The sequence below is a fragment of the bacterium genome (assembly GCA_004322275.1).
Classification (GTDB): domain Bacteria; phylum Desulfobacterota; class Deferrisomatia; order Deferrisomatales; family BM512; genus SCTA01.
Genome location: SCTA01000029.1, coordinates 1 through 57,671, shown reverse-complemented (window position 1 = coordinate 57,671; position 57,671 = coordinate 1). Strand labels below are relative to the sequence as shown.

Here is a 57,671-nt window from a genome sequence, read left to right as displayed (position 1 = left end):
CTCCTCAACCCTTTTGCGCTCGGAGATGTCCTGAAAGAGCAAAAGGCTGATATCCCCCTGTGAAAAGGCCCCGATGGACTCGACGGGGATGGTCTCTCCGTCAAATCTTCGTATCCTGAATTCCACTCTCTCTTTTTTGAATTTTACGCTCGCATCGCTATTTACGGTGAGAAGGCGGCTGTCTGTGCCGGGGGTGAAGAATATCTCGCCGATGTAGCTGGACAGCACGGTGGCTATCCCGTTCGCACCTATTATGTCGAGAGCGTGTTTGTTGGCCTCGACAATCGCTCCCCGCGAGTCGATAGCCACTATCCCCATGGGGGCCATCTCGAAGAGCTTCCTGTATTTGACTTCGCTTTGCCCCAGAGCCATTGCAGAACGCTTGCGCTCTATGCCGAAAACGATCCTTTCGGCGAAAAAATCCAGAATCAACCGCGCCGCGGGGGATTTTTTCAGGGGATTGCCGAAGAAAAAGGCGAGGATGCCGACCACCTTCCCTTCAAAATCCTTCAGCGCCACGCCGATGTACGAATTGTTCCTCACCAGAACCCGGAGCGGCTCTATGTTGAAGCTATCCATAACCCCGCACTCGAAACCGCACATCTTCCCCGCAAGCACCTGCTCACACGGGAATTTCGGCAAGGGTGACGTGTTTTCAATGAATTTTTTCTCCTCCAGGTCCACGAGGAGGGATTTCATCGTCGCGTCGCGGGTCCAGTCTCTTTCGCTTATGAGCACGTAGTCGGCCCCGGCGGTCATTCCGAGGTGAAGGTAGAGGCGCTTAAGGAACTCCGGGTCGGCGTTGGTTTCCGTTTCCCGAAAGGCGTGGATTATCTCGGCCTGCTGCTCGTAAAAATAGCTCGAAGGTATGGAGAGGGCGGTAAAGCCCGCGACCTCTCCGCCGGGTCCGGTTATTTTGTTTATCCTGCAGATGAACGAGACCTTGGTCCCGTCCTTTCTGAGGAAGATGACGTTGAAGCAGGTCTTGCCCTCACCCGCCGCAACATCCTTGCCGAATTGGGACAAAAGGCAGCCGCATTCGCTTGGGGCCGCAAAAGCCGTTATCGGCTGTCCAATCAATTCTTCGGGGCGGTAGCCGAGCATCCCGTAAACCGACTCCGAACAGTAATCTATTGTCCCCCCCGCGCCGGTGCGCCAGAACCAGCAGGAGAGGTTTGCGCCAATCTCCTCAAGGAGAGGCCGGCCGTTTTTTCTTGTGCCCATTTTTCGTCCCCGAAAAGTTAAAACAGTTAACGCAAGCCGTACCCGGCGGCCTTTCTCTTCATCGTGGAAAGCGATATTCCTAGTACTCGCGAAGCCCGCGTAAGGTTTCCACCGCTCAGTTCGAGCGCCCTTCGGATGTGCTTTCTCTCGACCTCTTCGAGGGAGGGAAAGGCTTCCTCCCTTTCCTCGTAAAGTTCCGGCTCCACGGCCGGTTTTTTCCTCTGGGCGGCGAGAAAGGGGGAGAGTCTGTAGGCCGGACCCGATTGAACCAGTACGGCGCGTTCGACGACGTTCCGAAGCTCGCGCACGTTGCCCGGCCATCCGTATCCCCTCAAGGCGGCGCCTTCCCCGTTTTCAAGGGAAGCAAAAGAGTTTTTGGAGAACTCGCCCAGGAAGGAGAGCGCCAGAATCTCTATCTCTTCTTTTCTTTCCCGAAGAGACGGAAGCTGGATCGAAAGGACGTTGAGCCTGTGGTAAAGGTCGCTGCGGAAGGTCTTTTCTTCGACGGCTTTTTTAAGGTCTACGTTGGTGGCGGCGACTATGCGCACGTCGAGCTGCCTGTCGCGCTCGCCTCCGAGCCTCCTTACCTTTCTTTCGTCGAGGACGCCGAGGAGCTTGGGCTGGAGGTGGAGCGGCATGTCCCCGATCTCGTCGAGGAAGATCGTGCCCCCCTCGGCCATCTCGAAAATTCCCTTTTTAGAGGCTCCGGCGGAGGTGAAGGAACCCTTTTCGTAGCCGAAAAGCTCGGATTCGATAAGGGTTTCGGGGACGGCGGCGCAATTAAAGTTGACGAAGGGGCCGGACGCTGAGGAGGAGCGGTAGTGAATGGCCTTGGCGACGACGTTCTTTCCCGTACCGGTCTCGCCGGTTATCATGACCCCGACGTCGGATCTGGCCGCGAGGCCGATGAGTTCCCTGACCGAATCGAGACCGATGAAATCCCCCTGGTCCCTGACTCTTTTTATCTCGGCTTCGGCGGAATATTTTTGCAGGCACTCTATCTTTTCGAGGGAGATGGCGCGAAGGGCCTGATCGACCCTTATTTCAAGCTCGGCGAGCTCCACGGGTTTGCAGAGGTAATCGAAAACCCCCTTCTTGACCGCATCAACGACCTGCTCGATGTTGGGAAAACCCGTTATGAGGATTATCTTTGTCTGCTCGTTGGCCTCCAGAATTCTGGGGCAGAGGTCTATGCCGCAGCCGTCGGGAAGCTGCTGATCCAGAAAGGCTACGTCTATCCGTTCGTTTGAAGCGGCGGCGAGCCCTTCCTTGCAGTTTTTGGCGGTGAGGACGCGGTACTTCTTCTCGAAATGGCGCTTTATCAGGGCCAAAAAGAGAGAGTCGTCATCGATTATGAGAATGGTGTACTTTCTCATTACCCGTGCCTTCCTGAAAAGCCCTGAGGAGTTTCCCCCAGAGCGCCCTAACTTTAAACACCCCCAGAGGGCGGCCGTAGTCGATATCGTGTTATTCTCGCGGCAGTTTAAGACGTACCGTAACTCCTTCTCCCTCGCTGCTTATGAGGTCGATAGTTCCATTCATGGAGGCCATCAGCTTTCTGGAAATAGCGAGTCCAAGCCCCGGAACCCCCGTCTTTGTGGAGAAAAAAGGCTTGAAGAGGTTCTTCTCCTCTATTCCGCATACCCCTCCGCCGTTGTCGGAAAAGGTGATTATCACCTCGTCCTTTCCGGCGGTGGCTTTAAGCTCTATCCGCGGCGCTTCGCGCTTCGCCAGAGCTCCGAGGGAGTTGGAATAAAGGTTTGAAAGAACCTGGGTCAGTCCCCTCGAATCGAAATTGCAGCTCTTCACCTCCTCCTCCATACCGAGGGTGAAGGCGATATCCTTCGATTTGCACTCCTCTTTGAGCGTCTGCCCGAAATCGGTGAGGAAACTCCTCAGATTCCCTTTCTTCGGCCTTGTCACCTCGAAGGTTCCGAAGCTCTTGAGCGAGCGAAAGAGATTCTCCGCCCGCGACAGCTCGCCGAGGGCTCTCTCAAGATATTCCTTCACCGTCGCCTCGTCGAAGGAGGCGAGGTTGTTGCGAAGAACGTTTATGGCCATCTTGCTCGAATTGACCTGATTGCCGATCTCGTGGCGGATACCGGAAAATGCGTGGCTCAGGTGCTCCGAGACGGATTTCGCCTCGGCCAGGGCTATCTCCTTCTTCCTGTCGGTAATATCGCGAAAATCCTTGATGATTCCGGCGAACTTACCGTCCGAATGGTGAAGGGGCGAGGTCGTCAGCAGACAGACGACGTCGTCCTTCCTGTAATTTTTCCTCACCACTTCCCTGTTTTTTGCGACCTTACCCTTGCGGGCCATGTCTATGCTGCAAAGCCCGGTATCGCAGTCGGGACCGGGAAAGATGTTGAAGCATTTCGCTCCTATCATCTCCTGCCGGGGATAGCCGATAAGCTCGACGAAGTTTTCATTGACTCTGGTTATTACGCAATCGTTGTCGATAACGCAGATAGCGCCGCCGGATCCCTGAAAGAGCTGTTCGAGTTCGAGGTTTGAGCGCAGAAAATCTCTTCTGGCGATATAGCGCTCGGTCGCGTCGGTCATGGTGAGGATTATGTCGTGAGCGTCTTCCATGACCGGAAGCGCCGTTATCAGAACCTTGTAAATTCTTCCCCTAAGCTCGAAGGGGAACTCAAGGGGAGGGAAAGCGGGGTTGAGGCGGGCGGAATTCAGCGCCCTGTCCAGCCTGCTTTCCTCCGGCAGTTCCAGACATTCGTTTATCTGCAGGCCGATTACTCCCGAGATGCGGCGCCTCAGGGTTTCGAGAGCCTTGTCGTTCGCGTAGACGACCTTTCCGGAGTTGTCGATCTCGAAAACCATCCCCGGCAGCGCGCCGTAGACGCAGGAAAGCCTCCTCTTCAGCGCCTCCACCTTTTTGCTGTCGGCCCGGGGCTCCCACCCTTCCCTGCAGACCAGCAGACCCTCGCCGGAGGGGATTGCCCCCTCGTTCACGCAGCGTTCCCAGGCCTTTACAACGAGAGAAAAGGTATCTCCCGGCGGAGCCTTGGCGATCACCGCGTCGGACATGGACGTTATATAGGGATTTATGCAGTGGGGGTCGCTGCTGAGGAGAAATATTCTCGCCTCAAGCGGCTTTTCCCTGTCCCGGAGGCAGCGGATGATGGTGTCGCTTTCCACCTTGCTGACGAAAGAGCCGAGCAGAACCGCGTCGAAGGTGTTTTTAGCGAGCTCCAGCGCGGTAAAACCGTCGTTGGCGACTTCGACCAGAAAGCCGCGCCCGGAAAGGAGCTCCGAGAGGGCGGCTGTCCATTTCCTGTCTTCGTCCGCGAGCAGGAATGAGGGCGCGCGAACGCCTCCGGACGTTTCAGGTTCGGAGATCATCTTATCCATTCCAATCGCCTTGCCGGCAAATGCTTCATATCAGGTTAGCGGCGGGCCGCGAGTTCTTCTTCGCGGCCCGCCCCGACCATACCGTTTAGACTCTGAAGGAATCGGCGAGATCGGCTATGACCGAGCCGATGCGGAGCTTGGCCATGCCGATGGAGGAGTCCTTCGCGAGGACCAGCACCAGGTGGACGTGAGCCTTGCCGGGCTGGGACTTCAGGGGGTCGGTGCCTTCGTTGAGGCAGCGGACCAGAATCTCGGAGCGCTCGCCTTCGACGTGAACCATCTGGCCCCTGCCGGCGCCCATTTCGAGGGAGGCCTTCTGCGCGTTCAGAAGGACGTTGTTGGCGAGGACGCCGATGGACTTGAGATCGATCTTTTCGCCGCCGTAGAGGGCGAGGACTTCGCCGGTGGGGGTGAAGCAGGCCGCGCCCATGAAACCGTCGATCTGCGAGAGTACTGCCATTTTGTCTGCTGAGCTCATGGTTTTCTCCTTCATTGGGGTTCGGGTTAACGCAAATGCGGCTCGACCGGATAGGGACTAGCTCCGGACCGATTCGCTTGCAAATAAGTTCATCTTTATCTTTCCCATCGCTATCTCGCCGGATTCGTCGAGAATCAGGCTGAGAAAGATGCGGTTGTCTTCATCCGGCTCGTCGGCGCTGAGGCATTTGGAGAGCACGTAGCCTTCGTTAGTCTCGACCTCGACGATTTTGCAACGGCCAAGGTCGGCCTTCTCGCAGAGTTTTTCAGAGGCCTTCTGCAGTTCGATGAGGACCGGCCCGGCCTTGTCGAGATTGAGCCTGTTGCCCTCGATCCAGGTCCCCTTTTCCTTCGAGCCCGAAAAGAGGCCCGCGCCCAGAAAGCCGGTGACGGCCTCGAAATCGCGCAGCCGAAGCTGAAGACGCGCCCAGTTCAGGTCCGCCTTGTCGTCGCTTGTCTTTTTTATTCCGCGAGCCCGGGCTTCGGCCATCTCCTCGGCCTTGGCCAGTTCCCGGGCTTCGGCCATTTCCCGCGCTTGTTCGAGTTCCTGCGCCGTTGGAGTTTCCGGGGCCGCTTTCTCCGGATTCGGAGACCACTTGAGTTCCTCGGCCGCCTCTTCCAGAACCATCAGTCCGTAATCGGGAAGATCGGACTCCTGCGATTCGTCGTAGCGGCGATGGGCTTCGAGTATCAGGTGGCTGACGGGGATGCCTATCTCGCCCCTGGTCTTTCTGCACCGCGAGCTTATTTCTATCTCGGCATTCTCCCAGCAGATCATTTCGAGAGCGGCGTCGGCGCCTTCGGTCTGCCCGACCTCCGCCTGCAAAAGCTCGCCGGAAAGAAAGTAAAGCCAGCCGGTTCTCTTGCCGGACTTGACCTTTATCGTGTAGGTCTTTCCTTCCATCTCGACGAGTTGGAGGAAGGTGGGCAGAGCGATGCCCTTCAGAAATCCGGCGGAATCGGAGGAAAGCTCTTCGATTATCTTGTTTGCGAGGTCTTCGAGGTCGATGGGCTTTTCGAGGAATTTGGAGCACCCGAGGCCGCGGGTGGTTTCATAGGCGTTGGGGGAGGGATAGGCGGTCATTACTATGACGGGGAGGTTGGGGAATTTCTTGCTCATCCTGGCAAGAAGCTCCATTCCGTCCATTTCAGGCATTCTGAGGTCGGTGACGACGAGGTCGTAATGCTCGCCTTCGAGTTTCTCCAGCGCTTCGCGTCCGTTTACGGCCATATCCGCGGTGAACTGATCGGAGTACGCCTTTAAACCTTCCAGAAGGCTAAGGAGAAAAAGCTTTTCGTCATCGACTATAAGCACACGCTTCATGTGTGACCTCCTGCGAGTCTATACAGCAAAGTGCGTGCCAAGCCTGAAAAGCTTTATAAGCTATTGTTTTTATTCGTCTTTTTTATTTACTCCTCTAAAATGTAAAAATAATATCCAAATTGAACCGCTCATAATGAGCCAAGAGTCCATTTTGGACTGCCGGATTTGCCAAGTAAAGAACCAAATTTTGTGGGATTTATGGCTTTTGATTGTCTGAGGAGGCAGGAGGGGGTTTTATCCAGTTGTCGGGAAGAGCGCTCGCTTCGCCAACGGAATATCCTTTATCTTCAATGATTTTTTTGAGGGCTTCAACCCTTGACCGGGGATCGGGGTGGGTCGCCAGAAATTCCGGAGACGATCCCCCCTCCCTTGCCGCCCTTTCAAAGAATTCGGTAGCCCCGTTTGCATTTCCGTAACGGGCGACAATGGTTTCGAGGGCGAAGCGGTCAGCCGCCTCCTCCTGCGAACGGGAATATTTGAGGGAACCGATGGTGAGCGCGCCGCCGATGAAATTGTCCACGGCTTCCTCCTCCCCCATCACCAGCGACCCCAGAAAAACCAGAATCAGTCCGCGCCCCAGAGAGCGGATATGGTCCCTGTTGGCCTGATGTCCCATTTCGTGGGCCAGAACCATGGCGATTTCATTTTCACTGGCGGCCTTGTCCAGAAGCCCGGAGTAGAAAAATATCCTGCCGCCCGGAATAACGAAGGCGTTTTCCTCTTCGCTTTCGATCACTCCGACGAAAAGGGGGCCCGTGTCTACGGGGGCGTTTTTCCTAAGCTCTTCGGAGAGGGCGGCCAGATATTCTTCGCGTCCGTCCTCGCTTGCGGGGAGTTTGAAGGAATTGCCGATGGCCCTCTCCAGCCCCGTAGGCACCCAGGGAGCCCCGAAATCCACGAGGGGCCCGAGCAGCGCGTAAACAAGGGCGACGACGGCGATTATGCCGCCGGCGAGGAGAGCGAATTCTTTCAGGGGATGGATATTGGATACGTTGACGTTTCCGTCAATTTGCTTTGGGCGGTACTTCATCCAGCCACACAGCCGTTCCGTACGCCAGAGCCTCGACGCAGGTGACGCTACCAGATTTCCGGGAGGCTTCGTTGCCGATGTTGGCCGTCTCCAGCCTCATGCCCATGATGACGTAGGCCCCGCCCGCCTGCTGTTTCATTCTTACCACGGCTTCGCGGCGGGCGCGGTCCATGAGCGATTCGTACGCGACTACCCTTCCCCCCACGAGAAAGCGAAAACCGGCGAGAAGTCTTTTGAAGTAATCGGTGGAAATTACCGCGCTGCCCGTTACCATCTTTGTTTTTCTGAAGCGCGAACCCGGAGGAAAGGAAAGCCCCTCCTCCATTGTAACTATGGGCTGGGAGAGCATGGAGTTCTCCCTTCGGCAAAGCGATTCAAAATGATTTTTCTCGGCTATCGATCCCGCTACGAACCCCAGCGCGAGCAAAAAGAGGAACACTCCGATATCCCACATGGGACGGCCTCAAGCTTCTTTTTCGAGTTTTACGGCGGTTCCGTAGGCGAAGAGCTCCGCCGCGCCCTGAGCCACGGAGGAGGTGGCGAAACGCACGTTTATCACAGCGTTCGCCCCCAGGCTCCTGGCCTGAGTCACCATGCGGTCGGTCGCCTCCTGGCGGGATTCGCAGAGAAGCTCGGTGTAGCCCTTGAGCTCTCCGCCGACAAGGTTTTTGAACGACGCGGCAATGTCCCTGCCGATGTGCTTGGACCTTATCGTGCTGCCCTGAACCATCCCGTAATGTTCCGAGATGCGCATTCCGGGCACGTAGGGAATCGTAGTAACTATCACCTGATCCTCCTTTTAGCCGCTTTTTCCTGTCCTGCCGCGTTACATGCAATCGATGTTTATTTCTTTCTTCGCTTCAGGAGAGGCTTTATGTCGGCTATCGGGTTATCGAGAAGGTTGATCTCGCATTTCGAGGGAATTCTCGTTATGGAGCTGATATCGGTAATCTTGTTGAATTTGAGGTTCAGCGAGACGAGTCTCGGCAGAAAAGCCAGCGGGGTCATGTCGACGATGCCGTTGTTGGAGAGGTTCACGGATTCGAGAGTGAGAAGGCTCTCTATGCCGGCGACACTCTCGATCGCGCTTCCCTGACAGTCCAGCACGCGCAGGTCTCTGAAAAGGTCCTCCGTCAGCCTCGCCCCTTCGGGAACCTTCGCCGCCGCGCGGACGCACCTTTCGAGATTTTTATCGTTGAAGTGTATCAGGTAGGGAGCTTCCGAGGCCTTGGGAGCGGTTTTGGGCGCAACTGCCGCCGCCTCGGCCTCGGCTTTCGCCTTTGCGGCGGCTTCGGCCTCGGCTTTCGCCCTTGCCGCCGACTCGGCTTCAACTCTCGCCTTTTCCTCGGCTGCCTGACGAACCCTCCTTGCCTCTTCTTCCGCAGCAGCCCTGGCCTGAGCCTCCTTAGCCTCGGCTCTTGCCCTTGCAGCGGCTTCCCGGCTTATCCTCTCTTCCTCGTCCGCTTCGGCTTTCGCCTTTTGGGCCGCGAGGAGATCATCCTTATTCTTCTGAGGTTTGACCGTCTCAGCCGTTTTCCGGGCTTTTTCGGCCTCCAGCGCCTTTTCCCCGGCCATCTTTTCGGCGCGTTCGGCTTCGGCCCGAAGCGCCTCGGCTCTCGCGCTTTTTTCCCCGGCTGCCTTCGACTCGGCCTCTTCGCGCTCCTTCAAATCCGCCAGGGCCTTGCGCTCCTCGGCGCTTGGCCCCGGGGAATCGGCGCTAACGCTCTTTTTAGGGGCGCTTTCAGCGAAAGCGGCAGGCGCGGCTTCGGGTTTTTGCGACGTGAAATAATAGCCCGCTCCGCCCGCCAGCGCGAGCGCTGCGACAACCACCCAGACCAGAGAGCTTCTGCTTTTGGATTGCTCCCTGACGGGTGGAGGCTGTTGGGGAGCGGCGGGAGCTGCCGGAGTCGCCGCCGTTACGGGTTTTGGCGCAATCGGCGAAGTTTCGGCGGGTTTTGCGATAAAATCTTCAAGGCGCGGCGGGGCTGCAGGCTGCAAAACCTCTGCTTCCGGCTCGGGTGAAACGCTTTGCGCGTGAGCTGCGGTTTCGGCTGCGCGCGCTGTCTCCTGCGAGGTCGCGTCGTCCACAATCTGGTCGAAAAGATCGTCGATCGAACCGAAACCGAGAGACTCGGCGAGAGATTCGGGGTGAGCGGGGGAGATTTTCGACGACGCCGCAACCGGCTCTTGAACCGGCTCGCTGACAGCCATCGCAGCCGCCTGTTCCCGAGCGGGCGAAGTAACCTCAACCTCTTCCTGAATTGCGGGCAACGCCTCTTGCTCTTCGGGAATCTCGAAGCTGGTTATCAGTTCGTCCAGCGAAGGGAATTCCGTAAACTCTTCCGAAAAACCGGTTACCGGAGCGGCGCTGGCTTCAGCCGCGGCAAAGGGAGCGAGTTCGTCCTCGATTCTGAAGGGGCCGAAACAGCCCGCGCAAAGCTCGGAGGAAGGAACTTCGTCGAGGGGGACGTATTCGGTTTCTTCTTCGCTTCCCATCAGGCCGCAGGAGGTTACGAGCCCCTCTTCGCCCGATATCGTGAAAAGATGGTATTCGCAGCCGTCGGCCTCGCCTTCGGCGTTGCACAATTTAACCGCCTTCTCGGGCAAGACCACCGTCATCCCCACCCCCTGGGCGGAGTTTTTGGTCCCGGCGGAAAAAAGCGACGCGAAGCAGGTCTGGCAGGTGTCCTCTGTCTGGATAAGCGCTATAGGGGCCTGGACGACCTCTTCTCTTCTTCCCATCGCCCCGCAGGACATGAGCACCATGTCCTCGCCCTCCATCACCTTCAGATGAAACCCGGCGTCGCTTCCGGGGTCCTCCGTTCTTTCAAGACGGTAGGCGATCTTCGGAGCCGTAATTCTTGCCATTTGAACTCCTCAAAATAAACAAACCGGCCGGAAAAAGAACTCCGGACCCGTTGGGGGAAATATGATGTTTTTCGGCTTCTGAATTGAAGTTAACGAATAGTCTTAAAAAAACGATTTACCCCTGCCCCCCGCAGGACGCCCCGGCCCGAAGTTAACGTATTTTATATGAAATTCAAGCTCCGGCACAAGAAGAGCCTTTACGGTGAAACAATCTCTCCCCTCATGGTTATTTACAACAGGTCAGTCCCGAATCATTTCTTTTAAAAATCGCCTCCCTTCTTATGAAAGGCAAGCCTCAAAGCCGGGCCGGCGCCCTTGACAGTTACCCCGGCGACACTAAGCTTTGAAGAAGAACGACAAGCGTTTACGCCCTGGCGGAAAAAGGAGGAGACACCATGAAACGGATTGCGTACGTTCTGGCGATTGTTCTTTGTCTGGCGGGTGTTTCATCCGCCCAGATGATGGAGGACGGCCCCATGCGCGACATGATGGGAATGGCCCCCGCCGCCATGCCGGAGGCCATTTGCGCCGAGTTGATGGCGGCATGTCATGGTGATCTCGGCCAACTGGGGCTTTCGCCCCAGGTTCTGGAGTCCATCGAAGACAACCGCTTTGAACTGCGAAAGAGCGCCATCGGGATTGTAGCGGATCTTCAGATATCGCGCCTCGAATTAAGCCGGATTATGAGAAAGAAGGGATTCGATCCGGCCTCGGCCAAAAAGAAAGCGGAGGAGATAACCCAAAAGCAGTTGGAGCTTATCTCCAGACACCTTGAGTTTCTCTCCTCTCTGGGCTCAAAACTCACGGAGGAGCAATGGAAAAATCTACTTAGACCCGAAAAGCCTAAAGCCATGATGTCCGGCGGAATGTCCATGATGGATGGCATGCAGTCAATGATGTCCGGCTCCATGCCCATGATGAGCGGCGGAATGCCCATGATGCAGGGCGGGATGGCTCAGGCCGGAGCGCCCCGGGGACAGGCGGGACAGAGCGCGGCGGCGGCGAAAGGCGGCCAGGAGAAGGAAGAAGCGGGGGTGACGGTCAAGGTAGCGCCCCAGGGGGGCGACCGCACCCTGGTTTTCGCGGTGGTTTTCGATACCCACACGGTGCCGCTTGACGAGTACAGGTTTGAGGAGGCCGTGGTCCTGCGGGCAGGCGGCAAGGAATACAAGGCCACGCTGAAATCCCAGGAAGGCAGCGGGCACCACCGTTCGGCGATTCTTGAATTTGAAAACCCGAAGACGACGCCGATGGAACTGGTGGTCAAAGGGGTGGCCGGGGTGACGGAGAGAGTCTTTACTTTCTAGCTGAGTTTTCAGGAAAGGGGGCTACGTGGACAAAGACCCCGTCTGTTCAATGACCGTCACCGGGGATACCGCTTACAAACAGGTATTTAACGGGCGTCTCTATCTCTTTTGCAGTCAGAACTGCCTCGATAAGTTCAAAAGAGAGCCTGAGCGGTACACAGGGGCCTCGCCCTCCGCGCCGAAGGAAACGGAGCCCGCCAAGGGGCTCTACACCTGCCCCATGCACCCGGAAATAGTCAGCGACAGGCCGGGATTTTGCCCGAAGTGCGGGATGGCTCTGGAACTGCGAACCGCGAAGGCCGCCGAAGAAGAGGAGAATCCCGAGCTTCGCGACATGACGCTGCGCTTTTGGGTCAGCGCCGCCCTGTCGATACTGATACTGGTGATAACCACGGGAGTTCACCTGCCGGGGCTCGGCGAATTTTTTCATGGCCTCGCGTCCCGCAAAACATATAGCTTGTTGGAATTCCTTCTGGCGACTCCGGTGGTCCTCTGGGGAGGGTGGCCCTTCTTTGTCCGTTTCTGGAAATCACTGGAGAACCGAAGCCTGAACATGTTCACCCTCATAGGGCTCGGGGTGGGCGTGGCCTACGCCTATAGTCTGGCGGCGACCTTCCTTCCCGGCCTCTTTCCGGTTTCCTTCCGCGGAGAGACAGGCGAGGTCGCCGTCTACTATGAAGCCGCAGCGGTGATAACCACTCTGGTCCTTCTGGGTCAGGTGCTGGAACTTCGGGCGAGGAGCCGGACAGGGAAGGCAATAAAAGCCCTTCTGGGGCTCGCCCCGAAGACCGCCCGGCTTTTGAGAGAGGGCGGCACGGAAGGCGATATTTTGCTTGAAGAGGTGAAGCCCGGCGACCGCCTGCGTATCCGCCCCGGAGAGAAGGTTCCGGTGGACGGCGTCGTGCTCGAAGGGGTGAGCAGCGTGGACGAATCCATGATAAGCGGCGAGCCCCTTCCCGTGGAGAAACGCACCGGGGACAAGGTGACCGGGGCGACGGTAAACGGAACAGGCTCCCTCGTGATGCGGGCCGAAAAGGTCGGGGCCGACACCCTGCTCGCCCGCATCGTCCGGATGGTCGCCGAGGCGCAGCGAAGCCGCGCGCCGATCCAGAATCTCGCGGACACCGTCTCCGGCTACTTCGTTCCCGCCGTCGTCGGCATAGCCGCCGTAACCTTTATCGTCTGGGGATGGGCGGGCCCCGAACCCCGGATGGCCTACGCCATAATCAACGCGGTCGCGGTGCTGATTATCGCCTGCCCCTGCGCGCTGGGGCTGGCGACGCCGATGTCGATAATGGTTGCCACCGGCAAGGGAGCGACCGTGGGCGTTCTCTTCAAAAACGCCGAGGCCATCGAGCACCTGCGCAAGGTGGACACTCTGGTGGTGGACAAGACCGGAACCCTCACCGAGGGCAAACCCAGCCTCGTCACAATTCAAACTTCCGGGGGGTTCGACGAGAAGGAGCTTCTGCGGCTGGCGGCGGGACTGGAGCGCGGCAGCGAGCATCCCCTCGCTTCGGCGATAGTTAAAGGCGCCGAGAGCCGGGGAATCGAACCCGTCTCCCCCGAGAGCTTCGAGTCGCTCACCGGTAAAGGGGTCAAAGGCCGGGCCGGAGGGCGGGAGATCGCGCTGGGCACCCAGAAGCTCATGCAGGAACTCGGGGTCGATCCGGGGGCGCTTGGAGACAGCGCCCAGAACCTGCGGCTGGAGGGGCAGACAATACTTTTTATGGCGGTAGACAATAAGGCTGCGGGAATTCTGGGCGTGGCGGACCCGATAAAGGAAACCGCCGTGGAGGCTATAGAAGCCCTTCACAGCGAGGGTGTCCGCATAGTTATGCTGACCGGCGACAACCGCACCACGGCGCTGGCGGTAGCTAAAAAGCTCTCCATCGACGAGGTGATGGCCGAGGTCCTGCCGGAGGACAAGGCGAAGCAGGTTATGAAACTACAGGCTGCAGGCCGGTTCGTCGCCATGGCGGGAGACGGAATCAACGACGCCCCGGCGCTGGCACAGGCCGAGGTTGGAATCGCGATGGGCACCGGCACCGACGTCGCGATGGAGAGCGCGGGCGTCACCCTCGTCAAGGGCGACCTTCGGGGCATCGTCAGGGCGCGGCGGCTGAGCCGCGCGACTATGGGAAACATCAGGCAGAACCTCTTTTTCGCCTTCATCTACAACGCCCTTGGCGTGCCGATTGCGGCAGGGGTGCTATACCCCTTCTTCGGCCTTCTCCTCAGCCCCATTATCGCGGCGGCGGCAATGAGCTTCAGTTCCGTCTCCGTCGTCGGAAACGCCCTCCGGCTGCGAGGGGTCAGGATTTAAAAATCAGGAAAACCCGTACGGCTCTGCACGATACGAATCCGCCTTGCCGTGCTTTTCGCGGAGCGAGATTAAGATGAGACGCTTTTGTGCCGGAAGCCTCCTGTGGCTCTGCCCTGTTCTAGTGCTGGCGCTGGCCGCCGCGATTTTAGTTTTTGCAGGCGCCTCCATCCTCGCCGCAATTGTGCTGGCCCTGCTTATAGTCCTCCCGGCGATGTTCTTCTGGGGAACGATCCGGGTCCTCGGCGACGTTGCGGAGTGGGTGAAAGAGCCGGCGCCCCGCACCGAGGGGATGACCCTGAACTGGCTGGCTCCGTTCTACGATGTATGGTGCCGGGCAATCGGGCTCGGCCGGAGGTTCCGCTCGAAGACCATCGGACTAGCCTCCCTGAGGGAAGGAGAGGCGGTGCTTGAAGTCGGTTGCGGCACCGGCGTCCTTACCCGTCTCGCGGCTGAGGCCGTGGGACCCGAGGGAAGCGCGGTCGGCATCGATCCGGCAATAAGGATGATAGCCGTTGCGAGAAAAAACGCCTTCGAGATGGGCAGCAGGGCGATGTTCCGCGTGGCCGCCATCGAAGACCTCCCTTTCGCGGATAACTCTTTCGACGCGGCTTTCGCCAGCGCAATGATCCACCACCTGCCCCCGGAGGTGAAACTGGCGGGGCTGCGCGAGGTTTACCGCGTCCTGAAACCGGGAGGGCGGCTGGTGGTGGCGGATCTGGACCGCCCGGGAAACCCTTTATGGTGGCTCATCCTGTGGCCTGCCTGGTTTATGCATACTGTTCGGGGGAATCTGGAGGGGAGGCTCCCTCAATATCTTCGGGAAGCGGGGTACGAGCCTGTAACCTCGTGCGGTCAGTGGGGAGGAGTAATCGGTTTCTGGCTGGCGCAAAAACCGCTTTCATAAGAACCCATGCCGGAAGATATGTGCAAAGGCGAATCGCTTTTTTTTTACTTTATGAAAGGTTTACCGATGGGTAACAAATCTGCAACGGAGCCTCCAACCCTGTTTCGCTCCCGGCCAGGTCTCGCGCTGCTGGGTTTCCTTGGGATTGCGGGGTTTTTTCTCTTCAGCGAGCACAGGGCGCACCTTTTAGGGGCTTTACCTTATCTGCTCCTGCTCGCGTGCCCCCTGATGCATATCTTCGGACATGGAGGACACGGCGGCCACGGAGGCGGAACAAAGGGCAAAGAAGGCCACGCTCACGACCGGGAAGGAGAACCCCATGAATGACGCTCCGGCCTACGGCCTCTGGTCGCTTGTGATTATCAACTCCCTGGTCTTCATCATTTTCGCCTTCAGCTTCTCGCACCCCCGCACGAAGCGGGACTGGCGCTCTTTCGGCGCCTTTTCGGCCTTCGTCGTGGCGCTCTTCACAGAGATGTACGGCTTCCCCCTGACCATCTACCTGCTGTCGGGCTGGCTCGGCAGCCGCTACCCAGGGCTCGATATCCTTTCACACGAGGCCGGTCACCTCTGGCACACGCTTTTCGGGCTTGGAGGCAATCCCCATTTCGACGTGTTCCACATACTCAGCAACCTCTTCATCTTCGGGGGTTTCATCCTGCTTGCAGCCGCGTGGCGGGTACTTTACGCCGCCCAAAAAAACCACAAACTCGCAAAAGATGGCCCGTACGCCCGTCTGCGCCACCCCCAGTACTCCGCCTTTATCCTCATCATGCTGGGTTTTCTTCTTCAGTGGCCCACTTTGCCGACGCTTGTTTTCTTCCCGGTGCTGGTGTTCATGTACGTCAGGCTGGCGAAAAAGGAAGAGGCTGAGGTCCGCGAGGAGTTTGGAGAGGAGTATGACCGGTACGCCGAAAAAACCCCGGCTTTCTTTCCCTTTTAGTTGACAAGGGCGGTTAAATCAGGAAACTGGGAAACCGGGGACCAGGCAACCGGATAAACTTTTTCTTCGATTCGGCAGGCTGCTTAAATGGATTCTCTGGAACTGTTTAAAAAAATACCCATACGGACCGAGGACGAACTTCTCAGTCTCCACACCCCTCCCCTGACCGTCCGGCAATCCAGCCTTTCGGAGGCGGACGGCGAAGAGGTGGACGTCGCCATAGTAGGCGCAGGCCCGGCGGGTTCCATCGCGGCGCTGCACCTGGCAAGGGAAGGGTACAGGGTTTTTCTCGCCGACTGCGCCGGGTTTCCCAGGAACAAGACCTGCGGAGACGGCCTGATCAGGGATTCCTCCGCCTGCCTCGAAAGGGCGGGGCTTTCAAAGTGGCTTGAAGAAACGGCCTACCCGGTCAACACTTTTTCAATCACCAGCCGCAAAAAACGCACCGCAAACGGCACCGCTCTGACAAGGGTGGTTCAACGAAAGATTCTCGACGCGAAACTGGCCGAAACAGCTATCCGGGAAGGCGCGGTTTTCGCCAGGGCGAAGGTTTCGGACATTGTGGAGGGCGCTGGCGGAGTGACTCTTAAATTTCAGGACTCCACCGCCGAAATCCGCGCCGGCTACGCAATCGTAGCCACAGGAACGAGCCACGAACTCGTCCGGAAGATCGGTTCGGGCGAAAGGATACCGCCTTACAGCGCGGCTATAAGGTGCTACGTGAGTTCCAGCCACGATTACCCGCGCATGCGGATAGTTCTTTGCGGAGACGACATTCCGGGTTACGGCTGGGTTTTCCCGATGGGCAGGGGACTCTTCAACGTAGGAATAGGCTATACCTCCAGAAGCTCCCGTTCGCTGAGAATCAATCTCTACTCGGAGTTCGAGAGGTTTTTGGGGATTTTGCCCGAAGGGAAAGAACTCGTCTCCGCCGCCAGCGCCCGCTCTCCCTGGCTCGGCCACCCCTTGCGCTGCGGGTTTCAGGGCGCTCCTCCGCTGCTGGGGGAGAGAATACTGGCGACGGGGGAAACCATCGGGACGACCTATCCCTTTTCCGGCGAAGGGATAGGCAAGGCTATGGAATCGGCGGAGCTTGCGGCAAAGGCGGTATCGACCGCGCTCAAAACCGGGAACCCCGGCGAACTTGGTCTTTACCCAAAAGAGATCGACACCGTGCTTCGGCCGAAATACAGGGGCTACTTCATCGCCGAAAAATGGCTGGCAAGCCCCTGGCGCAGCGAACTTTTCATCGCCCTGGCCGAGAGGAGCACCCCTCTTCGCAGAAGGATAAAAGCTATTCTGGAGGAAACCGCCAACCCCAGCGCGGTTTTTTCCTTCAGGGGGATTCTGGGGTCGCTCCTGCGGAAATAACCTTTAGCCGCAGGAGAGCGATTTCATTCCCTCACGGTTGTCAAAGCCCCGGCGCGTGGCACTCTTAGGGTATCTCTCGCAGGCGGTTTTTCTCTCAATAACAGCGCCAGAGGTAAATGATCATGCGTTTTTCCGATATCCCTCTTTCCCAGTGGCTCGACATGCTCGCTTCAAGGAGGGCCACGCCTGCCGGCGGGGCGCTCGCCTACGTCACTCTGGCGAGCCACTCGGCGCTCTTCGCGAAAATATGCAGGCTCTGCGGAGGCGAAACGGACGTGTTTCTGGCTTACGCCAAGGAGTTTCTGACCCTCGCCGAAGAAGACGCGGACAGTTATCTGGAGATACGCAAAGCCCAGTCCCCTTACGACCTGAGCGAGATGCTGAAAAAAGAGATAGCCAGAGCCAAGATAGCCCTGGAATTCATCGAGGCGGCGGCGGTGACCTCGATTCCAAAGGAATATCTCCTCATACCCGACCACGAGTCCGCGCTCAACCTCTCAATCGGGTCGGCCGCGACCATTCTCGACAACGCCGACGTCAACATCCGCACGGCTACAGGCAAGGGAGTGGACACTCTGGGGCTTCTGACGGAAGTAAACCATCTGAAATCGAGATTGGCGGAGTATAAGGAGAAGGTCGAATACCGCTAGGAAAGCCTGCCAAAAACTGCTGCGAGCCCCGTCTACCGCGTCGCGTGCTCGCTCGTCGCTCGCCTAACACCCGGTTATGTCTCGCTTCTCGCTGCGCGTCTCCTTGAATCCGGGGCTTCTCGCGACGTTTTTGACAAGCTTTCAGGCCGTTATCTGCATCGCCCTTTCGCTGTGGGATTTCTCGCCGGGAGCGGAAAACCGCGCCGGTAAACTCACTCGTCGGATATTGGTGTTGTTTCTCGGGCGAAGGTCAATACGGGGCTTCTCGCGACGTTTTTGACAAGTTTTCCGGCTGTTATCCGGCGCATCCTTTCCGCCCCGTCTTCCTCTTTCGGCGAATAATTCCCCGACTTATTGGTTTTAGCGAAGGAAGATCAGGCGCTTTGCCCCGTGGAATCCGCATCTACGGCAAGAAACGGCGCGGGCTCTTTTTTCCTGTACGCTATGGCCTGCGCCGAAGCTATCAGGGTTCCGTTTCTCAGGGTAACCTTCAAATCGTAAACACCGGTTCTGGCGGTCGTCGCGACCTCGACAGCCTCGGCGGCAAGAACGTCGCCGGGCCTCGAGGCCGTGACGTAAGTCACCGAGATATTCAGGGCGTAGGCGGCGCACCCCCGGGAGTTGCAGGCAAGCTGGAACGCCTCGTCCATAAGCCCGAAGATGGCTCCTCCGTGGGCGGTTCCGAAAAGGTTGGTCATAGAGCCTGAAACTTCCATCTCGCAAAGCGCGTAACCCGGATCGACCTTAAGGCAGCGGATTCCAAGCAGGCGGGCAAAAGGCTCGCTGTTGGAGAGGTTCTTGAGCGCCGTGCTTTCCCGGCCTTCACTTTCGGCGACATGGATTTCCTGCATGGAACCCTCGTTTAGAGGTGCTGGCAAACACACCCTTTGTTTTTATCTCCAATGCTTCCCCACCTTTTTCATCACGCGCTAAAGGGTCTCCGGGGAGACGACAATGGAATATAACGTGGTTTTAAAGCGCAAGAGAAGGATAATGCAAAGGCCGGGCGCGGTCAACCGCTGCCGGTTTTTTTTATGGCGTGAAGAAGTTTTATCAGGGAATCAGTTGTCGAGGGCTTCTCGCACAGAGAGGACGAGTTTGTCGAATCTGAAGGGTTTTCTGACCCAAATGTAAGAGCTCAAACCCTTCATCTGCTCGTCAATGGTGTTCTCGGCGTATCCGCTGGCGATGATGATTCTGACTTTAGGGTTGATCCTCTTCAGTTCCGAAATCAACTCTACGCCTCCCATGCCGGGCATGCCGAGGTCAGCCATAACGAGGTCTATATTCTCCCAGTCGGCGGAGTAAATCCGAAGGGCCTCTTCGCCGCTCAGGGCTCCGGAGGTCCGAAACCCCCGAAGTTCCAGAAGTTCCCTTGTGGACATGAGTATTGCGGGCTCGTCGTCGACGATGAGGATGTTCTCCTTGCCTTCGGGCAGTCTCGAAGCGGGAATGGGCTTCGCCTCTTTCACAAGCCTGCGCCGCTCGGCGGCGACCGGGAAGAGTATTTCAAAACCTGTCCCTCCGCCGGGCAGGGCGTGGCAGAAGATCTCACCGTCGTGATTTCTCACGATGTTGTAGACGGTGTAGAGGCCGAGGCCCGTGCCCTTGCCGACCTCCTTGGTGGTGAAGAAGGGCTCGAAAATCCTGTCGCGTATCTCTTTGGCGATGCCCTGCCCGCTGTCTTCCACCAGAAGCCTGACGAAAGGCCCCTTCGCTTCACCTTCCAGCCCCGCCGATACCGGCACGTTGGCGGTTGTCACCCTTATCGTTCCGCCGCCCGGCATGGCGTCTCTGGCGTTCGTGGCAAGGTTTATTACGATCTGCTCTATCTGGTCGGGAACGCCGTTTATGGGAGAAAGCCCGGAGGCAAGGTTGTTTTCAATGACGACGTTCTTCGGAAGCGCCTGTTCCAGCATTCTCAAGGCGTTTGCGACGTTCAGGTTTATCGAGAAGGTGTGTATCTCCTGAGGGCTGGGCCTGCTGAAGGTGAGGATGCGGTTTACAAGGTCGGCTCCCCGGTCCACGGCGGAAGATATCTTTTCCAGGTAAACGTTTTCCGGCTTATCCTCCAGAGTATGGCTCATAATCTGGGTACAGCCGCTGATCACCTGAAGAAGGTTGTTGAAATCGTGGGCGACTCCCCCGGCGAGGGTGCCGACCGCCTCCATCTTCTGCGCCTGCCGAAGCTGGTCTTCGAGCTCGGTCTCCCGCGAGATGTCCTGCTTGACCGCGACGTAGTTGGTTATCCGCCCGCTGTCGTCACGGACGGGCGAGATAGTGCAGCGCTCCTTGTAGACTTCTCCGTTCTTCTTCTTGTTTGTAAAGCCGCCCCTCCAGACCTTGCCGGAGCGGATCGTCCTCCAGAGATTTTCATAAAATTCGACGCTGTGTAAACCGCTTTTGAGGATGTCGGTTTTTTTTTCCACCGCCTCTTCGGCGGTATAGCCCGTTATCCTCTCAAAGGCCGGGTTTACGAACAGGATCACCCCGTCCGGGCCGGTGACGACGATCCCCTCGTCAGCCTGGGTGACGGCGGTTATAAGCCTCCTGCGGTCTTCCTCGGAGGCCTTCTCCTGCGTTACGTCGTGAACTATGCCGATGGTGAATTGCGGGTTTCTGCGCTCGTCGAAGACCCAGGAGGCGGTGAGCCGCACCAGAACCACCTCGCCCCTCTTGGAGAGGAGCCGGGTCTCTATGTTCGCGGTCTGGCGGTTGCCGGTAAGCACCTGCGCGAGGGCAAGGGAGCTTTGTCTTCTGTCTTCCGGGTGAGTTACGTCGGTAAGGGTAAATTCCGCGAGCTCCTCTTCGGTATAGCCCAGCATCTTGCAAAGGGCGGGGTTTGCGGAAATAAACTTTCCGGAGGGGTCGCAGGCGTAGATTCCGTCCATGGCGTTGGAGAAGATCGACCGTAGCCGCTCTTCTCTCTCACGTAGTTGCCTTTCGACCTCTTTTTGCTGGGTTATATCGAACATTGCCCCGACGATTCCTTCTGTGCGTCCGTCCGGGGAGTGAAAGGAGGCCTTTGACGCGAATAAATCCTTCCTGCTGCCTGAAAGGTCCTTGACCGTCATTTCGTAGGATATTCTCCCGCCCTTCTCCAGAACCGCCCTGTCCGCCTCCTGTTCTATTACGCCGTCATCCCCCGGAAAGACATCTTCCGGTTTCCTGCCCTTGAGTTCTTCCTGGGACAAGCCGAAAAAGTCGCTGTAGGCGCTGTTGCAGCCCAGGTACCGCCCCTCGGAATCCTTGAAGGTTATCGGCGTAGGTATGGCGTCGAGTATCGACCCCAGAAGCAGAGTCTGGCGGGAGAGCGCTTCCTTCGCCTCTTCGATCTGGGCTACGTGCTGCTCGCGCTCCTCCTCTCTCTTTTTGCTCTCCGAAAGGAGGTTTTCGAGGTGCATCGAGTGAAGCAGGCGCTTTTGCCTGGAGAGGGAAAAGACGAAAAAGGCGATAACTCCTATTATTCCGAGCATCCCGATGAGGATCATCGTGGCGAAGAGCCTTCGGGTAATCATCTGTTGCTCTGTGACGTCTACGAAGATATAAAGCCTTCCCACTTCGCCGCGGCCGGCGTCGCCGAGAGAAACCCAGTCCACCCGGTAGCGGCGAAGGCCGATTTCCGTTTCCAGATCGGTTCTCTTTGAAGGCGCGGGGGAATTGAGTGTTTTGCCGAACTCGGCCAGATTCTCCGAAAATGTGCTCTGGACTACGACGATGGAGGAAAAATCGTCCCATTTTGAACGGCTTCCGAAGAAACCCGCCCCGGTCTCCCACCCAGCGCGATCAAGCCACTCCTTATTGAGAGTAAGCAGCCAGTCGTTGCCCAGAGTCGTCTTCAGGCTCTGGAGAACGTGGCCGATCTCCTCACCCATCTCCACGTACCCGATTACCCGCCCCTTGTCGCGCCACGGATACACGACCCGCAGGGTAAAGGTGCCGAGGGGGCCCAGTTCAAGCGCAGATGCGGGCTTCCCTGTCTTTATCGCCTTTTTGAGGGATACCCTGTCTATCTTGTCGCCGAACCTGGCGGGGGTGTGAACTCGCAGGAAATTCACGCCGTTCGTATCGTGGAAGTAAAAATGGGTTATGCGAAAATCCCTGTTGGCTTTCCAGTAAAGGGGTTCGGCGACGGAAAGAAGGGCTTTACGGTCGTTTTTATTCCAGGCGTCTTTCAGTTCGGGATTTTCGATTGTCTGATCGAGGAGGGCGCTTATAATCTCGGTGTCTTTATCGACGTGAAAGTGAAGCAGGTTTTCGGCTGACCTGAGGCTTGCGTCGACCTCCCTTCCTATCTGGGTCTTTTGCAACAGGTAGAGGCCCATGATAATGGAAACCAGAAGCCCGGCCACAATCAGTACAGCGTAGCCTACGAATTTAAGATGAGATTCGGTCTCTGTGGTCATCACTGCCCATCCGTAAGGATTTGCCCGGACGCCGTGTCATCCTGCGGGAGAGTTCAATCTGTTCTTTCAGGATGTTACGTCGAACATGATAATTGTTACTATTTTAATACAATTTACAATAAATTGCCTCAACTTTATGAAAAGCAGGGAATTTACTGGTTTTTCCCCTCTTGACTGTTGTTTTCATGCCCTATAGTCTAACCGGACTATTAGCTGAACACACTCCACTTAAGGAGGCCTTTTTATGAAAAGGTTATTGATTATCCTGGCATCGGCTTCTCTCCTGGCCGGCTGCGGCGTATCAAAGCAGCTCTATGCCGAGAAGGAAGCGGCGCTTGCCGCCTGCCAGACCGACCTTGGAACCTGCAACAAGGACAGGGACGATGCAAGGGCCGAGCAGGAAAAACTGCGTTCCGAACTCAACAACGCCCGCACCGAACTGGACAAGAACAAAACCGGCCTCTTCGGCTGCGAATCCGGGCTCAAAAGAACCGAAAGCGAACTGAAGAAGGCTCAGGCCGACCTTCTCGCCGCCCAGAGCAAGCTAACCGCGATGCAGGGCAGCACCGGGAGTCAGGAACTGAACCTTGCTCTCAAGGCGTGCCGCGACGAGTCGGGAGCTATCAAGGAAGACCTTGAAAAAGCGCGCAGGGAAGCGGAGGCGATCCGCCAGCAGGAGGCGGATCTCAGAAAACGCCTCGAAAAAGAGCTGGCCGACAAGAACGTGGAGATTGAAAAGCTGAAGACGGGCGTTTCCCTGAGGGTTCTCGACTCGATCCTTTTCGATCAGGGCACCGCCGAGATAAAAGCTTCCGGCGCGGTAATTCTCGACAAGGTCGCCGGCGCGCTGGCGGGCTCCAAAGACAGAATCCGCGTCGAGGGCCACACCGACGACATGGCCGTCGGTCCCACCATCAAAGACAAATGGCCCTCCAACTGGGAACTCTCCGCGGCAAGGGCCGCATCCGTGGTGCGCTACTTCCAGTGGGGCAAGTCGATCGACCCCGCCCGCATGGAGGCTGTCGGCAAGGCCCAGTACCATCCCGTCGCGCCGAACGACAAAGAGGCCAACCGCATCAAGAACCGCAGGGTGGAGATAATCCTCACTCCAGTGGCGAAGTAAACAGGTTAACAAAAAAACCACTGCCAGCGCCTTCGGGCAATTTACTGAGTACAAAAAGGGGAAGAGCATTCGCTCCTCCCCTTTTTCGTCTCTTAAACAATCCAAATTGTAATTGTTGGGTTTCGCTTACCGGTTACGATAATCTCGATCCGCAGACGGTTCAGCTTTTACAACAGTCTTGCTTCCGGGGTTTGGCCGCTCAACCGCAACCTACATTCGTATGCCCATGAATAACGGAGAAGTTTTTTCAAATCCGGCAAACTATTTCGGCGACCCGCCTTCGCTAAAGCTACGGCGCGGCTTTCCGTTCCCGGCGAGGAATCCCGCAGCGAGAGGGCGAGACAGTAGCAGCGCTACGTCGAGACCTTGAGCGAGGACATGACGATGCCGGGGACGGAAAGGATGCGCCGGATTATTGCTGTTTTCTCTCGAAACCCAAAACGTTCGGCACCGCCCACCCCACCCCCGCCGGAGCATAAAACCCGCGCAGACTCCCGGCGTCAACGAGAAGCTGGGCCTCGTTGCCGCCCTCGGCGTACTGAAGTTTTTTAAGGCCGATGGGAAGGTCCAGCAGGATTTCGACGAGGTCGTGCATGGAGAGGGAGGATTTTGTGTGGATGAAAAGCACCCTCCCCTTTTTGTCCATTCCGACGAGCGCGGCGGGCCATTTTTTCTCCTGCCGGGTCCAGGTGTTTTCGCGCTTGCCGGAGAGCATCCGTATGGACTGCACCGCCCCCTCGTACTTCTCCAGTTTGGCAAGGTCTTCTTCTTCGAGATCGATGATGTCCACGGGAGGCAAACCGTCTTCGACGGGGTCGAAGAGCAGCACCGACTGGTTCTGCGTAAGGCGGGGGTTGTTGACGTAGCCGCGCTTCCGAAGAAGGCTGACGCTCGTGACGCCGTCTTCCTGGTACATCGAGGCGTTGATGGCGACGCACAGGTTTTTTCTGGCCGCCCAATCCCTGACCGTCCTGCTGACCCCTCCTTCGCCGGGCTCCAGGGCCGAATAAAGTTTCATTGTGAGCAGATTGGGGTCTATTCTCACGACGCGGACGAGGCTGTCCCCGTCGCCCGCCTCCGGAGACAGTTCAAATTCCGCGAATTCGACCCCCGGTTCGAGGGTCTTGAAACGGGAAGACCAGCCGGGGACGCCCGCAAGCCTGACTGATAAAAAGACAAGCGCCGACAGGGCCGCAAGAAATACCGCCGCCTTTTTAAGCCTTGTCCGGAAGGTTTTGTCCAACCTCTTATTCCTCAGGGTGTTATAAAGTCTCGGATACTTTTAAAATCATAACGGTTTTAATTCAAGAGTGCTTTGACCTTTACGAAATTAAAACCTTTTTGCATACTCTCCGGGGTGTTTCCCGCAAGTTTGTTTTTTCAAGGAGCTTTTTTTGTACGTCTGGAACGTTGACCCGGTCCTTGTCCACATCGGGCCTTTGCAGATACGCTATTACGGCGTCTGTTTCCTCGTCGGCCTTCTCGGCGGGTATCTCCTCTGGCGCTGGCAGATGCTGCGCGCCGGGCGCTCGGAAGAGGCGGCGGAGCGCATTCTGATGCCCGCCGTCCTCGCGGTTATCGTAGGCGCGAGGCTCGGTCACGTCATCTTTTACGAGCCCGGCTATTTTTTCTCCCACCCCGTGAGGATTCTGGCCTTCTGGGAGGGCGGCCTCGCCAGCCACGGCGCGGCTATCGCTCTCGTGATAACCCTCTGGTGGTATTCCCGCCGCGAAAAGATGAGCATGGAGGAGGTGGCTGACAGATTCAGTTTCTCCATCGCCTGGGCCGCGGCCTGGGTACGCATCGGCAATTTCATGAATTCGGAGATAGTCGGCAGGGTAACCGGCGTTTCCTGGGGGGTGAAGTTCCCGAGGTTCGATTACCTGTTGTCTCCCGAAAAGGTCCCCTACCGCCACCCCAGCCAGATTTACGAGGCCTTGATGGGCTTTCTCATCCTTTTCCTCCTCCTTCTTGCCGACAAACTCCTCGGAGGGGAGAAACGGCCGAGAGGGGTCATGATCTCCCTGTGCCTGATCCTCTACTTCTCGGGCCGCTTTCTGGTTGAATTCGTAAAGGAATACCAGGCCCTCTCACCCGAATCGTCTCCGCTGACGGAAGGCCAGTACCTCTCCATCCCCTTCATAATCGCGGGATTCGTATGGCTCTTCATTTCTCTTCGGAGAAACCTGGCGGCTTGATGCGAAGGCTGCTGGCCCTCGCCGTTCTTTTGGGCCTCCTGCCTTCCGGGGCGAAGGGAGCGGCTGTTTCGGTGCCGGTGTTCAATTCCGTCTCCGGGGAGTACCGCGAAGTTCTTGTCGAGCAGGGAGATACCCTCGATTACCTTAGCGCCCGTCACGGCGTCAAGGTCTCCTCTATCATGCGGGACAACTCCATCACCGACGTTAAAAAACTTCCCGCCGGAAAGATTCTGACGATAAACACCCGCAGGGTTGTTCCCTCCGTCAGCGGCAACGGTTTAGTGGCGGACATAGCCGGGGGCATGCTCTACCGCTTCGAGGGCGGACAGCTTCTCGGCCGTTACCCGGCGGGCTTCGGCGACCCGAAGAAGCAGACCCCCACCGGCGACTTCACGATCCTTTCCGCCGGGATATTTCCTGACCGCGCCTACCCCGGCTCCCGGGCGATTGAGCGGGAACGGGAATCCCTCTCCTCCCGGCGCCATTCCCCGCCGGACGAGGCGAACTCACTCGGCCCCTACTGGATTTCGCTCACCTCCTTCAATCTTTCCCTCCACGCGACCCCCTTCACCTCCACCATCGGAACCCACGAATCGGCGAAACACATACGGCTCGGGGCGGAAGACATGGAAAAGCTGGTCAGAATCGCCCGGCCGGGGATGGAACTTGTGTCGGTCTACCTTCAGACGAGACTGGCCCTGACTCCCGATGGCGCCATCTGGCTCGAAGCCCACCCCGACGTCTACGGACTTGGCGAGGCCGACGCGGAAGCGGTTATCCGCGCCCTCGGCGAGCTTTCCGTCGACGCGAACAGGACGGCCATAGGCAAGGTTCTCCGGGAAAAGAAGGGAGTGGCGGAGCTGGTGGGAAGGGTCTCTGGAAGCAGGCAGTCCCTCGGCCAGGAATTCGAGGAGAGCGAGAGCGCTACCTTCCGCTGCCTCGACTGCCCGCCGGGGGAGGACAGGCGCGTGACCCTCCAGCTCGCTGCGAAGGAGCCGATAGCGATCGACGGCGAATACCCCATTGAGGTGCTAAACGCCGCCGGCAACGTGGTCTTCACCTCCAGCACGCTGGGAACGCCGGTAAAGATGGCTCAGGGCGAGATTAGGAACTTCATCTGGGAGCTGACCGACACCCACGGCAGGCCGCTTCCGATGGGCCAGTACACCGTGCGGGCTCTCTTTCGTCCGAACGGAGGGGAGCCTACCGCCCTCAGCTTGCCTCTCTGGGCGGATCAGTGATTCTTTCGTAGAGAATTACTTCCCACTGGTTTTTTTCGGTGTCGTTCCGAAGTATGTACCTCGCTCCGTCCGCGCAGATTACCTTGAAATAGCGGTGAGAGCCGCCGTTCCACCTGTCCTCCAGCTTCTCGATGCGAAGGCTTCTCCCCCCCATCGCTATCGCCTTGGGCTCGCCCCGGCTGAGGTAGACGTCAACCTTCACCCTGCCCGCCCTTTCGCAGAAAAAGCCCCTCGCGAAGGATGGAGACTATCTCCTCGGTAAGCTGGCTTATGGTGAGCGCGCCGGTGGGTTTATACCACTGGTAGAGCCAGTTTATGTGGCCCAGAATCGAGAAGGCCGCGGTGGCGAGGTGGACCCTTCTTACCAACCCCTTGTCCATGCACTCGGTAAGGGTCTTTTCGTAAAGTTCGAGGATTTTACCCTGCGTCACGCGGGTACGTTCGGCCAGTTCGGAGCCGAGGCTCTTTTGCTCCTCGACGATAACCTTTATCTCCTCCAGATGCCCCTCCATGTAGCCTATCTGGAAGCGCACCATCGCTTCGAGGCCGTCCAGCGGGTCGGAATTTTTCGCCCGCTCCTCGCGAAGCCCCCTAAGGAGGCTTTCCCCCACGTCGTCGATGATGTGAAATAATATCTCTTCCTTGGACTTGAAGTAGTGGTAGATGGTGGCCTTGTTTATCCCCACGTCGGCTGCGAGATCGCGCAGGCTTGCCGCCTCGTAGCCGACGGTGCGGAAGAAACGCACGGCGGTGTCGAGAATCTGCTTTCTTCTGATCTCCGGACGCATACGGCGGCGCTGGCTCATCCGCTTCCTTCGCTGTTCAAGTCTGGAAAATACAAAAAGGCCGCCCTTTGAGGACGGCCTTCGCAACTAACCCTGGATTACTCTCGCCGAGCGGCCGCCGGTCTCGACGATGTCGCCGGGGCGAAGTTTTCTGCCCCTTCTCGTCTCCACCACGCCGTTGACCTTCACCTCTTCGCCCTGCACCAGCATCTTCGCCTCGCCTCCGCCCTGAGCGAGATCGGCGAGCTTCATGAACTGGTCGAGGCGGATGAATTCGGTGTCGATTCTGACTTCAAGAGTCATCGGCAACCCTAAAAACGGTACTCGACCTTGACGAGGCGCTTGAGGAGTATCGTAACGTCGTGGGTCGAGTCGTCGGGAGCGATGAAATAGTCGTCCAGAGTGCAGCGAAGGTCGAAGCCGAGCCGCCTGAAAGCCTTCACGAGGCCGATCTGGTCGAGCAGCACCTCGCCCTTGAGGAAGATGAGTCCCAGCCTGCGCGCAACCTCCTCCATCTCCAGAATCATCGCGCTGCCGAGCCCCTGCCCCCGAAAATCCTCCGCGAGGAGTATCCGAATCTCGCCCATGTGCCTTCCGGAGCCGGTGCCGAGGTGGAGCGAGCAATCGCCCACGATGCGATCCTCGACACAGGCCATGAGGGGCATGACCTTGTTAAAGTCGATGTTGTCGGTCCACCCTTTTATGACTTTCTTGTTTCGGATGTCGTCTTTGAGAAAAAGAGCCTCCGAATCGGGAATCGACTTGAAGAGGCCGGCGAGCTTGCCGGTATCCTCGGAGGTCATCGGGCGAAGGAGCACCCTCGTTCCGCTTTTGAGCTGTAGAATCTTACGGTGTACCGCGAAATTGAACATGCCCTTTTCCTTTGGATAAAATTCGCCGGAAGCTCTACTTCAAGTGCTCCAGGACGATATTCATAATCCTTCTTATCGGCTCCGCCGCGCCCCAGAGGAGCTGGTCGCCCACGGTGAAGGCCGCGAGATACTCCGGCCCCATCGTCATCTTTCTCACCCTGCCGACGGGCACAGTGAGGGTGCCGGTGACGGCGGCGGGAGTAAGCTCGGCCAGCGTCGCGGGCTTGTCGTTGGGCACGAACTTCACCCACTGGTTGTACGACTTAATGATACCCTCGATATCCGTAAGGGGCACGTCGCGGTTGAGCTTGATCGTCAGCGCCTGGCTGTGGCAGCGCATCGCGCCCACGCGCACGCACAGGCCGTCCACCGGGACGGGATTGGCCGAGCGGCCGAGAATCTTGTTGGTCTCGCTCTGCCCCTTCCACTCCTCGCGGGTCTGGCCGTTATCCACCAGCCTGTCGATCCACGGAATGAGGCTGCCCGCCAGCGGAGCTCCGAAATTCGCCGTCGGGCACTCGCCCGAGCGGAGGGCCGCCGTGAAGACCTTTTCGAGATCGAGAGCCGCCGTAGCGGGGTTTGGAATCATATCCCCGCCAGCCTTCGTCAGGTACGCCATCTGGCGGGCAAGCTCCAGCATGTTCTGGGCGCCCGCGCCGGAGGCCGCCTGATAGGTCATCGAAGACATCCACTCCACGAGCCCCTTCTCGAAGAGGCCGCCGAGCCCCATCAGCATCAGGCTCACGGTACAGTTGCCGCCGACGTAGTTCTTGACGCCGACGCGGAGCCCCTTGTCGATGACCGCGCGGTTGACGGGATCGAGCACGATGATCGCGTCGTCCTTCATGCGCAGGGTCGAAGCCGCGTCCAGCCAGTAACCCTTCCAGCCGCTCTTCCTAAGCTCCGGGTAGACCTTCTCGGTGTAGGAGCCGCCCTGACAGGTGACGATGACGTCGAGGGAGGAAAGAGTCTTCAGATCGAAAGCATCCGCCAGCGGCGGCGCGGCGATGCCCACCTCCGGAGCCGGAAACCCCACCTGCGAAGTCGAAAAGAAAACAGGCTCGAAGCCCTTAAAATCACCCTCGGCCATCATCCGGTCCATAAGCACCGAACCGACCATCCCGCGCCAACCCACGAACCCGACCCGCAACATGTCACAACTCCTTGGAGAAAGTAATAAAGATGGGCGCGTATTATTGCATCCCCAAGACCTCTCGGCAACCACTATTGACGAAAAACCTAAAGGCTCCTAATATTGGCGAGACTTTAAAAGCGTCGAGAGAGACCCGTATTCAAGGAGCCTCGCAGCGAAAGGCTCGATGACCAGGCGGGGATTATACGGCAAACTATTTCGGCGAAGGGCAAGGATCCCGCAGGACATAAAGATATACCCGGCGCGGCTTTGCGTATCCGGCGAGGAATCCCGCAGGGCGTGCGACGAAGACAAGGGTAGTATGGAGAGTTAAAAAGCGTCGCGAGAGACCCGTATTCAAGGAGCCGCGTAGCGAAAGGGCGAGACAGTAGCAGCGCTACGGCGAGACGACTTCGCTGAAGTTACGCGGCAAACTATTTCGGCGAAGGGCAAGGAGCCCGCAGGGAGCGCGACGAAGACAGTATCGGGAATACGGCGAGGAGCGCGACCGAGTAGCGACGCAGCCATTCGCCGAAAGAGGAAGCCGAAAAAAATTCGGAGGTGGCTAGGGCACTGGTGGCTCTCCCGGACTTCAAATCCGGTGTACGGCGTGAACAGCGTCGTAGGTGGGTTCGATTCCCATCCACTTCCGCCACTCAATAAAATCAAGGGGTTAGGCCGATAACGCCTAACCCCTTTTTTATCGTTATAAGTTTACAATAATCATCGGGGAGGACACCGGGGGGACAGGGGATATGAGAGATAAATTTTTTCCGCAGATATCAAACACAAAACGGCCCGCTGAAAAGCGGGCCGTTTTTTTTATAAAAAACCTATCTTGTAAAAAAATGATATTAAGTTTTAGTTGAATTTCCTTCTAACTTTATAAAACCGTAATCACGCCACCGATCTTTTACGAAATTATTAAACTCGTATCCATCTTCAAGCTCTAAATTATCGGCGTGATCAGTTATTATTATCTGTGGCTCTATTCCCGTTTCTTCAAAAGTTTTGTTACAAAACTTAACAAGTTGAAAATACAAATTTTGTACAGCCTTTATGTCTTCATCGACCTTTCGCTTTCTGCTATCTCCTTGTTTTTCTGCAATCGCCACTGCATCAAAATTTGGGCCAATGTCCAACACACTTGGAAAATAAACTTGGCTGGGCTGATCCAGAAAAAGTATAGAAGGAATTTTGCAGTTATTGCCAAGACCACAAAAATATTTATGAAGTGATAAAAATAGAGTTATATGACAATATAGCCAATTAGCGCCGCTTCCCATTGACCTCAAAAAAACTTTTTGCCCATTTTCTTTCTGGTGCCAAAGATCAAAAGTATCCAATGTAAATCTCAGTGCAATAGGCTGATAAGATTCTTCAAAATCAAAATTTAAACCAATTTGCGCCATAAATTCCTTTATCTCCTCCTCAGCTTATTTTAATTTGCTTTTAATATTATAAGTTTTAAGGATATAATTCTGTAACTTTGAAATTTTTTCTTTTATCTCATTAAGCGCAGTATCTAAGTCACTTGTATTTTTTTCAACCAAGCGCTCTAACGCCACTTCAATTTGTAATTTAGATTTTAGCGCTAACTCGTACTGAGAACGATATGTTTCTAGCTCTTTAATTTGTGTTTCTATCGCGTTAATTTCCTTATTAATAGCAATAATATTTTTGCGATATCCATCAATTTCTTTTTTTACCTTATTTTCTTCCTCTTCAAATGATTCGAGCATATATGGAGAAAGCCTTAATTCTTCATTTAACCAATTTATGGCTTCGTCTAGCCTATTGGCATAATAATCAATAGCATCATTGCTTGCATTACAAAATGGACATTCTGAAGCATAAATTTCTGCTGTTAGAGGGTACTTTACTCCAGCAGCATTACTTTCGTAACGTTTTGCGAATTTAATTGAAGACTGGATAGATTCCAATTTAATTTTGCTACTTCTCAATTTAGCCTCAAATTGATCCCTATCTTCAATATATTTTTTCAACTGGATTATCTGTTCATTTGAGTCCTGAAGGACAACTATTTTAAATTTCTTCAAACTATCTAGCGCCCTTTGAGGATGCCGCAATATTTCATCGACAGAACCAATACTAAAATTCGTGCCGCTTATTGATAAGTATTCTTGCAAAACTTTATTAATTTCATTTTTTGTATTTTCTCTTGCGAGCGCTATTTGTGGGATTTGTCGCTCTATAAGTCGCTGTTCCTCCATCAAAGTATTTAGTTCTTGATTCTTAAGAAAATAATCCTGATCAGCAAATCCCAAAAAAATCTTAAGATGTTCGATTGTTTGTTCTCGTTTTTCTTTTTCATCAAATCGATAAAATATTGCATGTTTATTAGCAATTAAATTTTGATGTTGCAGCATAAAGGAAGTAAAACTTCTTATTGATGGCGTTGGGCTTTTTTTACCACCACGATATTGCCTTTCAGATGTGTTCAAATCTACGTCAGTTATGTTTAAACCAAAACAGCGACCAATTTCTTTTTTATAATCAGGCAGCGGGATGAAATAATTTTCTGTAAAATATTCTTTCTTGAAAATTTTGGTTGATGCTACTAATTCATGGTCCGTCTCTTCTTTTATAAATCCGCTCGCATCTCCTCGCCTCCTAGCCAATATAACATTAGTATCTTTTATACAAATTACGGTGAAATATATTTCTGCATTATCAGTAATAACACCTTCTGGGACAGTAAAATCAGAGCTACCAAAACATAAATCGAAAATTTCTATCAAAGCACTTTTACCAGTTGAAGACTTACCAGTAATAACATTTACTCCAGAGGTCAAGCTAATAAAGTGGACTAAATTATCTTTATCCACCACACCAATATGTTTGATAAACGATTTCATAGCTCTTTAACTCCAAGTCTTCGATATACTGTTGGTATATCAAATTTACCTAATAGTTTGCCAAGATTTTTTGCAGCTTTTATGCTGTTTTCAGGACAAATATCATCGCTAAAATTTTTTTTAAAACTTACTGACAAATCGTTTTCAACACTTATCAACTCGCTATCTACCGAATATTGTATACAAGCGTTGGTAAGCTTGCGATAATTTGCTACACGTTCTTGAAGCCCATAAATATTTTTCCTATTCCTAGCTAGCGTATGCAGTGAGCTATTATTTCGAATATTTATTAAAAATCTTCTTGACTGAGATGGGAGAACAAGGGGAAAAACTAAATATGCCAAAACAAAGTTATTGACTCTAGACTCGACTGTTGAATAAAACGCTGGTATCAAAGCGGTTAAAATAAAGGGATTATTATTCAAAACTTTGATGTTTTGGACTGCGCTACTCATTTTATTCGAGTCTCCACTTCATATTTTTTTCAGCATCATCACAATTAATATGAATCACACCGTTGCAAAAACCACTCGGAATATCAGTAAAACCTGTAAATGATATTTGCGTATTCAAAAGCACTTCATCATAAAAATTCTTTGAATCTCTAATTACATCTGAAACATTTCTAGCCTTGAATCGGTACCGTGCCGTAAAATTTTTCAAAACCTCTTCTTCGTAAACATCATATCTAGATGGCTTTATATCGTAGTTTTTAAATTCATTTAGGATTGTATTAGTAGTACTAATATAATTATTTATAGCTTCAGGCACTACTTCATGATATTCTATTTCGTTAATTTTTTTAACGAACAATTTCTCCTTGCAACTTTCAACCTTATCTTGTTGAGGAAGAAGATCGAAATATTTCCTTGGAAAAATACGCGTGTCTCGACAATAGGTAGAAGTAAGCGTCCTTACCTTCTCTTCGAAGTTTTCATAAGTTATTTCCCATTTATTATCAACAATTATTGCCGGACTTACCAAAAACCCCATCAAAGAATTTACAAAATCGTCTTTCTTTCTTACCAAAATGCCTTTAAGATTTTTTTGTTTTATTTCTTCTAGTAAATTACTTAACGACGGCGAATTGGCATCAATAAACACCTTTCCAATTACTCTTTTTAATTTATCTGGATCACAAGAAAACAGTTTCCTTTGTTTAATAAGAGATTGAGACGGCTCCTTTTCTCCACTAGCAATAAACCTGCTTTCTGAATCTGACTTTATTTCCTCTAAAATTGATATTCTTCTATTCACACTAGCTTCATTCCATTCGGCGAGCTTAGTTTTGCTCCCATAGCTCTGAGTTGTTACCAATACTAACGATGAATAACCTGATTCATCGAAAGAACTATCCATCCAATTGCAAAGTGTTTTCCAAAAGTTAATATGATTATCAGTTAATGGGTCGGAATAGCATTTAATTTCAAATTGTTCACGCCCATAAACAGTAACATCACCTAATATTTCGATCAAAACCCTCTGCGCTGAAAGCATTTCAAAACATTTCGCAAGTGCAATATAGAATTGATAAACAGTTCCCGCTGAAGAAGCACTGGCACTAGATGAAACTGGTGAGTCGTCCAATTTATCGTTCTCCACCTTAAAAATATAAAATACCGCATTCAACCTTGGTTTTTTCCAAAATACTCTTTTGTGGTTATAAATTTCAAGTTTTTTTGGCTTGGTCATTTTCGCCAGTTTTTGAGTTTACATTTCAACGTGGGAACAGCTTGCACCCATTAAAAAAAAGTTGTATCGGGCCATATTCTGGCCTATATTTAGGCTGTGAAATAAACCTCTCAGAGGAATCAGGTCATGGCAGCTATCCACGTTTCAGAAGATATTGTTTCCCTTTCGGATTTCAAAAACAACGCCTCGAAGATGATTCGGCAGGTGCAAGCGTCGCACCGCCCCGTTGTCATTACGCAAAACGGCAAGGCCGCTGGTGTGCTCATCTCGCCTGCCGAGTTTGACCAGCTCACGGAAAGGGCAAGGTTCGTTTCCGCCGTTGAAGCGGGTCTTGCCGATGTTAAAGCTGGCAGGGTTGTTGACGATGAAGACCTGAGGGGGCATCTGGATGAAGCTCTCTTGGACTAGTCGGGCCATAAGCGACCTTAACGAGATAGGCCGCTACATCGCCGCCGACAACCCACCTGCCGCGAAGCGGTTTGTCTCCAAGCTTCGCCAGAAGGCTAAGGAGGCGCTGGACGCGCCGCTGTCTAACCGGATGGTGCCGGAACTGTCAAGGGAGGACGTGCGCGAGGCGTTGGAGGGGAATTACCGGATCGTCTACCAGATCACCACCGACAAATTGACGGTGCTAACCGTTTTCGAGGGCCACAAACTACTTCGGCCCTAACCCTATTTCTCCTGATGTGCGTAAACCCTGCACATCTCGGAACAGAATCGCTTTCGCCCCTTCCTCTGGACGGCGACGAATTTTCCGCATCTGTCGCAAAAAATTTAATATGCTATTCTGATAAAAGTGAAAAAATTCGAGATTTTGGAGGGGGGACATGTTTTTTGCTCACTCGACCGACCGCCCGGACAAATCCGATTGGCAACCGCTTGAAAAACACCTTAGCAACGTTGCCGATATGGCGTCGGTTTTTGCAGGAAAACTCGGCGTTCCCTCATTGGGCGAGATATGCGGTTTGCTCCATGACTTAGGAAAATACAGCGAGGAGTTTCAGGACTATCTTAAGTCAGCAGGCGGCGTGCTGAGCCCTGGCGACGCTAAATATGTTGATGCAAGCAAACGAAAAGGGAAGATTGACCACTCTTCGGCAGGCGCTCAATATCTTTGGGAAGTTTTAAAGCAAAAAGAGCCTCCCTCCCATTTGGCTGGTCAGATATTGGCGCTCTGCATAGCCTCCCATCATTCCGGTTTAATTGATTGTCTTTCACCAGATGGTAATGATGCGTTTAATAGCCGCATTGGAAAAGACAAGCACAAAACACATACCGATGAAGTCATCCCCAAGCTAGATGTGTCGATCCAGGACCATGTCAACGCCCTGCTATCGTCTCAAGACATGGAAAAGGAACTATCCCAACGACTTGAAATATTATTAAAAGGTGAAAAATCACTCAAAATAAAACAATTCATGCTTGGTTTTCTAACCCGTTTTTTATTCAGTGCTTTGATTGATGCGGATCGTTTGGACTCTGCAGGGCGTAAACCGGCGGGCAAGCCCGAATGGACATTGCTGATCGAGAAACTTGAAGCACATCTTGCAACCTTCAAGACAAGAAACCCAATCGATGAGATTCGGGCCGACATATCAGCAAAGTGCCTGAATTTCGCACCCAGCGCACAAGGGCTTTACCAGCTTTCGGTTCCCACCGGCGGAGGAAAAACGCTGTCGAGCCTCCGCTTCGCCCTCCACCATGCCCAATACCACAAAATGGAACGCATCATATATGTGGTTCCATATACCTCTATCATAGACCAGAACGCCAGCGTTGCCCGCTCTGTTTTCGCTTCTATCGAAGAAAGTGGCAGGATGGTCGTTCTGGAACATCATTCAAACCTCACACCGGAAAAGGATACGGAACAGAGCAAAATCCTTTCCGAAAACTGGGATGCACCGATAGTTTACACAACGGCAGTGCAATTTCTTGAAACTCTTTTTTCGGACGGCACTCGCGGCGCCCGCCGTATGCATCAATTGGCTAACGCAGTCATAATATTTGACGAGATCCAGACTCTTCCGATACGAATGGTTCACATTTTCAACAATGCAATAAATTTTCTGGTGGAAAACTGCAACTCAACAGCCGTTTTTTGTACGGCGACCCAACCATTGCTGGATAAGGTTGATCCAGACAAAGGGGTCGCAAAACTCTCTGCTTGCCCCCGGATCATATCTTCCGAAGAAGAGGACCGCTTTAGGCGATTGAACAGAGTCACCATTGAAGACCTCTGTAAGCCTGAAAAATGGTGTGCTGATGAAGTTGCGGAACTGGCGTTAAAATTGCTGGGCGAAACCGGAAGTGTTTTGATTGTCGTCAACATGAAAAAACAGGCCCGGAAATTGTTTCAGCTTTTAAACGGGCGGGCGGAACAGGTTTTTCACCTGAGTACAAGTATGTGTCCGGCTCACCGAACAAACGTTATCGATGCAATAAAGAAGCTCCTGGACCCGGACAATCCCAAGCCCGTTATCTGCATAAGCACCCAGCTTATCGAAGCTGGGGTGGATATTGATTTCGGCTCGGTAATTCGCTATCTGGCTGGCCTTGATTCCATCGCCCAAGCGGCTGGTCGTTGCAATCGTAACGGAGGGCGTCCGACCGGGAAGGTTCTGATAGTAAACCCGGAAAACGAGAATCTGGACAAACTCCCGGATATCCGGGAAGCCAAAGAAAAGGCTGAAAGAGTGCTACGCGAGTTTAAGGCCAACCCGGAGTTATTCGATTCCGACCGCCAGAGCCCGGCGATAATGAACCATTATTACGAATACTACTTTTACGGAAGATCCCACGAAATGGCATTTCCCGTCTCGGGGAAAAACCTGGGCGTAAAGACGGATATTCTTTCCTTGCTCTCCACGAATGAGAAAGCGGTTGCCGCTTATCACCGCGCCCATAATGAACTCCCTCCATTCCTTCTTCACCAGTCGTTCATGACTGCGGCCAAAGAGTTCGAGGTCATTGATTCGGAGACGGAAGGCGTCATAGTGTACTATGGGGAAGAAGGAACCAGAATAATCGGTGAGCTATGCGCCGCCTCATCTCACCAGGAAAAACGTCGCCTTTTAAAAGAAGCACAACGGTATTCGGTCAATATGTTCCCAAGTGAAATCAAGATGTTGAAGGAAAAACGCGCTTTGATCGAAGTTTGGGAGGGTAGTGAAATCTTTTACCTCGGCGAGAGGTATTACAGTGAACAATTCGGAGCAAGCACCGACGAAGTCGCAGATCTGAAGATATACAGATTTTGACGGGAGATAATTCATGAGGAACATAATTGAGTTCAAGATAACGGGACGCTACGCCCTCTTTACCGACCCACTGACACGGATCGGAGGGGAAAAATGCTCTTACCACATTCCTACCTATGAAGCTCTAAAGGGTATAGCGAAGTCAGTTTACTGGAAACCGACCTTTACCTGGGTTATCGACAAAGTGCGGGTAATGCGCCCGATACGCACGCAGTCCAAGAGTGTCAAGCCTCTGGAATATGGAGGCGGTAATTCACTCGCAATATATACATATCTCTCGGATGTCGAATATCAGGTTCAGGCTCACTTCGAGTGGAATCCTTACCGCCCTGACTTGGAAAAGGATCGTTGTGACGGGAAGCATTGGAGCATCGTCCAGAGGATGGTCGAAAAGGGAGGGCGGCAGGATATCTTTTTAGGCTCCCGCGAGTGTCAGGGCTATGTGGAGCCTTGCGAATTCGGCGAAGGCGAAGGGGAGTACGACGGCGGCGGAGAACTCGCTTACGGACTTATGTTCCACGGCTTCGACTACCCGGACGAAACCGGGATTAACGAACTCCACAGCCGGTTCTGGAGACCGGTAATGGTTAACGGGGTAATAGAGTTCTCTCGCCCTGAGGATTGCGCGATTAGAAAGTTCGTCAGGGAAATGATTCCCGACCCGCCGAAATCAGTCGGGCTGGAAGAGGAGGGACTACTCGATGAGCTGGATTGAAAAGCTTTATCAAACCTACGAGAACAACACAGGCGCGATTGGGGATCGGAACGATAAAATTCCTTTGTTGCCGATTTGTCATACAACGCAAAAGGCACACATAACAATCACGATAGACGCAGACGGAAACTTCCTCGGAGCTTCGGTAGTACCCAAAACAGATTCGAGAACCATAATTCCAGCAACCGAAGAATCGGCAGGAAGAAGCGGAAAAAAACCCGCCTGTTTTCCGCTCTGCGATAAGCTTCAATATCTAGCCGGAGACTTTATTGAGTTCGGGGGAGAAGTTACATCTGGTTTTGCCAATAAACCCGAAGAACCATACGAAAACTACAAAAAGCTGTTATCCGGGTGGTGCACGTCGGGTTACAGCCATCAAAAAGTCTGTGCTGTATTGAGATATATCGAAAGGAAACAGGTTATATCAGATCTTGTGAAGGCAACGGTTCTTTACACGGATGAGACAAAGAAGATGATCAATGAGTGGCCTGATAAAGAGGCCCCTGATATTTTTAAACTCTTGTCCGGCGGGTATGACAACAAAGGGAACCCTAAACCGTGGCAGGCGGATGCCTTCATACGATGGAGCGTAGAAATTCCCGGTGATCCCCTGTCAGAGGTCTGGTTGGACAAAGAACTGTGGAAATCCTGGGAAAATTACTATGGAAGCCGTGAGGCCCGGCGAGGAATATGTTTCGTTACGGGAATTGAAAGCGATTTGTCCGAACAACATCCAGCGAAAATCCGGAATGACGGAGACAAGGCAAAGCTGATTTCGTCCAACGATAGTTCAGGCTTTACCTTCCGGGGCCGTTTCTCCACCGCTGATGAAGCCTGCGGCGTCGGTTTTCAAGTCACGCAAAAGGCCCACAGCGCCCTTAGGTGGCTTATCGCCCGGCAAGGGAGCAGGGATGGAGATCTGGCAGTTGTTGCCTGGGCGGTTTCCGGAGTGGCTGTCCCTAATCCGCTTTTAGACTCCTACTCCTTTTCGTTCGGGAATGATGAGGAAAAGAAAATCCAAGAGAGCGTATATACCGCCGAAGAAGTTGGAAATGCCCTCGCAAAAAAGATAGCCGGTTATCGCTCAAAACTCGGTTCCACAAAAGATGTTGTTGTTATGGCACTGGATTCGGCAACTCCCGGACGCATGGCGATCAGCTATTACCGTGAACTTACGGGTTCAGAGTTCCTTGCCCGCATAGAAACTTGGCACAGGGAGTGTATTTGGCGTCTAAATTTTGGTTTAGACCCCGGAGACAAACGGCCCCGGAAAGAACGCAAATCACGCATTTTCATTGGTGCCCCTGCTCCACGGGATGTCGCGGAAACAGCGTATGGCAGGAGAATCGACGATAAATTGCGAAAAGCCACTATAAAGCGTCTTCTGCCGTGCATCATCGACGGTGCACCGCTCCCGCGCGATCTGGTTGAATCATGCGTCAGGCGGGCGAGCAATCGAAACGGTATCGGACACTGGGAATGGGAAAAGGCTCTTGGAATAGCATGTGCGCTTTTCAAATATTGTCATAAGGAAAGGAGCTATCAAATGTCGCTGGAGCGGGAAAGAAAAACCAGAGATTACCTTTACGGGCGGCTACTCGCGCTCGCGGAGAATTTGGAAAGTCTTGCGCTTTATTTGGGCGGAGAGCCAAGATCAACAAGCGCTGAAAAGCTTATGCAACGTTTTGCTGACAGGCCCTTCACCACATGGCGCATTATCGAAACCGGTTTGACGCCTTACAAGGTCAGATTGAGCGCCAAACGCCCCGGCTTTCTTTACAACATTCAGCGCGAAATTGATGAGGTAATCAACTCTTTTGCGATTGATGATTTTACGTCCGATAAGTCTCTCTCCGGAGAATTCCTTCTCGGCTATCACTGTCAGCGGAGTGCGTTGCACACTTCCAAAGGACAGGTGGAGGGTCAGGAGGAAACCGTTGCCGATGACGATAATGAAGAATAACCGCTGAAATTCAGCTGAAAAAAGGAGATTGTCATGAGTCTGAAAAACAAAATCGATTTTGCAGTAGTTTTCAGGGTTACGAACGCAAACCCCAACGGCGACCCATTGAACGGCAACCGGCCCCGCTCCACATATGAAGGCTTGGGCGAAATTACAGACGTTTGTTTAAAGCGTAAGATACGCAACCGGCTGATGGAAGGCGGAAAGGCAATCTTTGTTCAATCAGACGACAACAAGCTTGATGATCACGTTAGTTTGAAGTCTCGTGCGGATGCAGTGCTTTCCGGAATCAAATTACCGAAAGAAATAGCTAAAAAAGCGTGCGAAACCTGGCTTGACGTGCGGACTTTCGGTCAACTTTTCGCTTTCAAGGCCAAAAACGATAAGAAGAGCAAGGGCAAGGAAGGTGAAGAGGCAGGCGATGACAAAGGCGTTTCAATAGGCATACGAGGACCTGTCAGCCTGCAGTCTGCGTTCAGCCTTTCACCTGTCAGTATTACCAGCACACAGATAACCAAAAGCGTTAGCAGCGAAGGTGATGGAACCAAGCGAGGATCAGATACGATGGGTATGAAGCACCGCGTCGATCTTGGAATTTACGCTTTTTTCGGCAGCATGAATCCTCAACTCGCCGTTAGAACCGGATTCAGTGATGAAGACGCGCTTTCAATCAAGGCTGTTTTGCCTCGCATTTTTGAAAATGATGCGTCTTCTGCCCGCCCCGAGGGCAGTATGGAAGTCCTCAAAGTAGTATGGTGGCAACACAACTCCCCAAGCGGGCAGGCCTCCTCTGCAAAGGTTCACAGAAGCTTGACTGTCCGCGAAACTGGTGATTTGCAAAACCTGCTAGCATTTGAACCCGGCAAAGGGCCGAATGACACTGCCGGAAACTGGCCCACGCCTGAAATTATAGACGGCGTGTAGAAACGCCATGTACTCCGAAGACGACCTCGTCCAGCTTTCCGCCCTCCAGCATTACATTTTCTGTCCCCGGCAGTGCGCCCTTATCCACCTTGAGCAGCTCTGGGAGGAGAACAGGCTCACCGCCGAGGGGCAGTTGATGCACAAAAGGGCCGACAGCGGGAAGGCCGAGACTCGCGGTAACGTGAAAAAAGCTACGGGTCTGCTTTTGCGAAGTCTCGCGCTCGGTCTTTCGGGAAAGGCCGACGTTGTCGAGTATCTGCGCGAGGAGGGTGGCTGGCGGCCTTACCCGGTGGAGTACAAACGCGGGCGTCCCCGACCCGACGGGGCGGATGAGGTACAACTTTGCGCTCAGGCCCTTTGCCTTGAAGAGATGACGGGCAAGTCCATTGGCGAAGGAGCCTTGTACTACGGGGAGAAAAAGCGCAGGAAAATCGTGCCGCTGACCGAAAAACTGCGCGAACGCACCATCGAGACAGCCCTTGGCGTCCACGAACTGCTGAAAAGCGGCAAAACCCCTGCGCCCGTAAAGGCCGCCCATTGCGCCAACTGCTCTCTTAACGAAACCTGTCTGCCCGATCTTGGCGCGAAAAGAACGCGAGTTCGCGATTACATCTCCCGCATGCTACGCGAGGAATAGCCATGAAAAAGCACGGGAACACCATCTACGTCACCACGCAGGGCAGCTACCTTCACAAAGAAGGCGAATGCGTTTGTGTGCGCGTCGATAGCGTAGAAAAAGGGAAGATACCCATACACGGGCTTGAAGGCGTCGTCTGTTTCGGCCAGATCGGGGTAAGCCCTTTTCTCCTGGGGCATTTGGCTGAAAACGGAGTTTCCCTCACCTTCCTCACGGAACACGGCAAATTTCTGGCAAGGCTTGTCGGCCCCGTATCAGGCAATGTCCTTTTAAGAAGAGAGCAATACAGGCGCGCAGACGATCTGCAAGAAAGCGCAAGGCTGGCGACAGGGTTTTTGCTTGGCAAGATAGCCAACTCGCGCACTGTACTGCAAAGGGCCTGCCGTGACCACGGCGAGGGCGAGCGGGATGCGATTTTGAGGTGCGCCGCACTGAGGCTCAAAGACTGCCTGCAAAGAGTGAATCAAAATGAAAGCGCGCTCGATGCCCTGCGCGGAGTGGAAGGAGAAGCCGCAGCCGCCTACTTTGACGCCTTTTCGCAGATGATAACGGTGGGCGGTGAAGCCTTCACCTTTCATCAGAGAAGCAGAAGACCGCCGCTTGACAGGATAAATTGCCTGCTCTCGTTTTTGTACTCGCTGCTTGCGCACGACGCCAGAAGCGCGCTGGAAACGGTAGGTCTCGACCCCGCCGTAGGCTACCTGCACAGAGACAGGCCCGGAAGGCCGAGTCTTGCACTGGATTTGATGGAAGAGCTAAGGCCGGTATTGGCTGATCGAGTAGCCCTGACGCTGATAAACCGTCAGGAAATAGCCGCTGACGATTTCAAGATACTTGAAAGCGGAGCCGTTATTCTAAACGACGATGCGCGAAAAAAACTCCTGATATCCTGGCAACAGAAGAAAACGCAGGAAATCCTTCACCCTTACCTGCAAGAAACGGTAACTCTGGGAAGCCTTTGCAGAGTTCAGGCGCTGCTGCTTGCGCGTTACCTCCGGGGCGATCTCGACGCCTATCCGCCCTTCATCTACAAGTGAGGCACAAAAATGATGGTGGTAATAAGCTATGACGTATCGACAAGCGACCCCGGCGGCCCCAAAAGGTTGCGACATGTAGCCAAACTGTGCAAAAACTACGGCCAGAGAGTCCAGTTCTCGGTCTTTGAATGTCTCATCGACCCCGCACAATGGACCTCGTTGAAAGCGAGTCTGCTAGACCGCATCGATCCCGCAAAAGACAGTTTGCGCTTCTACTACCTCGGAGCGAACTGGCGAAAACGGGTTGAACACACAGGAGCGAAAGCGCCCTTCGATCAGGAAGGGCCGCTATTATTCTGAATCGCGAACCTAAAGCGGACATGAAAAACCCGGTAGTTTCGCGCAAGCGTAAAAGCTTGTAATATCGGTTAGTTAACAATTTAGCACCACGACAATATTGGGAGAATCGGCAAAAGGAGGGCCGGTTCGCGAAAAACGTCATAAAAAGTCATAAAAATCAGTAGGATAGGAAGTAACTGTCGCGCCCCGTGCGGGCGCGTGGATTGAAACGTGAAGAAGAACAACCTCGTCACCGCGCAGACCGGACGTCGCGCCCCGTGCGGGCGCGTGGATTGAAACATTCTGAATGCTGCTGGCCGTGTTGTCAGACAGAGTCGCGCCCCGTGCGGGCGCGTGGATTGAAACTTGAGATAGACGGTGTCTCCGATGGCCTGAGCAGCGTCGCGCCCCGTGCGGGCGCGTGGATTGAAACAAGGAAGGGAGCGAGAGCCAGCGAGGAGGGTGACGCGTCGCGCCCCGTGCGGGCGCGTGGATTGAAACGCGGAACAAGCCAAGCAAAAATATAAAGACCTACGTCGCGCCCCGTGCGGGCGCGTGGATTGAAACGTTTCCTGCACGCCGACGCTCGAAGACGGCTACATGTCGCGCCCCGTGCGGGCGCGTGGATTGAAACATGCCGCCGTCTTCCTCCTAAAAAATATCCGCCGTCGCGCCCCGTGCGGGCGCGTGGATTGAAACGGCCCGCTCGACATCTGCCTGATTGACGGCCACAGTCGCGCCCCGTGCGGGCGCGTGGATTGAAACGAGGTAGACGATCACGACTCCGGGCGAGGCTATCGTCGCGCCCCGTGCGGGCGCGTGGATTGAAACAAGAAAACCGCCGCCAGAGCCGCCCATCCGGCTTGTCGCGCCCCGTGCGGGCGCGTGGATTGAAACGTCTTTGAGTTCGGGGAAGATACCCCCCCCCCGCAGGTCGCGCCCCGTGCGGGCGCGTGGATTGAAACATCTTTCGCTCCAGACATAGAGGCCGCTGTAAATGTCGCGCCCCGTGCGGGCGCGTGGATTGAAACAAGGTTTCCCACGACGTGGAGGCCGCGCCCGTGGAGTCGCGCCCCGTGCGGGCGCGTGGATTGAAACCCTACATCCTCGCCGACACCGCCAACAAGGCCCTGTCGCGCCCCGTGCGGGCGCGTGGATTGAAACTGCAACAACGCCCAGGCAACCGTTACGGACCGCCTCGTCGCGCCCCGTGCGGGCGCGTGGATTGAAACTCTTTGCGGGCGATGGGATTTTTATTTACACGGGGTCGCGCCCCGTGCGGGCGCGTGGATTGAAACTGTTTCTCCCTTTCGCTCTTCCGGCCGGTGGCGGAGTCGCGCCCCGTGCGGGCGCGTGGATTGAAACGGCTGAATTGAGTACTTCGTCGCTATTTATCCACGGTCGCGCCCCGTGCGGGCGCGTGGATTGAAACAAGACTCCGGGGCCGTCTATCGTACCCGGAGAGAGGTCGCGCCCCGTGCGGGCGCGTGGATTGAAACTACATCCCGGTAAGCCGTGGTGGTAGCCACGCCAGGTCGCGCCCCGTGCGGGCGCGTGGATTGAAACGCGGGTTTGGCTAGGTGCGGGTGTCCGAGATTCGAGGTCGCGCCCCGTGCGGGCGCGTGGATTGAAACGAGGTAGGGGTTTCGACGAAGGACACCGACGCCGAGTCGCGCCCCGTGCGGGCGCGTGGATTGAAACGTACACAACCACCTTTGCCGCGATAAAGGGCCTTGTCGCGCCCCGTGCGGGCGCGTGGATTGAAACAGAGCTTGGCGCTGTAAGCCTGTATGGTAAATTACGTCGCGCCCCGTGCGGGCGCGTGGATTGAAACTTTCATCGGTCGAAGCTGACGGGAGCCCCATCGATGTCGCGCCCCGTGCGGGCGCGTGGATTGAAACAACCCTTCCAAACCAAACCCCAAGCCCGAAGGGCGTCGCGCCCCGTGCGGGCGCGTGGATTGAAACGGGTCCAGCGGTGCCGTATACACCGGTACACGTCCGTCGCGCCCCGTGCGGGCGCGTGGATTGAAACGCCATGGCTTAGCCCCCTCCGAGAGCGGCGCGGATGTCGCGCCCCGTGCGGGCGCGTGGATTGAAACGATTCGGGGTCGTAGATATCGACGGTGCGGACGCGTCGCGCCCCGTGCGGGCGCGTGGATTGAAACGACGAGGCGGGGGCGGGGTAGGAGGCCTGATAGAGTCGCGCCCCGTGCGGGCGCGTGGATTGAAACCAGTCGCCGCGCTTGTACGCGCCGCGATTCTGACGGTCGCGCCCCGTGCGGGCGCGTGGATTGAAACTCCTCTTAAAGAGTTGCGATTACGGGGCCACGACGGTCGCGCCCCGTGCGGGCGCGTGGATTGAAACGAGGGTTTTGGCGACGATGATGCCGTCGCCGGGATGTCGCGCCCCGTGCGGGCGCGTGGATTGAAACATGTAGTCCTTTTCGCTTATGCCTACTGCGGTCGGTCGCGCCCCGTGCGGGCGCGTGGATTGAAACTGGTGGCTCGGCTGATCATGCACAAAGAGTGGTTCGTCGCGCCCCGTGCGGGCGCGTGGATTGAAACACCGCGATGACCGGCCGGAGGGCATAGTTCCGGAGTCGCGCCCCGTGCGGGCGCGTGGATTGAAACTCCTATTCAAAAGGGAATGCCTTGGTTTTTTCTCGTCGCGCCCCGTGCGGGCGCGTGGATTGAAACCACGAAAGATAGGCCCATGCCTGCAAGCGGTAATAGTCGCGCCCCGTGCGGGCGCGTGGATTGAAACAGCTAACAGAGCCCATGGGGTTTGATTACCCTCCGTCGCGCCCCGTGCGGGCGCGTGGATTGAAACGAGTCCGATTACGGCGACCTTAACACCATCCACTAGTCGCGCCCCGTGCGGGCGCGTGGATTGAAACGCCCAGTTTCTTCCGCCGTCTATTGCGCCGACTCGTCGCGCCCCGTGCGGGCGCGTGGATTGAAACGAGTTCCGACAGGAGCCCACAATTCCAGGCTCCGGGTCGCGCCCCGTGCGGGCGCGTGGATTGAAACACTTTCAGGAGCGCGAAAGACGAGGCCGGGGGAGTCGCGCCCCGTGCGGGCGCGTGGATTGAAACCGCGCTCGCGGGAGATATCGACGAAGACGGCAAGGTCGCGCCCCGTGCGGGCGCGTGGATTGAAACTTGTTGACGAAGGCGATGCGCGGGACCTTGTATTTGGTCGCGCCCCGTGCGGGCGCGTGGATTGAAACAGCCATAGACCCCGGCACGCATTGCGGCCTCGCGGTCGCGCCCCGTGCGGGCGCGTGGATTGAAACCCTGTAAACACTCCACTTCCTCGATACCGCAGTGTCGCGCCCCGTGCGGGCGCGTGGATTGAAACGGTAGCTCTGCCCTGCAACGAGTCTCTGTTTGTCGTCGCGCCCCGTGCGGGCGCGTGGATTGAAACTTAGAGGTCTGTTCGACCTCGTACCCCTTGACGGTCGCGCCCCGTGCGGGCGCGTGGATTGAAACATAATTCGCCACAACCTCAACCCCGCGAAACTCCGTCGCGCCCCGTGCGGGCGCGTGGATTGAAACGGCTCCTCAAGGGCGTTGTGGCGTTCAGCCCGCGTCGCGCCCCGTGCGGGCGCGTGGATTGAAACGGTAGCTCTGCCCTGCAACGAGTCTCTGTTTGTCGTCGCGCCCCGTGCGGGCGCGTGGATTGAAACGTTTAACGCGCCTCCAATTACAAGGTCGGTATCATGTCGCGCCCCGTGCGGGCGCGTGGATTGAAACATAACCCTTGAGCGCGGCCTGATGGTTTTCATCGGTCGCGCCCCGTGCGGGCGCGTGGATTGAAACGATAAATTGGGCTATCGGGGCTTTTAAAATGTCAAGGTCGCGCCCCGTGCGGGCGCGTGGATTGAAACTCGTTCCTCACAAGACGCAAACCAGAATCATCCTGGTCGCGCCCCGTGCGGGCGCGTGGATTGAAACGCGCATGATGATTACGTTGGAGGTCATGCCACCACGTCGCGCCCCGTGCGGGCGCGTGGATTGAAACCGTCGTGACGTGCCAAGAGCGATTGAACTCATCGTCGCGCCCCGTGCGGGCGCGTGGATTGAAACGCATTCCGAGCGACTGCCCCAAAGGTTATGAAAGGTCGCGCCCCGTGCGGGCGCGTGGATTGAAACGGTTTAAACCGGCGTCACCGCTATACCCTATGGCGTCGCGCCCCGTGCGGGCGCGTGGATTGAAACAAGAGTTCGGCTACTGCCTCGCCTCGGCCCATAAGTCGCGCCCCGTGCGGGCGCGTGGATTGAAACAATCATCAAGGCAAAATTAGAGGCCGTTGCCTCGTCGCGCCCCGTGCGGGCGCGTGGATTGAAACTCCATATCCAATACCGGAACAAATTAAGGGTGCAGTCGCGCCCCGTGCGGGCGCGTGGATTGAAACGCATTCCGAGCGACTGCCCCAAAGGTTATGAAAGGTCGCGCCCCGTGCGGGCGCGTGGATTGAAACGACCCCAACGAAGATATACCCTTCTAGCCTTATAGGTCGCGCCCCGTGCGGGCGCGTGGATTGAAACTCGGCGACCTCGCCGGGAGTGTCGGAGAGCCGCCCGTCGCGCCCCGTGCGGGCGCGTGGATTGAAACGATAAATTGGGCTATCGGGGCTTTTAAAATGTCAAGTCGCGCCCCGTGCGGGCGCGTGGATTGAAACTCGTTCGCTCCCGCATACCCGTATTTGGTCCCCGGTCGCGCCCCGTGCGGGCGCGTGGATTGAAACAATCCAGTGGCACATTTCGATAAGCCGGGAGCCCGGTCGCGCCCCGTGCGGGCGCGTGGATTGAAACATTTTGTCATTGCCTCCCTGTAGAGATCGTCCGGGGTCGCGCCCCGTGCGGGCGCGTGGATTGAAACCGGTATTGGATATGGAGAAGGAAATGGTAATGGAGGTCGCGCCCCGTGCGGGCGCGTGGATTGAAACGCGCTGCTGGATGATGATCGTGAAAGGCTTGCACCTGTCGCGCCCCGTGCGGGCGCGTGGATTGAAACTGATGGAACAGCGCTGTAATCAATCAGCGGCTTCAGTCGCGCCCCGTGCGGGCGCGTGGATTGAAACATTTTCGCACCTCGCAGGTCTGGCAGGCCCGGTGGTCGCGCCCCGTGCGGGCGCGTGGATTGAAACGGCTTTCAGGTGCCGATACTTGCCGAACAAAACGGGTCGCGCCCCGTGCGGGCGCGTGGATTGAAACAAGGCTCCACCTTCACCGCCGGGATAGTCATCGCGTCGCGCCCCGTGCGGGCGCGTGGATTGAAACCATACGGCGCCACACTGCGCGCATAGGTAAAAGGTCGCGCCCCGTGCGGGCGCGTGGATTGAAACAGTCGATTCCCGATGAGGTGCGGACGCAACGGCGTCGCGCCCCGTGCGGGCGCGTGGATTGAAACTCCGCCGCTCAAAGGAAGGGATTTACAAGATAGGTCGCGCCCCGTGCGGGCGCGTGGATTGAAACAGCTCATCCCGCGTCTGGCGGAGAGCGGCGAGATGTCGCGCCCCGTGCGGGCGCGTGGATTGAAACATCGTCAATGTTGACGCCGAGGGCGTCTGGGTTCGTCGCGCCCCGTGCGGGCGCGTGGATTGAAACGCCAGATACGCCGCGTCGCGCAGCGAGGCGGGCTCGGTCGCGCCCCGTGCGGGCGCGTGGATTGAAACTTTTCTCTTGAGCGCGATACGTTGAGAGCAGACGTCGCGCCCCGTGCGGGCGCGTGGATTGAAACTTCTCGGCTGTGATCTATCGCGGCCCCTCAGACAGGTCGCGCCCCGTGCGGGCGCGTGGATTGAAACGTCGGTGACGAAATAGGGCTCGGTCTGGTAGTTGGTCGCGCCCCGTGCGGGCGCGTGGATTGAAACCAGCCGTTGGGCGGCATGTGGCTATCCCACCACGGGTCGCGCCCCGTGCGGGCGCGTGGATTGAAACTGGAACTTGCCGACGCGAAGCGCCCAGGGGGGCGCGTCGCGCCCCGTGCGGGCGCGTGGATTGAAACCAGCTCGGCGCGTATCGCCAGAGTAAAGCCCGTAGGTCGCGCCCCGTGCGGGCGCGTGGATTGAAACTATCTCCTGTCTGGCCGTCGCTTACGCGCTCGGGGGTCGCGCCCCGTGCGGGCGCGTGGATTGAAACCTCCTACAAGCCCTTAAAACCGAACAGGGGAAAACGTCGCGCCCCGTGCGGGCGCGTGGATTGAAACAATCAGTTTTTCTACGATTCTCCATCCCCGATGGGGTCGCGCCCCGTGCGGGCGCGTGGATTGAAACCGGCGGGGATACCGTGGAGAGGGCGGAGGCCGCGGTCGCGCCCCGTGCGGGCGCGTGGATTGAAACCAGATGATGGGCTGGGGGTGGCCCATATCGAGGTGGTCGCGCCCCGTGCGGGCGCGTGGATTGAAACGGGGAGGAGATGCGGCCGACGCGGTTTTCTCCGACGTCGCGCCCCGTGCGGGCGCGTGGATTGAAACAGGCACGCCTTGACGAAAAGAGAGACTTTGGCGTGTCGCGCCCCGTGCGGGCGCGTGGATTGAAACGCCCATCTCACCGTGGCGCGTGTCGCACACCGCCTGTCGCGCCCCGTGCGGGCGCGTGGATTGAAACTGGCTATTCCTGCGCGGGCGGCGGCGGAGACTATCGTCGCGCCCCGTGCGGGCGCGTGGATTGAAACGAGTATTCGGCGCTCCAATAGGCTTTGCCCTCCTCGTCGCGCCCCGTGCGGGCGCGTGGATTGAAACATCTCCTTTTAAGAGGGGCCTTTCGGCCCCTCCCTGTCGCGCCCCGTGCGGGCGCGTGGATTGAAACCCTCATCCGCAATTTTATCGGCGAATCCGGGGCGTCGCGCCCCGTGCGGGCGCGTGGATTGAAACTCGCTGTCCTCATAGGGGCGGTCGAGGTGCTTGCGTCGCGCCCCGTGCGGGCGCGTGGATTGAAACCGTGGTGCGACCGCTGAAATGGCCAAGGACTTTGGTCGCGCCCCGTGCGGGCGCGTGGATTGAAACGTACACAACCACCTTTGCCGCGATAAAGGGCCTTTGTCGCGCCCCGTGCGGGCGCGTGGATTGAAACCATTGAGTCACCGACAACCTTCGCCAGGCGAAGGGGTCGCGCCCCGTGCGGGCGCGTGGATTGAAACACGTTTCCCCACGATATGCCCCAGAAGAGGTTTTGTCGCGCCCCGTGCGGGCGCGTGGATTGAAACCGTCACCATCGGCGTCGATAGAGCCATACGAGAGGTCGCGCCCCGTGCGGGCGCGTGGATTGAAACTCTTTTTTCTGTGTTTCTTTCGCTCTAAGAGCGCGTCGCGCCCCGTGCGGGCGCGTGGATTGAAACGGCCTTCTTGAGGTATTTGAGGGCGCGCTTCAGGTCGCGCCCCGTGCGGGCGCGTGGATTGAAACGGGGAAGATACCCCCCCCCCGCAGCCCCGCGAGGGTCGCGCCCCGTGCGGGCGCGTGGATTGAAACAGGAGACGGCAAAACATAGCCTCTCTGCCTGCGCGTCGCGCCCCGTGCGGGCGCGTGGATTGAAACATTTTCGCACCTCGCAGGTCTGGCAGGCCCGGTGAAGTCGCGCCCCGTGCGGGCGCGTGGATTGAAACTGGTGTGGCTGGGGTGGCTATGAGCGGCAAAGCGTCGCGCCCCGTGCGGGCGCGTGGATTGAAACTCCGTACCCGTGATTTTCAGGCCGCACCCGCACGTCGCGCCCCGTGCGGGCGCGTGGATTGAAACAACTGATATTGCTCGACCGCCGATGCGGTGATCTGTCGCGCCCCGTGCGGGCGCGTGGATTGAAACTGCCTCCTCGCACTGGTCGCGCACGTCGCGCACCGTCGCGCCCCGTGCGGGCGCGTGGATTGAAACCTCACCGGCCACGGCAGGGCGTCATGGATTTCGCGTCGCGCCCCGTGCGGGCGCGTGGATTGAAACTTTCCGGGCTCGCATTTCTGGTCGATTTTGGCCCGGTCGCGCACCGTGCGGGCGCGTGGATTGAAACGGAACCACGACGGTTCCGGCAAGCGTGAAATCGACGTCGCGCCCCGTGCGGGCGCGTGGATTGAAACTGAACAACGGTATCACGCGCCTTTGTCCATGCTTGTCGCGCCCCGTGCGGGCGCGTGGATTGAAACGTTGCAGGATGTTTCAGCGGTAGCGAATCCGGGGCGTCGCGCCCCGTGCGGGCGCGTGGATTGAAACTACGCAGTAAAAAAAACGACATAGGGACAAAAATAGTCGCGCCCCGTGCGGGCGCGTGGATTGAAACAAGGCATTGCCCCTTTCGCCATCTTGAGTTCCTCGTCGCGCCCCGTGCGGGCGCGTGGATTGAAACATATTATCTTCGGCGAATTTCAGGTCGCCGGTCTGTCGCGCCCCGTGCGGGCGCGTGGATTGAAACAAGGCCCCGTCTACTGCCGTGTCCAGAAGAGTACGTCGCGCCCCGTGCGGGCGCGTGGATTGAAACATATCCGTATGGACTTTAGTTGCAGGCCACTTGCGTCGCGCCCCGTGCGGGCGCGTGGATTGAAACAACGAGAAAAAGCCCGGCGGCTGTGCCGGGCGAGGGTCGCGCCCCGTGCGGGCGCGTGGATTGAAACAAGGCATTGCCCCTTTCGCCACCTTGAGTTCCTCGGTCGCGCCCCGTGCGGGCGCGTGGATTGAAACCAGCTCCTCGGCGTTTTCCGAACTGACGCCGAGAGTCGCGCCCCGTGCGGGCGCGTGGATTGAAACCTTTAGTCCGGAGGCTTTCTACGCGGCAACCCTCGTCGCGCCCCGTGCGGGCGCGTGGATTGAAACTGCCAGTCCGGAGCGAGCCGCCAACAGGGTTGCGTCGCGCCCCGTGCGGGCGCGTGGATTGAAACGCTTTCCCTTTCGCCCCTGTCTTGCGGGGGGGGGTCGCGCCCCGTGCGGGCGCGTGGATTGAAACTTATACGGCACGGCCCACGAATAACCGGCAGGGAGGTCGCGCCCCGTGCGGGCGCGTGGATTGAAACTCGACCCGAACAACGACGCGGAGTATCCATGCTCGTCGCGCCCCGTGCGGGCGCGTGGATTGAAACTCGATGGATTTGGTCAGCTGGGCGAGGGCCTCGCGTCGCGCCCCGTGCGGGCGCGTGGATTGAAACATAGTCAGCAGATACAGCGGCCCCCGTCCGCCCCGTCGCGCCCCGTGCGGGCGCGTGGATTGAAACGCCGAATTCCACGGGACGGAGCCCTTTGACCGCAGGTCGCGCCCCGTGCGGGCGCGTGGATTGAAACAGGAGCACTCGCTATGAGTTGGATAAAAAAAACCAGTCGCGCCCCGTGCGGGCGCGTGGATTGAAACAGGCGACCGGGGCGACGGGCAAGGACATCGGAGCGTCGCGCCCCGTGCGGGCGCGTGGATTGAAACTTTCCGCCGTCGATATATCCCTCCTCGAACAGGGTCGCGCCCCGTGCGGGCGCGTGGATTGAAACTCGCGTGGTTTCAAGCTCACGACGGTTCTATCGCTGTCGCGCCCCGTGCGGGCGCGTGGATTGAAACGATTTTTAATCGACGGCACCGCCAGCACGGAAGCTGTCGCGCCCCGTGCGGGCGCGTGGATTGAAACTTACACAACCACCTTTGCCGCGATAAAGGGCCTTGTCGCGCCCCGTGCGGGCGCGTGGATTGAAACCGGCTATAACCAGACCGCCGTCCATACCGGAACAAAGTCGCGCCCCGTGCGGGCGCGTGGATTGAAACAAGTTCTCCGGGGTAAGCAGGTTCCCGAACTGGTGTCGCGCCCCGTGCGGGCGCGTGGATTGAAACTTTGACGGGCTCGGGGATATCGCGTGGCGCGAGGCGTCGCGCCCCGTGCGGGCGCGTGGATTGAAACATTTTAGCCATGTTCTCAACTCCCTATATCTTGGTCGCGCCCCGTGCGGGCGCGTGGATTGAAACGAGAAGGCCGTCCACACCCTCGATTGCCGCCTGTGTCGCGCCCCGTGCGGGCGCGTGGATTGAAACAAATACCTGGACTACGACGCGGGCACCTTCTACAGGTCGCGCCCCGTGCGGGCGCGTGGATTGAAACGGCACGCGCCCCGGCGACGTGTCAAAAATCCTCAGGTCGCGCCCCGTGCGGGCGCGTGGATTGAAACGCCGAAGCTTCGGCTCGATGGCGTAAAGCTGGTGTCGCGCCCCGTGCGGGCGCGTGGATTGAAACGTCGAAGGGCTGGTCAAGGCCGGGAAGGTGCTCCGTCGCGCCCCGTGCGGGCGCGTGGATTGAAACAAGGAGAGTTATTCGTGGGTAGCGAGCGCATCAAAGTCGCGCCCCGTGCGGGCGCGTGGATTGAAACAGCTTATCGAAAATGGCCGTCAATTCATCGTCGGTCGCGCCCCGTGCGGGCGCGTGGATTGAAACACGTCAGGCTGATCTTGGTTTCAAAACCGTCAGAAGTCGCGCCCCGTGCGGGCGCGTGGATTGAAACGAGAGTGTTGTGGGGATGTCAACCCGCCACAACCGTCGCGCCCCGTGCGGGCGCGTGGATTGAAACGCGGATCCGCCTCGTCAAGGAGATCGCCGCCGCGGTCGCGCCCCGTGCGGGCGCGTGGATTGAAACTCGCCAAACGGGAGCATGGCTGAAAAAATCCTCTGTCGCGCCCCGTGCGGGCGCGTGGATTGAAACGGCGGCACCCTTGATGGCGTATCCAGCAGCGATGGTCGCGCCCCGTGCGGGCGCGTGGATTGAAACGTCTAGTTCGTGGAATGCCTCCGCGATAATGAGCGTCGCGCCCCGTGCGGGCGCGTGGATTGAAACGTGAAAAATTCTTATACCTTTGTACGCGCTCCATGTCGCGCCCCGTGCGGGCGCGTGGATTGAAACGATTACTACAGGATGTTTGCCTACGGGAAGCCCGCGTCGCGCCCCGTGCGGGCGCGTGGATTGAAACATTTAATTGCAAAACAAATGATTAGCGACGAAGGTCGCGCCCCGTGCGGGCGCGTGGATTGAAACTTGCCAAGCGGCTTCATCTTTGTAAATGTCGATTGGTCGCGCCCCGTGCGGGCGCGTGGATTGAAACAACAAAGCAATGTCGTAAACAACCCACAACAAGAAGTCGCGCCCCGTGCGGGCGCGTGGATTGAAACAAGCGGTCCAATTATACCGATTGCATCAACCTGGTCGCGCCCCGTGCGGGCGCGTGGATTGAAACAATAAAACGCGCTTCTTCCCTGTGTCCGCGATTGGTCGCGCCCCGTGCGGGCGCGTGGATTGAAACAAAACGCATACTTGAAGATATTGACAATTATTGCGTCGCGCCCCGTGCGGGCGCGTGGATTGAAACTGGAAGGGGCTTTAAATGGCGTTTTCAAGACCCTGTCGCGCCCCGTGCGGGCGCGTGGATTGAAACAAACAGTCAATAAAGCGGGTTTTTAACGACGGAAGTCGCGCCCCGTGCGGGCGCGTGGATTGAAACCGAAAATGGGCAGGGAGCGCCCCCCAGGGGGCAAGGTCGCGCCCCGTGCGGGCGCGTGGATTGAAACCAGGGAATCAAGTACTTCAAGCCCTCCGAATTTGGTCGCGCCCCGTGCGGGCGCGTGGATTGAAACACGGCGTACTTGCCAATAGCCTCGCCGATGGCGGGGTCGCGCCCCGTGCGGGCGCGTGGATTGAAACGGCGTAGTAGTTCGTGCGGAGATTGAGCTCGTTGCGTCGCGCCCCGTGCGGGCGCGTGGATTGAAACGGCGCTACCTCAAAAATATCCGAATCCCCGAGCGTCGCGCCCCGTGCGGGCGCGTGGATTGAAACGGGCGTCTCTCACGCGGGGCTTACCTCGGTGCCGCGTCGCGCCCCGTGCGGGCGCGTGGATTGAAACTCCATTTACAGCATGGAGACCAGATATTTTGGCGGGTCGCGCCCCGTGCGGGCGCGTGGATTGAAACGACAACGGTGTCACGCGCCGCGCCGCCCAGCGTCGTCGCGCCCCGTGCGGGCGCGTGGATTGAAACCCGAACTGGTCGCTCTGCGCCGCCGTCACCGTAGTCGCGCCCCGTGCGGGCGCGTGGATTGAAACACTCATCGTCCCCCCTTTACGTCAGGCTGATCTTGGTCGCGCCCCGTGCGGGCGCGTGGATTGAAACATCTACATGCTACGCGACGCCGGTTATGTGCGCGAGTCGCGCCCCGTGCGGGCGCGTGGATTGAAACGGTCCAGCCCCACCAGCCCTTTTGTCTGAGCGTGTCGCGCCCCGTGCGGGCGCGTGGATTGAAACGGCGAAACTCGCATCGACCTGCGCGGGAGTGGCGGTCGCGCCCCGTGCGGGCGCGTGGATTGAAACTCTTCCGCCTCGGCGAACTCGACGGCCTGCGCGGGTCGCGCCCCGTGCGGGCGCGTGGATTGAAACAGCCTCGCGGCCCTCTGCGCAGAGACCGGCCTTGTCGCGCCCCGTGCGGGCGCGTGGATTGAAACACGAAAACCAGATAACCTACCTCGAGGGGCTCGAAGTCGCGCCCCGTGCGGGCGCGTGGATTGAAACAGGCTTTAGGCCGCGTCCTGGATGAAGTACCCGGCGTCGCGCCCCGTGCGGGCGCGTGGATTGAAACATTTATCGACTATCCCGAGTATCTGCGCCCGGAGTCGCGCCCCGTGCGGGCGCGTGGATTGAAACTTTATGTCCAGATCTATCTGCGCATCCTCGGCCTGGTCGCGCCCCGTGCGGGCGCGTGGATTGAAACGCATGGGCGAGACGCTCACTGCCTGGCTGCCGTGGTCGCGCCCCGTGCGGGCGCGTGGATTGAAACTGGAATGGGCGAAAGACAACATCAAGATACCCTTGTCGCGCCCCGTGCGGGCGCGTGGATTGAAACGCTTTCCAACCGCCCACGCCTTTTGAAGCTCTTCTGTCGCGCCCCGTGCGGGCGCGTGGATTGAAACGCGTACGTCGGTACGGAGATCCGAATGGTCAGCGGTCGCGCCCCGTGCGGGCGCGTGGATTGAAACCTTTTCCCATGGAGAAATCCGCGTAGAAATCCAAGTCGCGCCCCGTGCGGGCGCGTGGATTGAAACAGATTGTTGCGCGAACGCTCGACCCGGAGAATATGTCGCGCCCCGTGCGGGCGCGTGGATTGAAACGCATCAGGACACCTTGCCCGCGTGGCGGCTGGTAGGTCGCGCCCCGTGCGGGCGCGTGGATTGAAACTTTCTCCACGCCGCCTGTAAGTCCTGAAAGCAGGGGTCGCGCCCCGTGCGGGCGCGTGGATTGAAACGGTTTTTTTGCCCTTGTAAAATATGATGATATGACGTCGCGCCCCGTGCGGGCGCGTGGATTGAAACGAGTCTCTGGAGCTTCGCGGGCCTCCGGGGCTCGTCGCGCCCCGTGCGGGCGCGTGGATTGAAACGAGGATAGGAGGAGGCGCGGATTCTATCAGATTGAGTCGCGCCCCGTGCGGGCGCGTGGATTGAAACATTTCACCGATAAGGAGAGAACCGACCCCAACGGGTCGCGCCCCGTGCGGGCGCGTGGATTGAAACACATCGATAAAGACGCCGCCGGAAAACCCATCCCGTCGCGCCCCGTGCGGGCGCGTGGATTGAAACAGAAAGGCAGGCCGTGTGGGGCCATACACCCACCGTCGCGCCCCGTGCGGGCGCGTGGATTGAAACGTGGAAGCTCGAAGGGATAGGCGTCTTGCAGGTCCGTCGCGCCCCGTGCGGGCGCGTGGATTGAAACTTGAGGATGTCTCCTATCATTTGAAAATCTCCTCGTCGCGCCCCGTGCGGGCGCGTGGATTGAAACTCGCCGCTCAAGTAAACATCAGTGACGCGGCACAGGTCGCGCCCCGTGCGGGCGCGTGGATTGAAACGCTTGATACGCCGTGCAAAGGCACGGCTCAGTTTTGTCGCGCCCCGTGCGGGCGCGTGGATTGAAACTTCATCTCTTCAAATACGTTGCCCCGGATCACGGGTCGCGCCCCGTGCGGGCGCGTGGATTGAAACGAGGGTATCCGCCACTTCAAGCCGGGAGAGTTCGGGTCGCGCCCCGTGCGGGCGCGTGGATTGAAACGTGTATATAATGATAATGCAATATTGACCTCCTTAGTCGCGCCCCGTGCGGGCGCGTGGATTGAAACATTGGATTCCCTTTCTCTGAGCATGGCGTCAGCGTCGCGCCCCGTGCGGGCGCGTGGATTGAAACTTGACGGAAACATTGTTTACAAGAGATTGCAAGAGTCGCGCCCCGTGCGGGCGCGTGGATTGAAACTCTCCAGGTTTAACCGCTCTCTGAATGCCCCTCGTGTCGCGCCCCGTGCGGGCGCGTGGATTGAAACATGCCGTCGCAGTGGATTATGATATCGGGTTCGGGGTCGCGCCCCGTGCGGGCGCGTGGATTGAAACCGGCGGAGTGGTAGTCTGTAATCATCAAACAACAGGTCGCGCCCCGTGCGGGCGCGTGGATTGAAACTCAACCTCATCAAGACGATGGTTCCGGCTCCGTGGTCGCGCCCCGTGCGGGCGCGTGGATTGAAACAGGTATACATGGAGAAGGTCGGGCTTGCCATGCCGTCGCGCCCCGTGCGGGCGCGTGGATTGAAACGCGTTATGGACTACGAGGCGGCGCGAAAATATCGGGTCGCGCCCCGTGCGGGCGCGTGGATTGAAACCGGCAGCGTCGGGTTGCAGGGGGCTTTGCAGGGAGTCGCGCCCCGTGCGGGCGCGTGGATTGAAACCAAAAAAAAAGCGGCTTGTCTTACGTCCGCGGGGG

At 56.7% G+C, this 57,671-nt stretch carries 40 protein-coding genes, 1 tRNA gene and 1 CRISPR repeat array (1 of these 42 running past the window's edge); of the genes, 20 read left to right on the top strand and 21 right to left on the bottom strand.

Features of this window, described 5'->3' with window-relative positions:
* From EPN96_08920 to EPN96_08880, 9 genes are all read right to left on the bottom strand, one after another.
* Positions 1 to 1,224: the 5' portion of a response regulator gene (locus tag EPN96_08920; protein TAL16552.1), read on the bottom strand. The gene continues 1,176 nt to the left of window position 1, outside the view; only the first 1,224 of its 2,400 coding nucleotides appear in the window; it begins with the start codon at positions 1,222 to 1,224; the stop codon falls past the left edge of the window.
* A gap of 26 nt (positions 1,225 to 1,250) precedes the next feature.
* The gene (locus EPN96_08915; protein TAL16551.1) at positions 1,251 to 2,600 is read right to left on the bottom strand and encodes a sigma-54-dependent Fis family transcriptional regulator; all 1,350 of its coding nucleotides are present in this window, start codon (positions 2,598 to 2,600) and stop codon (positions 1,251 to 1,253) included.
* Between the two features lie 91 nt (positions 2,601 to 2,691).
* Positions 2,692 to 4,596 (bottom strand): PAS domain-containing protein, encoded by a 1,905-nt coding sequence (locus EPN96_08910; protein ID TAL16550.1) that lies wholly within the window; start codon positions 4,594 to 4,596, stop codon positions 2,692 to 2,694.
* Between the two features lie 85 nt (positions 4,597 to 4,681).
* A complete protein-coding gene (locus EPN96_08905) occupies positions 4,682 to 5,074 on the bottom strand; it encodes a hypothetical protein (GenBank protein TAL16549.1) in 393 nt (130 codons plus the stop codon).
* Positions 5,075 to 5,131: 57 nt separating this feature from the next.
* Positions 5,132 to 6,397, bottom strand: coding sequence for a response regulator (locus tag EPN96_08900; GenBank protein ID TAL16548.1), 1,266 nt, complete (start codon positions 6,395 to 6,397; stop codon positions 5,132 to 5,134).
* A gap of 196 nt (positions 6,398 to 6,593) precedes the next feature.
* Positions 6,594 to 7,427, bottom strand: coding sequence for a hypothetical protein (locus EPN96_08895; GenBank protein ID TAL16547.1), 834 nt, complete (start codon positions 7,425 to 7,427; stop codon positions 6,594 to 6,596).
* Positions 7,402 to 7,881 (bottom strand): heavy metal-binding domain-containing protein, encoded by a 480-nt coding sequence (locus EPN96_08890; protein TAL16546.1) that lies wholly within the window; start codon positions 7,879 to 7,881, stop codon positions 7,402 to 7,404. The genes EPN96_08895 and EPN96_08890 overlap by 26 nt, the downstream gene beginning before the upstream one ends.
* A 9-nt stretch (positions 7,882 to 7,890) precedes the next feature.
* On the bottom strand, positions 7,891 to 8,214 hold the full coding sequence (locus EPN96_08885) for a YbjQ family protein (protein TAL16545.1): 324 nt from the start codon (positions 8,212 to 8,214) through the stop codon (positions 7,891 to 7,893).
* Between the two features lie 56 nt (positions 8,215 to 8,270).
* A complete protein-coding gene (locus tag EPN96_08880) occupies positions 8,271 to 10,295 on the bottom strand; it encodes a hypothetical protein (protein TAL16544.1) in 2,025 nt (674 codons plus the stop codon).
* A 395-nt stretch (positions 10,296 to 10,690) separates the two neighbouring features.
* On the opposite strand from EPN96_08880, the gene EPN96_08875 reads away from it, so the two are divergent.
* The 7 genes from EPN96_08875 (at position 10,691) to EPN96_08845 (ending at position 17,796) form a co-directional block, all read left to right on the top strand.
* A complete protein-coding gene (locus EPN96_08875; protein TAL16543.1) occupies positions 10,691 to 11,602 on the top strand; it encodes a hypothetical protein in 912 nt (303 codons plus the stop codon).
* A 25-nt stretch (positions 11,603 to 11,627) separates the two neighbouring features.
* Positions 11,628 to 13,928 carry a cadmium-translocating P-type ATPase gene (gene cadA, locus EPN96_08870; GenBank protein ID TAL16542.1) on the top strand — a complete coding sequence of 767 codons (2,301 nt, stop codon included), beginning with the start codon at positions 11,628 to 11,630 and terminating at the stop codon, positions 13,926 to 13,928.
* 295 nt (positions 13,929 to 14,223) lie between these two features.
* Positions 14,224 to 14,832: a methyltransferase domain-containing protein gene (locus EPN96_08865; GenBank protein ID TAL16577.1), complete on the top strand. Its 609-nt coding sequence runs from the start codon at positions 14,224 to 14,226 to the stop codon at positions 14,830 to 14,832.
* Between the two features lie 66 nt (positions 14,833 to 14,898).
* Complete coding sequence (locus EPN96_08860; GenBank protein ID TAL16576.1) at positions 14,899 to 15,159, top strand: DUF2933 domain-containing protein; 261 nt, start codon at positions 14,899 to 14,901, stop codon at positions 15,157 to 15,159.
* Positions 15,152 to 15,775, top strand: a complete 624-nt coding sequence (locus tag EPN96_08855; protein TAL16541.1) for an isoprenylcysteine carboxylmethyltransferase family protein — start codon at positions 15,152 to 15,154, stop codon at positions 15,773 to 15,775. The genes EPN96_08860 and EPN96_08855 overlap by 8 nt, the downstream gene beginning before the upstream one ends.
* An 87-nt stretch (positions 15,776 to 15,862) precedes the next feature.
* Positions 15,863 to 17,146 (top strand): NAD(P)/FAD-dependent oxidoreductase, encoded by a 1,284-nt coding sequence (locus EPN96_08850; protein TAL16540.1) that lies wholly within the window; start codon positions 15,863 to 15,865, stop codon positions 17,144 to 17,146.
* Positions 17,147 to 17,268: 122 nt separating this feature from the next.
* Positions 17,269 to 17,796, top strand: coding sequence for a hypothetical protein (locus EPN96_08845; GenBank protein TAL16539.1), 528 nt, complete (start codon positions 17,269 to 17,271; stop codon positions 17,794 to 17,796).
* 374 nt (positions 17,797 to 18,170) lie between these two features.
* Here the strand turns inward: EPN96_08845 and EPN96_08840 are convergent, their stop codons facing one another.
* Both EPN96_08840 and EPN96_08835 read right to left on the bottom strand, forming a co-directional pair.
* Positions 18,171 to 18,647: a hotdog fold thioesterase gene (locus EPN96_08840; GenBank protein TAL16538.1), complete on the bottom strand. Its 477-nt coding sequence runs from the start codon at positions 18,645 to 18,647 to the stop codon at positions 18,171 to 18,173.
* Between the two features lie 210 nt (positions 18,648 to 18,857).
* Positions 18,858 to 22,202 carry a PAS domain S-box protein gene (locus tag EPN96_08835; protein ID TAL16537.1) on the bottom strand — a complete coding sequence of 1,115 codons (3,345 nt, stop codon included), beginning with the start codon at positions 22,200 to 22,202 and terminating at the stop codon, positions 18,858 to 18,860.
* A gap of 244 nt (positions 22,203 to 22,446) precedes the next feature.
* Between EPN96_08835 and EPN96_08830 the strand changes: the two genes are divergently transcribed.
* Positions 22,447 to 23,325 (top strand): hypothetical protein, encoded by an 879-nt coding sequence (locus tag EPN96_08830; GenBank protein ID TAL16536.1) that lies wholly within the window; start codon positions 22,447 to 22,449, stop codon positions 23,323 to 23,325.
* Between the two features lie 412 nt (positions 23,326 to 23,737).
* On the opposite strand, the gene EPN96_08825 is transcribed toward EPN96_08830, so the two are convergent.
* Positions 23,738 to 24,568: a phosphodiester glycosidase family protein gene (locus EPN96_08825; protein ID TAL16535.1), complete on the bottom strand. Its 831-nt coding sequence runs from the start codon at positions 24,566 to 24,568 to the stop codon at positions 23,738 to 23,740.
* A gap of 151 nt (positions 24,569 to 24,719) precedes the next feature.
* Here EPN96_08825 and lgt point away from each other — a divergent pair, with 151 nt between their 5' ends.
* Positions 24,720 to 25,523, top strand: a complete 804-nt coding sequence (gene lgt, locus EPN96_08820; protein TAL16534.1) for a prolipoprotein diacylglyceryl transferase — start codon at positions 24,720 to 24,722, stop codon at positions 25,521 to 25,523.
* Positions 25,484 to 26,764: a hypothetical protein gene (locus tag EPN96_08815; GenBank protein TAL16533.1), complete on the top strand. Its 1,281-nt coding sequence runs from the start codon at positions 25,484 to 25,486 to the stop codon at positions 26,762 to 26,764. The genes lgt and EPN96_08815 overlap by 40 nt, the downstream gene beginning before the upstream one ends.
* Here the strand turns inward: EPN96_08815 and EPN96_08810 are convergent.
* The 5 genes from EPN96_08810 to asd all read right to left on the bottom strand — a co-directional run bounded on the left by EPN96_08810 (position 26,736) and on the right by asd (position 29,574).
* Positions 26,736 to 26,966, bottom strand: coding sequence for a hypothetical protein (locus EPN96_08810; GenBank protein ID TAL16532.1), 231 nt, complete (start codon positions 26,964 to 26,966; stop codon positions 26,736 to 26,738). The genes EPN96_08815 and EPN96_08810 overlap by 29 nt on opposite strands.
* Positions 26,956 to 27,570, bottom strand: a complete 615-nt coding sequence (locus EPN96_08805; protein ID TAL16531.1) for a TetR/AcrR family transcriptional regulator — start codon at positions 27,568 to 27,570, stop codon at positions 26,956 to 26,958. Before EPN96_08805 ends, EPN96_08810 begins: the two co-directional genes overlap by 11 nt.
* A gap of 66 nt (positions 27,571 to 27,636) precedes the next feature.
* A complete protein-coding gene (locus EPN96_08800; protein TAL16530.1) occupies positions 27,637 to 27,852 on the bottom strand; it encodes an RNA-binding S4 domain-containing protein in 216 nt (71 codons plus the stop codon).
* Between the two features lie 8 nt (positions 27,853 to 27,860).
* Entirely contained in the window at positions 27,861 to 28,421 is a 561-nt protein-coding gene (locus EPN96_08795; GenBank protein ID TAL16529.1) for a GNAT family N-acetyltransferase, read from the bottom strand.
* Between the two features lie 34 nt (positions 28,422 to 28,455).
* Positions 28,456 to 29,574, bottom strand: a complete 1,119-nt coding sequence (gene asd, locus EPN96_08790; GenBank protein ID TAL16528.1) for an aspartate-semialdehyde dehydrogenase — start codon at positions 29,572 to 29,574, stop codon at positions 28,456 to 28,458.
* Positions 29,575 to 30,110: 536 nt separating this feature from the next.
* On the opposite strand from asd, the gene EPN96_08785 reads away from it, so the two are divergent.
* Positions 30,111 to 30,208 (top strand) — tRNA-Sec (locus EPN96_08785).
* 199 nt (positions 30,209 to 30,407) lie between these two features.
* Here the strand turns inward: EPN96_08785 and EPN96_08780 are convergent.
* Genes EPN96_08780 through EPN96_08765 form a run of 4 tightly spaced genes read right to left on the bottom strand, consistent with a single transcriptional unit; the run spans position 30,408 to position 34,124 of the window.
* Complete coding sequence (locus EPN96_08780) at positions 30,408 to 30,965, bottom strand: DUF3732 domain-containing protein (protein ID TAL16527.1); 558 nt, start codon at positions 30,963 to 30,965, stop codon at positions 30,408 to 30,410.
* 24 nt (positions 30,966 to 30,989) lie between these two features.
* Entirely contained in the window at positions 30,990 to 32,432 is a 1,443-nt protein-coding gene (locus tag EPN96_08775) for a hypothetical protein (GenBank protein ID TAL16526.1), read from the bottom strand.
* Complete coding sequence (locus tag EPN96_08770; GenBank protein ID TAL16525.1) at positions 32,429 to 32,887, bottom strand: hypothetical protein; 459 nt, start codon at positions 32,885 to 32,887, stop codon at positions 32,429 to 32,431. The genes EPN96_08775 and EPN96_08770 overlap by 4 nt, the downstream gene beginning before the upstream one ends.
* Before the next feature lies 1 nt (position 32,888).
* Complete coding sequence (locus EPN96_08765; GenBank protein ID TAL16524.1) at positions 32,889 to 34,124, bottom strand: hypothetical protein; 1,236 nt, start codon at positions 34,122 to 34,124, stop codon at positions 32,889 to 32,891.
* Between the two features lie 126 nt (positions 34,125 to 34,250).
* On the opposite strand from EPN96_08765, the gene EPN96_08760 reads away from it, so the two are divergent.
* The 9 genes from EPN96_08760 to cas2 all read left to right on the top strand — a co-directional run bounded on the left by EPN96_08760 (position 34,251) and on the right by cas2 (position 42,957).
* Positions 34,251 to 34,532, top strand: a complete 282-nt coding sequence (locus EPN96_08760; protein ID TAL16523.1) for a type II toxin-antitoxin system Phd/YefM family antitoxin — start codon at positions 34,251 to 34,253, stop codon at positions 34,530 to 34,532.
* Positions 34,513 to 34,794 carry a type II toxin-antitoxin system RelE/ParE family toxin gene (locus EPN96_08755; protein ID TAL16522.1) on the top strand — a complete coding sequence of 94 codons (282 nt, stop codon included), beginning with the start codon at positions 34,513 to 34,515 and terminating at the stop codon, positions 34,792 to 34,794. Before EPN96_08760 ends, EPN96_08755 begins: the two co-directional genes overlap by 20 nt.
* 157 nt (positions 34,795 to 34,951) lie before the next feature.
* Positions 34,952 to 37,381, top strand: a complete 2,430-nt coding sequence (locus EPN96_08750; protein TAL16521.1) for a CRISPR-associated endonuclease Cas3'' — start codon at positions 34,952 to 34,954, stop codon at positions 37,379 to 37,381.
* A 13-nt stretch (positions 37,382 to 37,394) separates the two neighbouring features.
* On the top strand, positions 37,395 to 38,096 hold the full coding sequence (cas5c, locus tag EPN96_08745) for a type I-C CRISPR-associated protein Cas5 (GenBank protein TAL16520.1): 702 nt from the start codon (positions 37,395 to 37,397) through the stop codon (positions 38,094 to 38,096).
* Entirely contained in the window at positions 38,083 to 40,059 is a 1,977-nt protein-coding gene (cas8c, locus tag EPN96_08740) for a type I-C CRISPR-associated protein Cas8c/Csd1 (GenBank protein TAL16519.1), read from the top strand. Before cas5c ends, cas8c begins: the two co-directional genes overlap by 14 nt.
* A 33-nt stretch (positions 40,060 to 40,092) precedes the next feature.
* On the top strand, positions 40,093 to 40,983 hold the full coding sequence (gene cas7c, locus EPN96_08735) for a type I-C CRISPR-associated protein Cas7/Csd2 (protein TAL16518.1): 891 nt from the start codon (positions 40,093 to 40,095) through the stop codon (positions 40,981 to 40,983).
* Between the two features lie 7 nt (positions 40,984 to 40,990).
* Entirely contained in the window at positions 40,991 to 41,620 is a 630-nt protein-coding gene (cas4, locus tag EPN96_08730) for a CRISPR-associated protein Cas4 (GenBank protein ID TAL16517.1), read from the top strand.
* Between the two features lie 2 nt (positions 41,621 to 41,622).
* Positions 41,623 to 42,657, top strand: a complete 1,035-nt coding sequence (gene cas1c, locus EPN96_08725; protein TAL16516.1) for a type I-C CRISPR-associated endonuclease Cas1 — start codon at positions 41,623 to 41,625, stop codon at positions 42,655 to 42,657.
* Between the two features lie 9 nt (positions 42,658 to 42,666).
* Complete coding sequence (gene cas2 / locus EPN96_08720) at positions 42,667 to 42,957, top strand: CRISPR-associated endonuclease Cas2 (protein TAL16515.1); 291 nt, start codon at positions 42,667 to 42,669, stop codon at positions 42,955 to 42,957.
* A gap of 178 nt (positions 42,958 to 43,135) precedes the next feature.
* Positions 43,136 to 57,636: a CRISPR direct-repeat array (repeat unit 32 nt; unit sequence GTCGCGCCCCGTGCGGGCGCGTGGATTGAAAC).
* Positions 57,637 to 57,671 lie beyond the last annotated feature (35 nt).

Bases quoted from the DNA above. Each gene is read 5' to 3' on its own strand.
- EPN96_08915 (TAL16551.1), bottom strand. From the start codon at position 2,600: ATGAGAAAGTACACCATTCTCATAATCGATGACGACTCTCTCTTTTTG.
- EPN96_08910 (TAL16550.1), bottom strand. From the start codon at position 4,596: ATGGATAAGATGATCTCCGAACCTGAAACGTCCGGAGGCGTTCGCGCG.
- EPN96_08905 (TAL16549.1), bottom strand. From the start codon at position 5,074: ATGAGCTCAGCAGACAAAATGGCAGTACTCTCGCAGATCGACGGTTTC.
- EPN96_08900 (TAL16548.1), bottom strand. From the start codon at position 6,397: ATGAAGCGTGTGCTTATAGTCGATGACGAAAAGCTTTTTCTCCTTAGC.
- EPN96_08895 (TAL16547.1), bottom strand. From the start codon at position 7,427: ATGAAGTACCGCCCAAAGCAAATTGACGGAAACGTCAACGTATCCAAT.
- EPN96_08890 (TAL16546.1), bottom strand. From the start codon at position 7,881: ATGTGGGATATCGGAGTGTTCCTCTTTTTGCTCGCGCTGGGGTTCGTA.
- EPN96_08880 (TAL16544.1), bottom strand. From the start codon at position 10,295: ATGGCAAGAATTACGGCTCCGAAGATCGCCTACCGTCTTGAAAGAACG.
- EPN96_08875 (TAL16543.1), top strand. From the start codon at position 10,691: ATGAAACGGATTGCGTACGTTCTGGCGATTGTTCTTTGTCTGGCGGGT.
- EPN96_08860 (TAL16576.1), top strand. From the start codon at position 14,899: ATGGGTAACAAATCTGCAACGGAGCCTCCAACCCTGTTTCGCTCCCGG.
- EPN96_08855 (TAL16541.1), top strand. From the start codon at position 15,152: ATGAATGACGCTCCGGCCTACGGCCTCTGGTCGCTTGTGATTATCAAC.
- EPN96_08850 (TAL16540.1), top strand. From the start codon at position 15,863: ATGGATTCTCTGGAACTGTTTAAAAAAATACCCATACGGACCGAGGAC.
- EPN96_08845 (TAL16539.1), top strand. From the start codon at position 17,269: ATGCGTTTTTCCGATATCCCTCTTTCCCAGTGGCTCGACATGCTCGCT.
- EPN96_08840 (TAL16538.1), bottom strand. From the start codon at position 18,647: ATGCAGGAAATCCATGTCGCCGAAAGTGAAGGCCGGGAAAGCACGGCG.
- EPN96_08835 (TAL16537.1), bottom strand. From the start codon at position 22,202: ATGACCACAGAGACCGAATCTCATCTTAAATTCGTAGGCTACGCTGTA.
- EPN96_08830 (TAL16536.1), top strand. From the start codon at position 22,447: ATGAAAAGGTTATTGATTATCCTGGCATCGGCTTCTCTCCTGGCCGGC.
- EPN96_08815 (TAL16533.1), top strand. From the start codon at position 25,484: ATGGCTCTTCATTTCTCTTCGGAGAAACCTGGCGGCTTGATGCGAAGG.
- EPN96_08805 (TAL16531.1), bottom strand. From the start codon at position 27,570: ATGAGCCAGCGCCGCCGTATGCGTCCGGAGATCAGAAGAAAGCAGATT.
- EPN96_08800 (TAL16530.1), bottom strand. From the start codon at position 27,852: ATGACTCTTGAAGTCAGAATCGACACCGAATTCATCCGCCTCGACCAG.
- EPN96_08795 (TAL16529.1), bottom strand. From the start codon at position 28,421: ATGTTCAATTTCGCGGTACACCGTAAGATTCTACAGCTCAAAAGCGGA.
- asd (TAL16528.1), bottom strand. From the start codon at position 29,574: ATGTTGCGGGTCGGGTTCGTGGGTTGGCGCGGGATGGTCGGTTCGGTG.
- EPN96_08780 (TAL16527.1), bottom strand. From the start codon at position 30,965: ATGGCGCAAATTGGTTTAAATTTTGATTTTGAAGAATCTTATCAGCCT.
- EPN96_08775 (TAL16526.1), bottom strand. From the start codon at position 32,432: ATGAAATCGTTTATCAAACATATTGGTGTGGTGGATAAAGATAATTTA.
- EPN96_08770 (TAL16525.1), bottom strand. From the start codon at position 32,887: ATGAGTAGCGCAGTCCAAAACATCAAAGTTTTGAATAATAATCCCTTT.
- EPN96_08765 (TAL16524.1), bottom strand. From the start codon at position 34,124: ATGACCAAGCCAAAAAAACTTGAAATTTATAACCACAAAAGAGTATTT.
- EPN96_08760 (TAL16523.1), top strand. From the start codon at position 34,251: ATGGCAGCTATCCACGTTTCAGAAGATATTGTTTCCCTTTCGGATTTC.
- EPN96_08755 (TAL16522.1), top strand. From the start codon at position 34,513: ATGAAGCTCTCTTGGACTAGTCGGGCCATAAGCGACCTTAACGAGATA.
- EPN96_08750 (TAL16521.1), top strand. From the start codon at position 34,952: ATGTTTTTTGCTCACTCGACCGACCGCCCGGACAAATCCGATTGGCAA.
- cas5c (TAL16520.1), top strand. From the start codon at position 37,395: ATGAGGAACATAATTGAGTTCAAGATAACGGGACGCTACGCCCTCTTT.
- cas8c (TAL16519.1), top strand. From the start codon at position 38,083: ATGAGCTGGATTGAAAAGCTTTATCAAACCTACGAGAACAACACAGGC.
- cas7c (TAL16518.1), top strand. From the start codon at position 40,093: ATGAGTCTGAAAAACAAAATCGATTTTGCAGTAGTTTTCAGGGTTACG.
- cas4 (TAL16517.1), top strand. From the start codon at position 40,991: ATGTACTCCGAAGACGACCTCGTCCAGCTTTCCGCCCTCCAGCATTAC.
- cas1c (TAL16516.1), top strand. From the start codon at position 41,623: ATGAAAAAGCACGGGAACACCATCTACGTCACCACGCAGGGCAGCTAC.
- cas2 (TAL16515.1), top strand. From the start codon at position 42,667: ATGATGGTGGTAATAAGCTATGACGTATCGACAAGCGACCCCGGCGGC.